Consider the following 57,671-nt stretch of genomic DNA (forward strand, 5'->3'; position numbering starts at 1 on the left):
CACTAGTTATAGGGAATCATATGGTAAGTTATAAAACTATATTTCTGTAATGTTGAAGTATTTGTAATATTATTAATGATAAACATCCTAATGGTATAATAGTGCATTGTTTTCTATATTTGAGATGTTGTGGATTCCTGATTCTAAAAGGGTCACTAGTTATAGGGAATCATATGGTAGATTGTGAAACTATATTTCTCTAACGGTGAAAGTATTTTTAATCTTGTTATTAAACCAATGCAAGTATTGTGTCATGCTATCGATCTGATCATCGTTTTGTGTATTTGGGAATGATAATAATTCTTGTTCGAAATCACTCAGCCATGGAGAGTCATATGGTAAAAATATTTTTCTAGATTCAAATATAGGAATAATTTTGTAAAATCTTGTTACCTTATTAGCTGTTGGAACAATACCTATGATAGATGTTGTGCTAATACTACTTAATTCTTGAATGATTTGTAACCCACTTGCTTTTTTTTCTATAAGTATAGCATTCGGTTTCCAATGATTTGCTAAATTTATTATTTCTTGTTTTAATTGTTGGTATTCTAGTTTTACTTTATACACTTCTAATAAGAAGAAGCAGTTATTTTTGTAAGACCATGTTGTACATACACTATAATTACTTTTCTTGTTAGAAGAAGATGCTGTATCCCAACTTTGAGTTATATTACTATCTTCATTATTATAGGAACTATATCTTTGAATCCATTTGTATTTTATTATGCCACTTGACAAATGGATTGGGCGTTGTTGACATTGAGCTGCAAATGCATATGATCCAAGGTCTGATTTTAATTCTTCTATGTATTTTTTTCCGTGTTTTTTATATAGAGGATCTCCTTCTTTTCTTATATGTAAAACATTTCTTATTTTGTTTCCATGTTTAAATTTCCATGGTGAAGTAATAGAATAGAAAGTATTATTCTTTTCTGCTATTATTGGGAGTGATAATATATGCCATTTATTATAGGTCTTTTTTGACAGTAAGTATCCAGTTAAATCATCTGTATGTAATCTATGCATTACTATTACAACAATGCTGTTTTTTCTATCATTTAGCCTAGTCATGAAGGATTGTTCAAACCAATGACATACACGTTGTCTATAAGTTTTGCTTAATGCCTGCATAGGATTCATTGGGTCATCTATAATTAAAATATCTCCACCTTCTCCTGTAATGCTTCCTCCTATTGATGTTGCAAATCTATAGCCTCTTTGTGTTGTTTGAAATTTTCGTTTTGTATTCTGATCTTTTGATAATATTACATGTGGAAATAGTTTTTTATACCATTCAGATTGTAATATATGTCGGTTATCTAAGGATAATCTTTCACTGAGTATTTGAGAATAACTTGCAACTATAATTCTAGCTTGAGGATTTAATCCAAAGATCCATGATGGCCATGCTATGCTAACGCATATGGATTTGATAAATCTTGGAGGCATATTAATTATTAATCGATTGATTTTTCCATTGAGAGCAGCTTCTAATCTATCTGCTATTATTTGAATATGCCAATTATTTATTATTTGATTATTTGGTGATACTGTTTTAAAGCATAATTTTAGAAAATCTAAGAAATTATAAGACATTTTTTACGAATATGATGATTTTAACTTTGGTATTATTTTAGTTGTATTGTTTTTGTATGTTCTATTATTGTTAATATTAATCTTTTAAAGTGTATTTTGGAGTATATTACTGAATCAAAATTGCGAATGAAGTTGGCTAATTAAACGTTGCTCTGTATCTATTTTTGTTTATTTTTTGGCAACTTTAGAATTTTTATGATTATTGTTATATATTATGTGTTGTGAGTTGTTTAGTATAGAATTTTGTATAATAAGGTTAGCATTTAATGTACATGAAGGTATTGGTATGATAATATGAAATAAAAAGTTGAGTAATTTTAAAAACATGCTTTTTGATTTGCGTTTATGACCGATTTTTTTTTAATTTTGTCATCTCTACCAAACTTTTTTGCTCCTCTGATGTTTGAAGCCACAGTTTGTCCAGCTCGTTGCGTTGGATCCATTTCGTGAGCTATGGTTGACATTAATAAAGTTTTAACTTCTCTTTTGATTTCTTTTTTTATATAAGTTTGTAAATTATTTCTTTTAAATTCTTTATGTGTGTTTTTTTTACATTATGTATATCAATATTTTTAGATAGCTTTTTTGTTTATTTAAATATTTTTTATTTTAATTAATTTTTTATGTATGTATAATAATTGATTAATATTATCAGATTTATCAATATGGTTGTATATTGCTTTAATTTTTAATTTATGAGGAAAAAGCATATTATATATAACATATGATATATCATAATATTAATATATTCATATAAATCTTTTATTAATCTAGATGTTATACTTCTATTTTTATATTATCTTTAAATATTTTAATCAGATTACTAATTACATTATGCTGATACGTGTTATCTGCTTCTGCCTTGCTGATTATCTTTTTTGAATTCTAAATTAGGTAAATATGGTTGTTGTTGTTCTATATTCATATCTTTATGATCTTCAATTTTTTGATTTGTGATAGCTACTTCTAATATAAGTTTTATTTGGTTTAAAATCGTTTTAAGTAGTGCTATTGTTAAACTTGAAGAATCTTGTTTTGATCTTCCAAAGTTTTTTGCATCTCTTTTATTTGATTCAGCAGTTTCTCCTGCACGTTGTACTGGGTCCATTTTATGTGCGATAACTGACATAAGTATGTTAAGTTTTAATTTTATATTATTTTTAATATTTGTGATCTCTTCATGTTCATTATTATTTTCTAGTATTAATACATTTGGTGTTTGATTAACGTGAGTTTCTGCTTTTTCTTTTGATGATTCTTGCTTTGTTATAGAAAGGTTTTCTAGCAGAGATTCATCTTGTGCTATTTTTAATAGGGCAGATATTCTTTTTTCTGCTGTATAGAGTTTTTGATAGCTATTACACTTATCTATCATTTGATATATTAATTTTTTTTGCTGTAGCATTGTAATTATTTTTACAATCATTAACATGCATTAAATATATATTAATTATATTAATAATTATTAAAAATTACTTTTTTATAGCTTGTTAAGATTGTATTAAAGTTGTCAAAATTGCTTGACTCATAATATCTTTCATATAATTCGACAATGCATTTTGCTGATATTACCTCTTTTTTATTGATAATTATTTTAAGTTCCATAATATCGTTGTTGAAAGAATATTGTTGTAAAAGTTGATTTGCATGTGAGTAATCTATAATGCCATTGATCTTGAATATTACATGTTTATTCCCTGAATTCTCTAAAGCAGTTTTCCAGCCTGATAAGGAAATATTTTTAATATATTCGTTTTTATTATGTAGGCTAATTCGTACACTTTTTATATTATTTAAAGAGGAAAAAGAGTTATTAGAATCCTTAATTTGTAGTTGTATTGACATGAGTTTTTTTTGCTAAGATAGTAAAATTTAATAGTGCGTATGCAATTTCATTATGCTGATTTGTATTATAGCTATATTCTGGGGCAATCTCGTATTCAAAATTAGGTATATCAGATTTATGATTGACTAGTAGATCGGTGATTAAATTTAGTATTGTGTATAGTGTATTAGATTGGTAACAATAGATTTTACATGATAGTTGTATTTTTAACATATTACTGTTAAACGTATTTAGTGTTTTTAAGTTACTTATATATATATATATATATGGTAGTGATACTTTATTGGGTATAACATCGTATATATCAGTTATAGTATTCGTTAAGTTATTATTAGATTTGAATAATTTGATAATTGAGTTAAAGATTTCCTTTGTTATATTTGTCATAAAACTAACTTTAGTTCACGGAAGGGAGAATATATGTTTTTTATAAAAGTTAGATTATTGATATTTTCTGATTCTCTGTTTTTGTATGATATAGCAACATGATGTAGTATACCGTGTCTAATTTGTGCAGGTATTAATGCATTGTCTGTATATCCTGCTTCATATAGAATTTCTATTCTATCTCCATGAATTTGTTTATTGAATGAAATATATGATAGTAATGTATCTACGTGATAGTATTTTTGATCTATAAATTCTTCACTTCCATTTGTATGTATTGTTTTTACATAATTAACTTTTATTATTGGATTAAATAGTAACTGTATTTTTCTCGGTATATAACTACTACAGGAAATTTCCCATGTTTGTTTCATTAATGACTTTTCAATATACCATTGTGCATATTCAGATGCCATAGTAATCAAATTATTGATTAATATATCATCTTGGTTATTATTTATACGTAAGAAAGATTTTACTTCTGATAAGGTAATAGGTAGAGATGTAGGTACAGTTTTGCGTGTAATACACAGCATAGAATTTTCTAGCATATAACTCCATTGTTATATTGATAATGGCTTTTTATATTTGGTTTTTATTAAAAGACTAAATTCTCTAATATACTGAGAGAAATTTTATTAAATATTTTAGCAATAGTATCTTTCTCATGTTTATTAAGGCTTGCTAAACTGCTAGAGTTTAATAGTTGTTCTATAAGATATTTATTGAGTTCTTGGAAATTGTGAGAGTGTATTTTTTTGATTAGTGATATTAATTCCTTTTCTAAAGAATGTTGAAAATAGGTTAGAAAATTAGATGTTATGTCCTCCATCTTATTTTCAAATTTCATTTGGTATTTTGTAGTGATATTGTCAATTGTATATGAGAATTCATCTAATTTTTTTTGTTGCGTGAAGATTTTTTCGCTATGATTAAAAGTTTCTATCATAATAATATTAATGTTGTATTTGATGTATTATATATACTTGATTTAATATTAAGGAAGCAGTTTATTTATATTTTGGTTGAATATTTTTGTATTGCTATTTGAATAACATTAAAAAATTTTGTGGGTTATAGTTGTGAACATTGAGGGGGATAAGTAGAAATTTATTGAAATTTGCTTAGTAAGTTTTATAATACGTGTTGTGTTCTGCATTTTTATAGGTAATTTTGTAAAAATATAAAGTGTTGATGGGAGAGGTGGCCGAGAGGCTGAAGGCGACGGTTTGCTAAACCGTTATACGACTTAAATCGTATCGAGGGTTCGAATCCCTCTCTCTCCGCCAAAAGTATATATTAGTATTATTGAATATAGGAAAAAAATGAAAGTTATTGGATCACTTAAATCTGCAAAAGTAAGAGATAAGGACTGTAGGATTGTACGCAGGAAGGGGCGTATTTATGTAATAAATAAAAAAAATCCAAGATTTAAGGCAAGACAAGGATATTAATGAAGTATTTTTTAAGTACTTTTGTTGAAATTGTTCTTAAAATATTATAAATGCTTTTTTGATTATCTTATTTTAGAATTGATGTTATCGGTTAATTTGACGTTAAGTATTTCTTTCTTTTATATAAGAAGCTAGTCTAAGGTACATAACTAATGTTATATGCTTAATGACTGCAATAATAGAATTGGTACGGTATATATTTTTGATTAATGTTTTAAATGATTTTTCTCATGTTTTTATTGTAACAATATGGATTAGTTAACATACTGACCTTTTTTATATAAGGTAAGTTGATTTATAAATTATGTATTTTATACATCCTTACTAATTATAGGGAACATAAGCCTATTTATTCCTAATATGAATAAAACAGCTGGTAATACTTTTTATTGACTAGTTATTGGCTTATAATAAACCTAAGTTTTCTTTTTTAGATACAATAAAGTTTTTTATTTTAGTAAAGGCATGCATTTCTATTTGCCTGACTCTCTCCTTGGATATATTATATTCTTGGCTTAATACTTCTAAAGTATCTGGTTCTTCGGCCAATCTTCTTCTAATAAATATGTCGCGGTATCTTGTATTTAACGTTGATAAAGCCTGTGCAATTAAGGTCTTCTTTATATTTGATTCCTCATTTAGTAGATATATATCTTCTTGATTTGGAGTATCACATTTGATGATTTCTTGTAACTCGATACCATTTTGATTATCGTTAGAGAATACTATTTCATTTAAGGACATGTCTCTGTAGGAAAAATACCTATTCATTTGCTCTACTTCTTGTTCAGAAGTTGAACACTCATTTGCAATCAGTTTTATATCTTCTTTTGTGATATTATTATTATTATACTTAAAAAGTTTTTTCTTGATTTTCCTCAAGCTAAAAAATAACTTTCTTTGTGCTTGTGTTGTACCAATTTTGATACATGACCAAGATTTAAGTATATAGTCTTTAATGGAAGCTTTAATCCACCATATTGCATAAGTAGATAACCTAAAGCCAAGAGTAGGGTTAAATTTTTTTACAGCTTGCATCAACCCTATGTTTCCTTCCATTATTAATTCTATAAGTGGTAACTCGTAATTTTTAAAGCTTAATGCAATTTTGACTACTAGTCTTAAGTGGCTAGTAACTAATCTATGGGCATCAGCAATAATTCTATTTTCATACCAGCTTTTTGCTAACCTATCTTCTTCTTCATGAGATAAGATAGGGAACGCATATACTTCATTAATATAGGACATTAAACTGTCTTGAGTTAAAGAAAATATAGAATTTGTTAGCATATTATATATAGAACTTAATTATAGTCCTGTATTATATCAAAGTGATATAACGATGTATAGTAAATTTTAGAGTTTTTGTGTATTAATTTGTCAGTGTAATTTTTAAGAGTGACTATGAATATATTTATTACTGCTAGAGGCTTTGATGTTACTGACAATATTAAAGCTTATGTTGAAAATGCTGTACAAGATCATATAACTAAATTTTTTGTAAATGACTTAACGGTCAATATGAAAATGATTTTATCTAAAGATGCAAACTTATTTAAATCTACAATTAGCATTAATGATGTCAAGAGTGAGTTTATTAGAATTTCTAAAACGTCAGATACAGCATATCATGCCATAGATAATGCTATTAATTATTTGCGTGATAAGTTGCAGAAACACAAAAGTGAGAGAATTAGTAAATATCGTCACAATAAAAACTCCATAAAGTCGCAGATGAGATGTTTTGGGTATGTATTGGATAGTGATAAAGTGGAAAAATATCATGACACTGATGATTCAGCATTAGTAATAGAAGAAGATGTTATTATACAAACTATGACTATTGGTGATGCAATTATGGAAATGGAATTGTTATCTTTGCCAGCTCTTTTATTTATTAATGTAAAGAATAATAGAATTAATATGATATATACTAAGAGTAACGGTAATATAGTATGGGTAGATCCACTAAATATATCTCCTATTAAATAAGTTAAGTATATTTTCTTATTAAAGAAATTTACTTTATGATGTATTATTAAGTGATAAAAAATTAATATTTATTTATATATTATAATTTATTAATCAAATATCATTATTATAAATTTTTTTAAATGTTCCTGGTTAAAGAGTATGGAAAAGCAATATTTGTACAATGCCATTAAATCTGGAGATGTGGTAAGTGTTAAGAATTTCTTTGAGTCATCGACAAATAAAGAAATATCTGATGCAATATTTGGTAATGTACAAGGTGGAAATGGTATATTGCAATATATACTTAAGCGGCATCAGCATGATAAAAGACCCGTTAATGTTGAGATATTTGGGGAAGTTTTAAGACATTGTAGCGATGATGTAATAAATACTAAGGATGCGAGTGGGGAATATCCATTGCTTCTTGCTGCAAGGACTGGATGGCAGTTTTTATGTCAATTCCAAAATATTCATTCAACACGTAAGACAAAACTTTTGAAGAGAGTTAATTGGAAAGTTACTGATAATCAAGGTCGCGGTGTATTAGTTAATGCTATACTTTCTGATGATCCTGAATGTTGTGATCTAGTGTTAAAATTACCAGATGCACTGTATCATGTTCGTGCTAGAGAAAATGATAACAGCAATATATTACATTGTCTTTTTAATAACTATACTGCTAAACCTGAACAAAAAGCAGTTTTTAATGTTGTACTTAATAAAATAAAATCATTATATGCAGGTATTGACAATGCAGAATCAAGTACAGGATTTGGTTTAAATAATTTATTAGATGAAAAAAATAAATTGGGAGAAACACCACTTCATTTACTTGCAAGGTCTGAATTAATTGGTAATTTAGAAGGTGAGATTGATTTTGACTATATATTAAAGAATTGCAATCTATTAGCACGTACTAAAAATAATGAGAGTGTTATTGATTTAGCAGTGAAGCACAATAATACTATTATACTTCCCTATATATTGAAAAGTGCTGAAAAGAGTTTTGAAAAACTGTGTTATAGGGAAAGCTTGGCACAGCAACAAAAATTACAACAACAGGGAGAGCAATCAGCACAGTTAGTAATACAACAAGAAAAATTGTTAGATTCAGAACATAGAGAAGAAATTAGAAGGGATATTTTGTATAGTAATTTGCGAGCAGCCTGTTCCGGTGAAGAGTTAAAAATCAAAAAGTTGTTGCAGGATATAGTGAAGTCAGATGAATCTGTTACCAAAATATTCGATATAAGTAAAATAAAATCTAAATTAGCACTAGAGGTAGTATTAGAAAAGCGAGCACAATTGCAACAAGAAATAGAGAGGCTGGAAGCTGGGATTTTTGATGATAGAGATAGTAAAAAGGTACAAGAAGGAAAGGCACTAAAAGTACGTTGCGAATTGGATGACATAACAATAATACGCAGTTACATAGATAGATTAGCAGAATTACAACGTAAGGTGAAACATGTACGACAAGAGATTAATGAGACAATAAAGAATGCAAGATTGCCATTATCAGGTATTGTAGAGATACTTGGACTACAAGTCAAATATCAAGAACTACTAAAAATAGAGAACGCACAGCGTGAAGTCGAGGAACTTTTATTTAAAAAAGTTGAATCTCAAAAACTTATGAAGAAAGAACTAGATTCACAAGTAGGGAAAGAGCTAAAAGTAATACAACAAGATCTACAAAGAAGCAGACAAGAATGCTTAAAGTTTATAGAAAAAGTATTAGATGACTTACAGCAAGAGTATCGACAAAGGGAAATATATGTGGAGGGGCTAGACGAACTAGAAAAAGAACAAAAGCGGGTAATGGAGTCTGAGGGAGAATTAAAACAAAACAGGCGAGATTTGCAAGTCGAAAGTGTGTTAACGAATCAATTACTCTTACGAGACGAAATATTAAATGCGATTCATGATTCACAACAGGCAAGTCAAGAAGAGGAGGTAGTACTATTAAATAGTAGGTTAAAATGTATTAATGCATTGGTAGACATAACAAAATCTATATTAGACCTAGAGGATAGGATAGCAGAGATAAAAAAACTACAAGTAGAACTGGGTCAAGTAAAAAAACAAGAAATAGTATCAGAATTTGCTGGAACATTAGTAAACCAAGACTCAAGATTGTTGATAGCGAAACACATTGTGTTATTAGATATGGAAATGCAGCTACAAAGAGATATTGTAAAACAGATACAAACAGGAGAGAGAGTAATAGAAAAGAGTAAAGGACAGGCAATATTCAGTGGTGTACAAGTACCATTATTAACAATGTCAGATCAGGAATTAGCATTAGAAGAACGCATACAAGGTGTGCAACGTCAATTACTAACATTGAGGAACTCATCATTAAGAACATTAGATAAACAATTATCAGAAGATAAACAATTATCAGATGAATCAGTAAAGCAATTAGGTAGGCAAGTAGAAGAACAACTCAAGAATTTAAGTAAACTGAAAGAATATGAAAATCAAACACAGGAAGCCATAAATGATATCCAAAAATCTCAGAAAACAGGAGAGGTGGTACCAGAACTACACATATTGCAAGAAGAGAAAAAAAGTATAGAAGAAGAATATAACCAAAGACTAAAAATAGTAGCGACATTACAAAAGGAAATAGCAGGAAAGAAAAAAGAAGGAATACAAGAAATTCTGCAAGAGTTAAAATGTGCTCTATTTGAGAATTTAGATGATAGTAATTTTAGAACCTTGTCTAATTACAAACGAGTACTTGGGAATTACTCTGCATATGATTCAGAATTAGTTTCAAGCATAGTTAAGGGATATAAGAGGTTCTCTAATATAAAAGAATGTCATCAATATTATAAAAGAGTTAATGATCTAGGTATTGATATTGGCATAATAAAACATCTTATTGCATCTAGGGATATTACATCAATTAGAAGAACATTTCGTGGACACGAAAGATCATTTAATCAAAATGCTTTTATAAAAGAAGTCATTAAAGTTAAAGATGATAATTTTTTAAATGATGTAGTAGCTGCTGTAGGTGTTTCTAGGGTGCTGGATTGTATGATAAATTGTTCAGAAAAAGAAGGACCTTTAAATTATATATCTCCTGAGGCTTTTATTAATATAACACATAGTCCATACATAGCCAATAGTGATTATCAGAAATTATCTCAGATATTTGCTAGGAATGGTGATTTATTTGATAAGGTTATAGAAGAAACGTCATCTCGTTATCTTATAGCTGATGATATTGCAAATATTATCTATGCTAATCGTAAAGATCCTGGTTGTACAGCAGTAATGATGCCTAAAGTAAAAAGGTTTCTATTTTGTTGTGTTAATCATGATCAAATGAAAGATCTTGAGTCGTTGTTGAAACATTTTCCATCTATGATCTATGATACAGAACATGGTAAAAGTTTATTAGAAACTGCATCGGATCTAGAAAATGTACCTTTAGTTAAGCATATAATTTCAGTGCATAGAGAAATGATTCTACAAGCTGCAAGAGATCATCAAGATGATGTATCACATTTGAGTGAGAATCTAATGAAATCTTTTGATGAAATTTCAGCAATTCATCACGAGGATGTTCTGAATATTTTGAAGGAGAATGCTGAATTTATTAGAACACTTGATCCTTCAGTAAGGTCTGTATTAGTGCTTAAGGTATTGGATAATGCTCAAAAATGTGGTAATACTGAACTTTTATTGTATTGTGCTAAGGTTTATCCTGAATTAACAAGCAAAGATCTAGATTATAATTATAATCCAGCACGTATATATGAGACTAAATCAAATTCAGCAACTATTAGCACAACTCCATTAAGTCAAGAAAAAAGTGTTCTAAAAGATATGTTCCCTTTATCAAGAGGTAATGTAGGTCAGTTTGGTATTTTATCACCATATGTATCAATAGTAAGGAGTGGTGATATTAAGAGATTTCAAGCAGAGATTGTTGATTTATTGAATGATAATGTAGCAAAATATGCTGAAAAAAGTCATGGAGAGATAGGGCATACTGTATTTACTTTAGTAGCAGCGCTTGGAAATGTTGAGCAATGGAATAAGCTAGTAAAGGGATATCAAGGTATAGCACAGGATAGAAAAACAAAAAATCTGTTTGTTGATATTGGTGATCCATTGAATGGAAATAAATTGTCTACTCTGCTTAGTCCATTTCAAGCTGCTGTTATTACATGCAACACGCCAATGATTAAGTATTTTATAGAAAATATTAAACCTAAAGAATTAGCAGCAGTATATGGTGATAATGGTGATAATGTTTTCCATACTATGATATCGGAAGATCAGTTTAACTTAGTTGAAGATATCATACATAATGGTAGATTTCCATCGGATATATTAGTGAAGGCATTTTTGCAGCCTAACAAGGAAGGTGTGACACCTTTTGCTATTGCAGCTCAGAAAGGGTACAAGAGAGTTTGTATAGGTTTTATTCATGAAATTGCACAACATAAAAATCATGCAAAAAATTTAATGATGAATGAATTTTTCGTCAAAGGTATTGTTGATAGTAAAGAGTGTGACTTACTGAAAGAGTTATTCAACATTGAAAATTATACTGGTAGATCTATATCTAAAAAGCGACTTAATTTAACAAAGCATAAAATAGAAGGACATAACTTATTAACTTATGCTTGTAAGGTTGGAGACGAAGAATTTATAAGATCTTTAATGAAGTATTATAATGAAAAAGACCTATTTGGTGTATTACAGGAGGTTGTTGATCCTAAATTAAATATTAAATCTGATATATTATATCTATTTCTATCAAATCTAATTTCTAGATCTACTGATCCTAATGTATTAGATAAAGTTTCACGGTCTGTTGTGCATAATGCTAATGCTTTAGCAGCTTTTAGTGTATTGGAAAGTGCTTCTGATCTTTCAATTAGCCAAAAATTCAGTATTGGAGATATTATTAAAAAAAATAAATCGGAAGCTTTAAGATACTTGATTGAGAAAAAAGGAGAAGACTTTTGGTTAGAATGTGATCAAGAGTTAAGTCATTTAGGATTAGCTGTTTGTTATCCGGATCTGTTAGGAGTATGTTGTGACTATTTAAAGAATAATCCTGAAATAGCAGTGGGGAATGATGTACTACCTTATGGTGCAATGTTATCTAATAATCTTGAATTATTGAAACAGCTTATAGAGAGGAATCCTGCGTTATTGTTAGCACAATATGATATTAAAACACCAGTATATAAGAAAATTGCTAAACAATTAGAAGGGAATTATAAGTGTAAGTTAAAATCTTCTGAGACACTATGTGATTTTGCGCAGAGAGAAAATGTTAATCCTAGTATAGTTAGCTATTTAGAACGAGTTTTTTTGAGATATTGCAATAATATTATGGATGGTACAAATAATCCAGTAGTTAGTGAAAGCTTACTACGTACGGTTGCAAAACATGCCGATGAGGTTATGTATCAATATCCGAAATTGTATGATTACACCATTAATCAGTGTATTAATTGTTTGAAAAGTGATATATTTCACTTGGTTAAAGAAGACAATGTTAAATTTTTACATGCAGTAGCTGAAAGATCTTATAAACATGCAATAGATGTAGGAGATAAGAAGCTTCAAGGTATTATCAAAAAGATGATTAACCAAATTAATCCTTCAAATGGATTATCTTTTTTTCAATATCTTGCGGTGCATGGTAACTATGATATGTATAACAGCATTAAGTTACTTTGTGGAGATATAAACTCAAAAACATCACAAAAAGCTAATTTAGCACATCTTTGTGCTTATAGTGGAATGAAAGATGAAGAAGGTAATTTTGAGTTTGAAAATTTAATTAAAGGCAATAAAAAATTAGCAGTAGCTTCAGATCGTAGAGGAAGAGGGATATTGTATCATGCTGCTGAGGGTCGTGTACAAAATTCAAAAGTACGTGAAGAAGCTATTAATCTAATATTATCGGAAAAATTAGATGCTAGTGTCGAAAAGCTACCAAAAAATAAGTATGATGAACAAGTTTTTGATGCTATTTTTGTTAGTGAAAATCCAGAAGTGTCTAATGACTTTTTAGCAAGAATTAGTACTAGAAAAAGATATGATTTTATTAAGCAACAAAAAAATTTGTTGCATATAGTGAAAAATACTTCTGATCCTTCAAGAAAGGAAGCCTTATTATCTTATGAGTATAAGTTTGCAAATCGTGCAGAAGCATTGGTTGGTAATCCTGAGGAGATTGATGATTCATCAAGGGTATCTCCACCAGTATCACTTCAGTCAGGAATAACTCAATCTGGTATTGGCGCAGAAGCTCTTCCATTTAGGGCTGGTAATCCTGAGGAGATTGATGATTCATCAATGGTATCACTTCAGTCAGGAATAACTCAATCTGGTAGTGGCGCAGAAGCTCTTCCATCTAGCCAGCATGCAGATTTATCGAGTTCATTAGCTGATGGTAACATAGCAAGTGATGATGATTTATCAGAAGATGATGTATTACCGGAAAGTGAAATTGTTGTTAGTAAAAACAAAAAGGAAATATTGGATAGTCAGAATGAAATAGAATCTCTGATTCAGGCAAAGGGAAGTTTTGATGATTATACTGCGGCAATTGATAGAGCTCCTAGTGCATCAGCATTACAACTTAGAACTTTATCAGAAGAAGCGTCTATTGCTGAGCGTGCTGTTTTGTCTGGTAATCTTGATTTTATAAAAGCTTTGGTGAATTCTAACAAGAAGTTAAATCCGAATATTACTGATAAAGATGGAAATACCTTATTACATAAATTTGTAGAATTTTTAAAAAGGAATCCAGAAAAGTTATTGGATAGGGAAGTATACAATTTATTTGCTGGGTTACTGCACAATCATAATTTTGATATTAATTGTAGAAATAAGTCTGGTGAGACAGCTCTTGATATGTTACTGGAGTTAGAAGGAAGTGATTCTACATTTATGGAGTCATTAACACGACATTCTCGGATAAATGAGTATCATGATAAAAGATTTAGTCAGGCAAAAAGTACATTTTTTGACTACAATTCTACTTATGATCTTAGCAATGAAATTAAAGAATCTAAAGTTCTACAGCATAAATTTAGTGATTTGTGTTATAAAATTTGTAGCAGTATTTTAAGTTATGAGTCTGTTAAATATAAAAGTGTTGCTGATGAAAATTATAAAAAACTACGAAAAATATTAAATGATGATGTTATTAGGAAAACTTTAGCTAATACAGATAGTGATGGTAACAATGTTTTTCAAAGATTGTTTAGAGACGTTGCTGCTGGGAAAATCAAGAATGATAATGTCAGATTGTTAGAACTTATTGAGACAGTTGTACGTTGTTTAAAAGATAAAGATCCAGAATTGCTACAAGATCTATTATTTAATAATAGAAATTTAAAATTTGAAAATGGGATGGAAACTATAGCATGTGTTCCTGGTACGTATACTTTAGTAAAAACACTAGAAGAATTATTAGGCAAAAGAAAAATATCTTATATATGTGATTTTAATTCTATGTTAGTAAATTGTGCTGAAGCTGGTAATGCTGATTTATATTGTTACCTTCGTGAAAGTTATGCATCTATTGGCATAAATAATGTAGATATACATAGTAATTCATCTTTACATAAAGCTGTTATGACTGGTTCAAAAGAAATGGTTGAAGCAGTATTATCAACTGGAAGTAATATAAATAGAAAGGATAAAGATGGTAATACACCTTTACATAGTTTGTTGATTTTTATGATATCTTCTCCTGATATGGTAACACTTAAACATATTGAACTTGTAGAATTTTTAGTATCCCGTGGTGCTTCACTTAATGTAAAAAATAGATTAGGAATCTTGCCACCTCAGTTGGCAAGATTTATTGATAATTCTGGAAAACTTAGTGAAAGATTTCTAGGTGAGCAAGTTGATGTTTTACAATCTTTGATAAATGGTAGAGATAAATATTACGGCATTAAATCTCAATGTATTTCTAACTTTAAAAATTGTGTTCAGTTAGGACAAGGCATGAAGTATGACGATATACGGTTTGATATAATAGGTGGTATATTGTCTACTAGTATGGGTGGTGGAAAATTACAAACAACTAAATTATTGAGTAGTGGTTTTTGTCAAGAGCATAGCTTACGAACAGTAAAATTTAATTTTTCTGATGAAGACAAAGGGTATGTGCAAAGTGTTGGTAAGAAAAGAAATTATGTTGTTACTAATGGATCTGTAAAACTTAAATTATCTTGGAAACCTGTTGTTCCAAAAGGTGCAAAAGAACAAGTGGTTAATGTTATAGTAAATTCTGATGGTAGTGTATTGTTGGATGGTCAGGATGTAAAAAAATATGGAAGGCATGGTGAAAAAATACATTTTGATCGCTGTTGCGTTTACCTTGGTGGAATAAAATTGGAAGATGCTTTAAGGAATGGTAGATGGAAGGAGCAAAGAAGTAAAGATTCTCCTATCAGTCAGAAAGTTAAATCTACAGATTCATTAGATAGAGATCATGAGTCTGACGATCCTGTAGGTCTGGATCCACAGACTAGTATGGCATCTCATCAATCTTTAGGAGCATCTGCATTAGATAGAGATCATGATGCTGACGATCCTGTAGGTCTGGATCCACAGACTAGTATGGCATCTCATCAATCTTTAGGAGCATCTAAATTTACGGTGGAAGAAAATAAAACATTGTTATTCCCTAAAGACCATTGGGATATGTCTTTATCTACAGATAAAGAGAAAACTATGATAGAGTCATTAGTGTCGAAATTACCGGACACATTATATTTACCGGAACAGAAAGCACACTTTTTAGATGCTAGACTTGACCTTACAAAGTATATGAGAGCTTTTGAAGTGTGTGTGAATTCTTCTGACAGAACAGGATTGCAAGGTAAACTGAAATCCTTATGTTCTTCATATGGTACGATGTTTTCAAGATATCGTGAAGCATTGGGTAGATTAAGCAGTGAAATGTTAAAACAAGAGTCTGTAAGTGAAACTTGTAAACAGATATTAAAAAAATATGGAAGTGATCTGCAGAGTATGTATATGTTACAGGGGATGCTAAAAGATTTATCATACCCAGAGAATGATCCAAGTAGAGAGTTAGTAAAACAAGTATGTCAGGATGAATCTATAAAATATGACAATATGTATAAAAAAATATATCAATCTGTGGGTTCATCATCTAAGTTTCCTTTAACAAGTTCTGAATCTACAGATTCTAGTTACAAATCTGTATATGGACAGTCTCCTCAATTAAAAACAGTGGAATCAAAAGATGTATCAGCTAAAATTAATGTAGATGTTTCTGATGATGGTTTACACAATGATATTATAACATCTAAAGTTTCAAGTTTAACTCAAGGCTCTGAAAATATTGAACCAGAAGCTCAGGGTTCAAATTCAGATCAAAGCCCTAAGAAGATAGAAGCAGCTGCTGATGATATACAGAAGGGGAAGAAAAAGGAACAGAGAATTTTAATGCAAGGATTGGTACCAAGAATTATAAAGGACGATAAAAAGAATGATAGCAAAAAAATTCCGACAATAGAACGTTCTTCATTTTCTAAAGATGTTCTCAAATTTTCTCAGAGCGGATTGAATGTGGAGCAGCATAGTGGTAACGCTGTGAAAGATTTATCTAAAAGAATAAGTCGAAGTGATACTGATCTTATAAATCCTGAAAAGGGGAAACGTTCTTCACCTATTTGTAGAGATGAAGATGTTCTCAAGTTTTCTCAGAGCGGATGGAATTTTAGTCGATGTAGTGATGACGTTGTGAAAAGTATACAGAAGAGATGGGAAGATAATTTGAGTCAATATAATAGTGACAATGATCTTTATAGATCGAGTTCTAAAGGGATGAGATCACCTATGAGATCAGAAGATGTAAAGCATAAATCTCAAGATCACCAAGGAAATTCTAATCCAGGTTTACAAGATGTGCCTTTGACAATTGGTGGTATAGATCAAGAATTTGTTAGTGATGCTTCATTAGGTTCTATAACGCCTTTGCCTTCTCCTAAGCCTAAGAATAAGTCAAAAGGGCAAAGTAGATAATGCTATTTATGAAAGTAGTGTTTTTATATTTATAAAATTCTTGTATAGCTACTAAAAGATAATATACTTTGAACAGGTATTTTTAATTTAAGGTTTATGTCTAATCTTAAAGCTTTATTGTCAAGAATAAAAAGCGTAAAATCTATACAAAAGACTACTAAGGTTATGCAGATGATATCTGCTGCTAAGTTGCATCGTGTTCAGCAGAAGTTAGAAAATGCTAAGAAGCATTTATTAGAACTTGGTTCTATTGTAGATTATGTTACTCCAATGACACATGATCTTATTCCTGTATCTAAGAAAGAAAAGATTTTGTTGATTGTAATGTCTTCTGACAGAGGGTTATGTGGTAACTTTAATAATTTAATAATTAAATTTACCAAATCTTATATCTCTAATTTAGAAAGTAATAATAAGGAGGTGAAATTAATTTTTTTGGTAAAAAAGCATATGATATGATGTATAACCAGTACTCAGATAAGATATTGGATGTATTTTCTAATACTAAATCTATTACAGATTTTTTGTATTTTAAGCTTTTTGTATATAATAGTGGTATTAATTTTGATCAATTTGATAATGTTATAATATTGTTTAATAAGTTTTATAGTACTATACTGCAAAAGCCTAGCGTACAGGAATTAATACCTTGTAATCTTGAAATTTCGGTATTGCTAAGAGAAGTGTATCAGTGTGAGCCAACATATATTGATGTTTTATCTACTGTAAGTTTGGGTTATATATTAAGTTTAATGTATGTTGCCTTTTTAGAAAATTCTGCTAGTGAACATTGTTCTCGTATGATTGCTATGGAATCTGCAAATCGGAATACTAAAGATATGTTGAATAAGTTAGCATTGGAATATAATCGTTCTAGACAAGCATCTATAACTACTGATCTAATAGAGATAATTAGCGGTTTTGAGTCATTAAATTAATAAGTGAGAATTTATGAGAAGTAATAAACCTTCTGATAGTGAAGCGGAAGAGGCTATTAATTTATTAATAAGATGGATAGGTGATGATCCAAATAGGGCAGGTCTTGTTGATACTGCTAAGCGTGTATTAAATGTTTATAAAGGTTTTTTTTCAGGTTATAAAGTAGATATGCTTTCTATTCGAGGATCGGTATTGTTTAATGAAGGTTATAACGATATGGTAATTTTAAAAGATACTGAATTTACTTCGTATTGTGAGCATCATATTGTTCCGATGAAAGGTAAGATCAGCATTGGATATATTCCTGATAAATTAATATTTGGTGTTGGTAAAATTGTTAAGTTGATTAATTGTTTCACGAAAAGATTGCAACTTCAAGAAAGATTAACCATGGAAATAGCGAAAGCTTTAAATGATTATTTACTTCCTAAAGGGACTATTGTTAATATTGAAGCAGTACATGATTGTGTTGCATGTTATAATGAACAAGATAAGAATAATTTGAAATTGCAAACAATTTATGCAATTGGAGTTTTCCAAGATAATATGGAGCTAAGGAGAGAGTTTTTTGCTAATATTGATTAATTGGAGGATAAATTGGAGATTTTAAATGTAGCTGAAGATGCTGTAAAAAGAATAAAGAGTATTGGTTATATTGGTGATGTAGTAATTTGTCAGAATAATAGGTTGTCTTTGTTACAACGTCTCCATAAAATTAGTGAGGTGATTCAATCTAAAAACTGTACAATAGGGATTAGGGTTATTGTAAATAATAATCAGTTTGCGTGTATTTCTGCTAATGAATTTTCTAATATTTCAAAATTTATAGATCAAGCTGTTGCTATGGCAAAATTATCTACAGGAGATCCATATATTTCTTTGTATGATGATTTTATTAATAGGGAAAATTTGCTCACTAGTAATGACCTAATGATATTAGACAATACTAATGTTACAGTTGATCAATGTAAAAAAATTACTGAAAGCATGGAAAATACTGCGTTATCTTATGACAGTAAGGTTATCAATTCAGAAGGATCTTCATTTTCTAGTGGTACAACGAATCTTGTTTTAGCAACTTCAAATGGGTTTATAGGTACTTATAGTAAATCTAATTTTACAAGTAGTATTTCTGTTATTGCTGGTATGGGTGATAAAATGGAAGTAGGATATGATTTTTCTTCTGTATGCAATTTAGATGATATGAAAGATCCAATAAAAATGGGAGAAGAAGCTGCATTAAGAGCAATTAATAGATTAGATCCTGGAAAAATACAAACCTGCAAAATGTCAGTTGTAGTCGAAAATAGAGTAGCTAGTACATTATTAAAAAACTTTGCAAGTGCTATAAGAGGAGATAACATAGCCAATGAAGCTTCGTTTTTAAGTAATCATATTAATAAAAAAATTTTTCCAGATAACGTTTTTATAATAGATGATCCATTAATGGTATCTGGTCTGTCTTCTAGGCCTTTTGATGGGGAAGGAGTTGTTGGAAGTAAAAAGTTAGTAGTAGAAAATGGTATCTTGAGAAGTTGGATTCTAGATATACGTTCAGCTAATAAATTAAAGCTTAAAACTACTGGAAATGCTGTAAGGCATTCTAATGCATCAGTAACTCCTGGAGTTAGTAATTTTTATATACAAAATGGAACTTTATCTGTTCAAGAATTAATGTCAGATATAAAAAATGGACTTTATATTACTGATCTTTTTGGTTTTGGTATTAACTTAATTACTGGTGATTACAGTCAAGGTGCATCAGGATTTTTTATAGAAAATGGCAAAATATCCTATCCAGTAAATGGAATTACAATTGCTAGTAAACTACAGCATATGTTTTCTAGAATGTCGATTGCAAATGATTTGGTGTTTCTTGGTTCAGTAAATTCTCCTACAATAAGGATAGATGATGTTACAGTTGCTGGATAGTGAAAATTTTAATAGTGTTTTTCTTGTGATTTATAATCAAAAGATTCTGGTGATATCTATCTTATAATAAGTTACTGTATATCATTTATTAATAACATGTTTTAAATATTAGTTATAGCTGTTGGTGGTATGAGTCCATTTTTTAGCTCAAAGTTTTATATTTTATATAAGTGTTTTAAACGTGATTGTTTTCAAATGATATAAAAATTCTTGTTATCAAGTTGTCTTGTGAGGAATAGCAAATATATACATATTTTTATGTTTTATTTCTTCAACTAACATTATAGATAAGGTAATTAATTATGCTGGAAATATTAGTTATTATTCAATAATAGAAATTGGTTCAGGATTCAGTACAATGACTTGTTCTATATTAAAAAAATCCAAAGGGATTAAAATTATATTTTATTTGTTGATATTGTGTTTGGTATATCATTTATGAATTTTTGATATTCTAGCTTTTATTATATTTATATCAGCATACAGTATACTATCAATCTTTAGGAGGGGTTTTAAAAATTTTATGATTCTGTTTAGTGATGTATTTTTTTATAATATGAATACATTACATATAGTATTATTATATAATATTTCTAGATAAATTTTCTTGTTTAGTTTAAGGTATTAGCATGAAATTTGGCTAATATATGAGAAAAATATGATTGATTATACGACTGATATTGCAGTAATAGGAGCTGGTCCTGTTGGGATATTTACTGTATTTCAAGCTGGTATGCTCAAAATGCAATGTTGTGTTATCGATGCATTAAATGAAATTGGAGGACAGTGTGTAGCATTGTATCCAGAAAAGCCAATATATGATATTCCTGGGTATCCAATAATTAATGCTAAAGAGTTAATAGATAATTTAAGAAAACAGTCTGAGCCTTTTAGTCCTAAATATTTATTGGGACAAGTTGCTGAAAAGATAGAAGATTATTCAGATTATTTTTTAATAAGGACTAACAAAGGAATTGTAGTACAAAGTAAAGTTATTGTAATTGCTGCTGGAGCTGGAGCATTTGGTCCAAATCGCCCTCCTATAGATAATATTCTTGATTATGAAAACAAGTCAGTATTTTATCAAGTGAGGAAAATTTCAGATTTTTCTAATAAAAATATCATGATAGCAGGGGGAGGTGATTCAGCTGCTGATTGGGCAGTTGAACTTTCTAAAATTGCTAAACAATTATATATAGTGCATAGGAGGAAAAATTTTCGTTGTGCTCCTAATACTGCATTACAAATAGATAATTTGTCACGAAGCGGAAAAATTAAAATTATTGTTCCGTATCAGATTAAGGAGTTATATGGTGAAAAAGGGGAATTACATTCTGTAGTTCTTAAAAATATCACGAATCAGGAAGAAATGATACTACAAGTTGATTATTTATTTCCATTTTTTGGTACATCTGCAAATCTTGGTCCTATGTTGAATTGGGAAATAGAAATAAGAAATTATCAAATGCTTGTTGATGTTAGGACTTGTAAAACAAATCGCGATAGAATATATGCAGTTGGTGATATAGCTACATATCCAGGAAAGCTTAAGTTGATACTGACAGGGTTTTCAGAATCTGCAATGGCATGTCATCATATATATCATGTGATATATCCTAATTCTCCATTAAATTTTCAATATTCTACTTCAAAAGGTATACCGAAAAATTGAAACATTTCCAGATAATCTAGCTTGTTATGTAGATTATGATAGGTGTAATAGTGAGCATAATTTCCTATCTAATAGATATAATATAGGTAGTACCAATTATATATAACTTGCAATTTTACAAAATTGTTCTATTGATAAATTTTCAGGGCGTAAATTATTAGCAATATTAAGAGATTGTAGAATTTCATCTGCATTATGAGTAAGTTTTTTTAGTGTAGAGCGTATCATTTTACGGCGTTCACTAAATGTTGTTTTTAATACTTGAAATAATTTATTGTGATTTACATGAAATCTAGGTTCTGATAATACAATTATATTGATTACAGATGACATGACTTTAGGTTGAGGTGAAAATATTTCTGGTCCAAAATCTTCCATTTTATATGTATTAGATAACAACTGAATAAGTATAGATAGGATCCCATAGCTTTTGCTATTTGGTTGTGCTACTATACGATCTGCTACTTCTTTTTGAAACATTAATGTAAAACTAGTAAAAAAATTAATATAATCTGTCCATTTTATCAATAAAGGAGTTGCGATATGGTAAGGTAAATTTGCTATGACTTTTACTGGAGGTTCAACTATATTCCGTAAATCAATATTCAGTGCATCTGACAATATAAATTCATATTTTCCTTGATATTCTTTAACTATTTTCTCATGTATTGGTAATAATCTACTGTCTTTTTCGATAGAAATTAATTTCTTTGGATTTTGGTTTAATATAGAATAAGTCATTGTACCGAGTCCTGGACCGATTTCTATTATTGAATAATCGCTAATATTTCCAGCATAATTAACTATCTTGTCTGTAATGTTAGTTGAAGAAATAAAACATTGGCTTAATTCTTTTTTAGGATTTATCTTGTTAAGATTATGCATAATTAAAATGATGTAATGATAAATTATGCTTATTATACATGCAAAATAATATAATTAGATAAAAATATGATTTCTAGGTATTGACTTTATAATATTATATCATATAAAATTATGTGGAATTCTAGCCGGCTTAGCTCAATTGGTAGAGCATCTGATTTGTAATCAGAGGGTTATGAGTTCAAGTCTTATAGCCGGCACACATTTTATAGTAATTTTTTATGTCATTGCTCATCGTTGCTAATTGGAAGATGTATGGTGACTTTCTTACCTTTTCCTCTTTTACAAAAGAATTAAGTGCTAACCTAATTAATGTAAAAGCTGATGTGGAGATAGTAGTATGTCCGCCTTTTATTGCATTGTCTAAGATAGTTGATTGTATTCCTAATATAAAACTTGGTGCACAGAATTGTTTTTATGAAGCTGAGGGAAAATATACAGGAGAAGTTAGTGCTAAGATGTTATATAGCTGTGGATGTAGTTATGTAATAGTAGGTCACTCTGAAAGAAGAAACATGTTTCATGAATCTGATCATTGTGTACAGTTAAAAGCAAATGCTGCAATTAATGCAGGATTGATACCAATCATTTGTATTGGAGAAACTTTGTTGGATAGGGAAAGTGCTATGCTAAGAGATGCTTTGTTAAATCAATGTTATAATTCTTTTCCCAAGCATGGCAAATTCATTATTGCGTATGAGCCTGTATGGGCGATAGGAAGCAATAGTATACCTTCTATTGATATGATAATTGAATCTTTAAATATTATTAGGTCATATGACAGTACATCTGACATTATATACGGTGGTGCAGTAAGTCAAAATAATATAAAAGATGTGATTGGTATAAACCAATTATCTGGTGTATTGGTTGGTGGTGCGAGTTTAAGATTAGATAGTTTTTGTAATATAATATATGGTGCTATAAATGTGAGGCAAAGCTAATGAAAAAAATGTTGGTTATATGTTCATTTATTATTAGTATGCTTTTTAATAATGCAATTGCCTCACCAGAGGCAGGTAGTTTAGACAAACAATATATCTTGATTGGTACTGGTTCTATGACAGGAGTATATTATCCAATAGGGGGTAGTATCTGTAGATTAATGACAACTGATTATGGTAAAGATGATAGTAAGGTAATTTGTTCTATTTCTTCTACTACTGGAAGTGTATATAACCTGAATTCTATACGTTATTCAAATATGGATGTAGGTATTGTTCAATCAGATTTAGAGTACTATGCTTATAATGGACTAGGATTTTATGAGAAGATGCCTCCGATGGATAATTTAAGAATATTAGCATCTTTACATAGGGAATACATTACTATTGTTGTTAGAAAGGACTCTGGTATATCAGTGATTGATGATATAAAAGGCAAAAGAGTGAATATTGGTAGTCCTGGTACTGGTGTAAGAGTAGCAATGTCAAAGCTATTAAAGGAAAAAGGTTGGACTAGAAGGGATTTTTCTGTTATGGCAGAATTAAAATCGTCAGAACAGGCGCAAGCTTTATGTGATAATAAAATTGATGTAATGGTAGATGTAATCGGGCATCCTAATGCCTCTATTCAGGAAGCATCTGCGACTTGTGATATAACATTTATTCCTTTGGATGATAAATTAATAGCAGATTTACATGCTAAGTATCCTTATTATCAAAGGGATATTATCAATGGTAAATTATATAACAATCCATCAGATATACAGACTGTATCAGTAAAGGCATCGCTAGTTACAACTACAGAATTAAGTGACGATTTAGCATATAAGATAGTAAAATCTATAGTAACTCATTTACGAGAGCTGCGTGGTATTACTGGAGCTTTAAAAACTCTTACTCTGCAAGATATGGCGAAATCAGATATTACTCCTATGCATGATGGTGCTAAGCGTTATTATAAGGAAATTGGGGCTATAGAATAAAAAGTGTGAATAAATCAGTAAAAATAGTACTTGGTATAGAAACAAGTTGTGATGAGACTGCTGTTGCTATTGTAAATAACAATAAAGAGGTTTTATCGCATAAAATTCTTTCGCAGCAAGAGCATTCAGTATATGGTGGAGTTGTTCCAGAAATTGCTTCTCGTGCTCATATTAACTATTTATATGGTTTAATTGTTAACTGTATAGAAGAATCACAAGTTTCTTTAAGTAATATCGATGCTATTGCTGTTACTGCTGGTCCAGGACTTATTGGTGGATTGATAGTTGGTGTAATGATGGCTAAAGCAATTGCTAGTGTTACTGGTAAACCTATTATTGAAATCAATCATTTAGAAGCTCATGCTTTAATTATTCGTATGTTTTGCGAAATTGATTTTCCATTTCTATTATTAGTGATATCTGGAGGACATTGTCAATTTTTGGTGGCTTATGATGTAGGATGTTATTATAAGTTAGGTTCTTCTTTAGATGATTCTTTGGGAGAGGTGTTTGATAAAGTAGCAAGGATGTTAAATCTTGGATATCCTGGAGGACCAATTATTGAAGAAAAGTCTTTGTCTGGTGATGGTAGAAACTTTATTTTACCACGAGCATTAACTAATCGTTCTGGGTGTGATTTTTCATTTTCTGGTCTTAAAACTGCTGTAAGAAATATTATTGCAAATCAGGAATGTATAAATCATAAATTCGTATGTGATATTTCAGCATCTTTTCAAGATTGTGTTGGTGATATATTAGTAAATAGAATTAATAATGCAATTGTAATGTCGAAGGCTATGGATCAGAGAATTCATAAGTTAGTAGTTACTGGTGGTGTTGCAGCTAATAAATTATTACGTAGTCGTATATTGATGTGTGCAGATGATAATAATTTTGAAGTGTTATATCCTCCGAGTAAATTGTGTACTGATAATGGAATTATGATAGGATGGGCTGGTATTGAAAATTTAGCAAAAGGTTATATTTCAAATTTAGATTTTGCTCCAAAAGCAAGATGGCCTTTAGAGAATTTAAAATTTAGTCTATCAAAGAAGTAACTAACTTTTTGCTATTATCATAATAATGACTGCATTGATAATTACAATTTTGATATATCTTGTATAGCAGGAGCTTTTAAAGCATCAGTTTAGATTTTACTTTAAAAGTAAAAGGTTTAGTATGCTAAAAAAGAGTATGAATTTTTAGCATTCTTATAATAATTATGCATTAATAATTGTATTAGCGTTATTGCTTAAGTTATAATTAAATTTTATGCTTTACTTAGCAATTCTTTAGAAAGCATATCTTTATATTTAGACTAAAATTTTATAATATTATGCAGTATATACTTGATATATATTTAGATATTTTGTGTGTAGAAAGTGTTTAGTTAAAGCTATTGAATAGTTATGGTGATATTTTTTGGTTTATTCGATATTATGATTTGATTTGTAATAAAAAAATACTAGCTAACAGGTATTGGTGTATGTTCTCCAGTAAATTAGTCTTGTGATGTTATGAGATAAATGGATAATATCTTAAGTACTATATAAACATGATATAGATAAACAATAAAGAAATTGCATCAGAGTTGAACTATTAAAATTTTTTTATATTATTACAGTGTTTAAATACGCTGGGAAGAATGTACTGATTACTAAGAGTCATATATATACTGAAAAATCTAAATTCGAATTTTCAGTAGGAACACGTGAAAGTACTAAAAATTACATTATATATATATTTTAAAATACTTATTTTAATAATATGCTTTCTTTATTTTTAATAATAATCATGAATTATGGTTATTATGATACTTTTTTAAGCTTTTATTAGTTACTACGACGGTGTTTGCTATTTTATCATGCCATGTTTGTTTGCGTTTATTGAAATTACACCATAATATTCCCAAGCATAACGGTAGAGAAGAAACAATAGATCCAAAAATACGTTTAGTTGATTGAGATAGTGTTATTTTTTGCAAAGTTGTAGCATCAACAACTCTTAACCCTGTCAAAAATTTTCCTAATGTTGCAGAAAATTTAACCCAGCTATACGTGGCATATATGTAAAGTGCAATGATTTGAATAATTTGTCCACAAATGGCTTTATATACATATCTATTTTTAATTTGTTCTTCTTGTTCAGTTAATGGTGCACTCATTTTATATTTTTCTATAATTTTTATTACAGTATTATCTGTTTGCTCATACATAAAGAAATAAGAATATACATTATGTATAATTTGTAGTATAAATATTAAAATAGTCAGGTCTATTAATATGCTACTAAATCTCCTTATTCCTCCTGAATAGCAAAGTTTATTATCATCTTGATCTTGTTTATTTTTTTTTAAAAAAGGCAAGTAACTATATAAAAACATTTTTACATTATTTCCAATTATTTCAACATTGATATTTATACTATATAAAATTAAATACAATAGTATTTTGTAAAAAGTTATGAGTCTAATGTCGAAAAAATTTATAATAAAGTAAGAATTTGTTAGGTATTTTTGTTGAATTTCTGTTAATAGTAATATATCCTCGCCTTTACAATTTTTATTTATCTATTACACATTTAATATAGATGAAAATACAAATTCATGGGTTGACAGCCTATTCTTATGTAGGGATACGTTGCTGGGAAAAAGTTATAAGACAAAAAATAGTAATAGATTGTGACTTAACTCTTCGCTCTTCTGATTCTATATATGATATTAATGATACTGTTGATTACAGTATATTTATCAATAACTTGGTTAATTTTGTTAGTTCACGTCGTTTTTTATTATTAGAAACAATGGCATCAGATTTACTGGCTTATATTATGGCAGATGAAAAAATTTATCACTGTTATTTAAAACTATGCAAATCTTGTGCTTGTGGAACAGATAGTAATATTAGTATTATATTGGAATCTACAGAAAGTGATAGCTAGTTCAGTATTAAATATTGTTATATATTTTATAATTATGTAAACTTCATTAAGTGTGATTGAAGCATAGAGGGGGATATGATTAAGCGTAAAAAAATTGCTCTTATTGGTGCAGGTAATATTGGAGGTATGGTAGCATATTTAGCTAGGTTAAAAAATTTGGGAGATGTAGTTTTATTAGATATTAATGATGGTGTAGCTAAAGGGAAGGCACTCGATATGGCTGAATCTTCAGCAATAGGAGGGTATAATGGAGAAATATTAGGTGCTAGCAGTTATGCTGATATTGAAGGTGCTGATGCAATTGTTGTTACTGCTGGGATAGCTAGAAAGCCCGGCATGAGTCGTGATGATTTAATTAGTACTAATGTTAATGTTATAAAAGAAGTAGCAGAAAATATTGCTAAATATGCTCCTAATGCATTTGTTGTTGTAGTTACTAATCCACTTGATGTAATGGTTTTAGCTATGTATAAGTATTCAAATTTGCCAAGTAATATGGTTGTTGGTATGGCTGGGATACTTGATGCAGCAAGGTTCTCTTATTTTGTTGCAAAAGAATTGAATGTATCAGTGGATAGTGTGAATTCTCTAGTATTAGGTGGTCATGGAGATCTAATGCTTCCTTTAGTAAAATACTCATCAGTTGGTGGAATATCTATCGCTGATTTAATAAAAACCAATTTGATTACACAAGGTAAAGTTGATGAAATTATAGAAAGGACTAGAAAAGGTGGTGAAGAAGTAGTCAGTTTGTTAAAAACAGGTTCAGCTTATTATGCTCCTGCTGAATCTGCTTTGTTAATGATTGATTCTTATTTAAACGATAGAAGGTTAATATTATCTTGTTCCGTTTATTTAAAAGGGGAATATGGAATCTATGATTTATTTGTGGGTGTGCCTGTAATTATTGGCAAAAATGGCGTAGAAAAAATAATAGAGCTGCAACTGACTGAAGAGGAAAATAATGTGTTTAATAATTCTGTTATGTTAATTAAGAAGCTAGTGAGTAATATTTAATGTTTGTTATCGGACTTTTATCTTAATCTAAATTTGAAAATTTTAGTTATTTCTAACTATACCTGTGTCTTGAATAATAATTATATCTTTTATTATTCAAGATTATAGGTAGTACTATTTATTATTGTACTATTGTTAATTTTATAGTGTTTGCTGCTAAATTAGATTAATATACGTGCTAATAGATTTGTTATTTTAATATATTAGTACTTTTTTACCTACTTTGCATATGGAGTAAAAGTAAGAAATTAGGCCTTACAAAAGAAATAATATTGTCATATTAAAAATGAATTATTAAGAATTTTAGAAAAATTTCTACAAAAAGTTGTTATAAACTTCCAAAAAAAACAGAAAGCTAGTATGAATATTTTTCATGAGTATATTATCAACTAAGGTTACAAGTAGCTTACAGTATAATGTAAGATGTGAAATAGCTAAGAAATTAGGTCAAAGGCGAGTTAAGTTATGAAATACTGTATTGAGATCTTTTTTACATACATATGTTAGTATTAACTATTGGATAAACAACTCGTATTTAGATAATGAATGGTGTAGTAGATTGAGTTCTAATTTCTACAAACAAGGCGCTTATATCATTGTAACTGGTCAAAATCGATAATTTATTTAAAGATTTTCAAAATTGTATTTGTATGTACTATGTTTCTAAAAGAAAATTTATGAATGTTATTATGTATGTATCTGGAATAAAAATTTAATTATGTTTTAGAATAGAAGATTTAATTAATATATAAAAGAGGTGATTTTATAGGTCTTTTTAAGTATAATGTAATGGTCTATAGGAAGTTGTGTTTGACAAAATGTGAAGTTTTTTAAAAGTAGAGAATAACGTGTTGCTCTTAATTTATATATCAATTTTATCTTTTAAGCAGTAACTATTCTAATAGTAAAGCTTAAAAGGTGATATCATTATAATTTAATGTAGGTCAAAAATTTCTATGAGGTATTTTACATATTACCAATTCTTCCCAAAACCATTAGTATATGCGATGCAACTTTAAAAACCTTTACTTATAAATTCATTATATATCTCACTGTTACGTAAACAGATTGTAAAAACATTTGTATTTTGTAATTGATAATATATCAGAAATATATTAATGATTGAATTTTAGAAATTTCATAAGACATTTACTACCTTTTTGCTAAGTAATTAAATGAAAATTGTATTATTAACTATTAATTCTTCTCTAAATAAAAAAAACAGAAATACAAATATTGTAAGAGAAAAAAATAAGATAGTAGAAAAATATTACTATATTAAATACTACCTACAATAGAAAAAAGGCTAATAAATTTAGTACATCAATAAAGATAAGTAATACTACTTACATATAACATAATTGTTGTATATTTCTAGAAATACATTTTCATATATTTCAATTTTTTTTATGAATTTTGTTACATGATATATCATATAAGCAAATTGATCTTCTGTAATTAACCCAGATTCAAAAGCATCTATTATGTTCTTTTTAGAAGCAGATGTATAAGATTTAATATTATTTAAATAACATAAAGTGCATTTTATAATGTTCTCTGAATCTTCTTTCCCTTTACTCATGTCCTAAACAAAATTATTTAAAATCTACTGGTAAGTCTCTACACCATTCTCTTGAACTTGTAAAGAGAAATTATAACGTTTAAGTTGTGATTGTGTTTATGATATTGACTTTTCATCCTATTTCATATAGATATTAAATCATGTTGAATTATGTTAACTATGCAGAAAGTTTTTATTTCTTCTGATCATGCTGGAATAGAGTTAAGGTTGGTTATTAAATTATATTTAGATGGCTTGGGTTATATAGTAGAGGATTATGGTTGCGTGGAGTCTAGTGTTGCTGTAGATTATCCAGATTATGTACAAAATGTTGTAAATTGTGTTATTAACAACACTTTAGGGTTTGGTATTTTAATATGTGGTACAGGTATTGGAATGAGTATTGTAGCAAATCGTCATAAGAAAATTAGAGCAGCTTTGTGCTATAATGTGGAAGTAGCTAAGTTAGCACGTGAACATAACAATGCCAATATACTGTGTCTTGCGGCTAGGTATATTAATTATGAAGAAGCTCAGTCTATAGTTTATAAATTTCTTACTACAAAATTTTCTGAAGGAAGACATGTACAAAGAATAGCAAAAATAGATAATTGTTTATGAATAAAACAATTGACCAAGATGAGTTATCAAAATTTTCGAAGATAGCTGATAAATGGTGGGATGAGAGTGGTCCATTCAGGGCTTTGCATAAAATACATCCTTTAAGGATGAAGTATATTGTTGATTACATGAATAGGGTTGTGCCTGAGGCAGATTTTAAATCATTGTCAGTTCTTGATATTGGTTGTGGAGGTGGGTTATTATCAGAATCTATGGCCCGTTTTGGTATGAAAGTTCTTGGTATAGATGCTAGCGAAGAAAGTATTGGTATCGCTAAGGCGCATGCTTTGGAACGTGATTTATGTAATTTAAATTATTGCTGCATGGATATAGAATCCTTAATTAATAATAAGGAAAAATATGACATTATAACTGTTATGGAAGTAGTTGAGCATGTTGACAATTTATCAGTTTTTATAAATGCTATAAACAATGTATTAAGTGATAATGGGATAATATTTCTATCTACATTAAATAGAACTATGAAATCTTTATTATATGCGATAATATGTGCTGAATATATTTTTAATTTTGTTCCGCGTAATACTCATCAATGGAATAGATTTGTTAAACCTTCAGAAATCGCAAATTTATTTTTACCTAATGGTATATTTATAAAAGACATCATGGGAATAAATTTTGATGTAATAAGGAGAAATTGGATATTATCTAATGATATTTCTGTAAATTATATTTTAACTGCGCAAAAGGTTTAGATATTCATAAAAATTACAATAAGTAATTAGATTGAATTTTGTCAGTTGATGTGGAGAGGTAGTATATAATTCTAATATATTAGTTAATAGATTTTAATATTATTGGATTATCAGATTATTCTTGGGTATCTAATTTAATAATAAGCTATAACTGTTTGAATTTACCTATAGTTTTTATTATGGATGAGTTTCATTATTATAATTATTCCTATTCCAAAGGTAAGAGTAGGTAATATCCATAACAAGTAAGTATATGGGTTATATGGTGGTATAATAGTTATTTGATTTCCATAATAATTTCGTAATTCAGTAATTATCTGATTATCATCGTAACCATTTTGAATCTTATTACGTATCATTGAACGCATATCATAAGCTAATTGTGATTGCGATTCATAAATAGATTCACCAGAACAAATTAAGCATCTTACTATTTTAAATAGATTAATTGCACGTAATTCCATTTTATTATTGATTAGTTTCTCATCTATTGAAAAAGAGTAAACAGAAGAAAATGGTAGTATTAATATAATAATAAATATTAAATTACTTTTTATTTTCACGGTTGTCGATAGTATTTATAATGGTTTGTATTTTTTTTATAAATTCCTCATAAGGAACTTTTCCAATAAAAATATTAAAAGGATTTGTTACCTCATTTATTGATAATGTAATATTACCATTGTCTTTTTTTTCGGAAATTACATATATATAATCTTGTAAAGCATCAACTATTTTATCTTTATAATGTGACTGAGCATGAAATATCTCTACTAGTTGTTTTATGATACCTTTATAACTGCTCATTTCTATTGTTAATTTTTCATTATTAATCTTACTATCTAGAGATAATGGGAATGATAATTTCCCATAAATTGAAATTAATGAGTTTTTGAATGCTAACACTATATTATCTATGATAGTACTTATTTCTTTAAATTCAGTATCTGACATACTTAATGTCACTATTGCATCTTTTACATTGATATTAGTATCTGCATTATCGGTGGCACTGGCATTTATTTTATATTGTAGTGTTGTTAATAAATTATCTAAAGATTTATGTTCATCAGTTTCTATATGTAATAGATTCTTCTTTGTAATAGCATTATCATTGCATGTTATGCCATTGTCTTCATATATCATGGATGTGAAATATGCTTTTTTCTCATTTTTATTGTCTAATAATAAAAACAATAGATTTTTAGATGGTTTAACTAATAATTTAGATTTATTCAGGCTACATATTGATATATTAGGCTGATTATTCTTTGTGATTCTCATTGAATTTTCAAATTTTAATGTAGTATTATCTGCACCTAAAAATTCTAATGTGTTGCTTAGTAAGTGATACTTTAATAGTAATGATGGAATAAGTATGTTTAATGAAAATGAGTTTATCTGTAAGTTTGATATATGTATTTTTGGAATGAAAGGAAAATTTGTAATGTGTATATCATTATTAGGTGTTGCATGGATATGTACCAAAGATTTTGATAAAGTTGCCTTTACATGAGTTGCAATAACAAGCCAAACACCTACATATAAAGATGAAATTGATGCAACAACGACTGATGATATTACAATTAATTTTTTATTAAAATACTTCATTGTTTTTTATAACTTGATTAACTGTTTTTTACAAAAGATATATTACGGGTTTCGGTAGGTAAAATTACACATAATCCATCAAGTTCTTTTGTTAGAATAATTTGGCATCCAAGACGTGAAGTATCTGTTAGTCCGAATGCTAAATCAAGCATATCATTTTCTTCATCAGAGATCTCGTTATGTTGTTCAACTACATTATACCAGTTTGGTTCGATTATTACATGACAAGTAGAGCATGCTAAAGAACCTTCACATGCACCTTCTAAATCCACATTATTTCTATGTGCTAAACTTAATAAAGTTTCTCCATCGTAAGCTTCATATGTTTTTCTGCTTCCATCTGGTGAAATAAATGTTATTAATGGCACAACACACCTCCATATATATGTCTATTTATTACTAATATTACAGTTATCAATGGATTTGTTTAAATAAAAATCCATTCGTTTTTTTATAAAATTATATGCTTGTTTCTCAATATTGTTTATGACATCTCTAATTTTATCAGTTTTATCATTTAGTAATATTTCTTCAGCTTCTGCAATAGTACTATTGATTGTATTAAATTCTGATTCTGATATTAAGTTTTTATCTTCAATTAATGCATTTTTGATAAGTGTAATAATTCTTTGTCCTTCGATTTTTTGCTCAGCTATTGAGCGTATATGCATATCATGATCGAAGTTGTCAATAGAAGCCATAATATTATTTTCTACTTCTTCCTTGTCTAATTCACATGTATAGTTTATGCTGACAGATTGTTTTATTCCTGTAGATTTTTCTTGTGCTGAAACAATTAATAATCCATCCATATCAACTTTAAATTCTACTATAATTTTTGCAGCACCTGCAGGTAATGGTGGTATCCCTTTGAGTTCAAATTTTGCTAAAGACTTATTATGTTCTATCATTTCTCGTTCTCCTTGACAGACATGTATTTGTATAGAGCTTTGTCCATCAACGTAAGTAGTGAATTCTTGTGTTGCAGATGTAGGTATAGGTGTATTTCGTGGAATGATTTTCTCTACAATACCACCTATTGTTTCTATACCTAGCGAAAGCGGTAGAGCATCTATTAAGACATTTTTATTTTTTATGTGTGGGTTGGATAAGTAATGAGCTTGTAATGCAGCTCCAACTGCTACTATTTTTTCAGGATCTACATCGCAAAATACTTTGTTGTAAAATATATTGTTTAGCATGTTTTTAATAATAGGCATTTTTGTACTGCCACCTACTAGTATTACTTTTGCAATATTACTTAGATTTAGTCCTATACTATTAATTGTTGAAGTTGTAATACTTAAGGTCTGATTTAATAAATCTGATACTATACCTTGTAATTCATCTCTACTTACTTTACAAGAAAAGTTTTTGTCATAAATTTTAAAATTAAAACTTCCAATATGATGTTGACTTAAGTATTCTTTTGCATATTTTATGTCTGGAATTAAATTATTTAGTAATTCTTTATTGAGTACTATATCATTTATACTTTCCACTTGTTGATATTTATTATATATAAATTTTGCAAACAGGTAATCTATATCATCACCTCCTAAATTCGTATCTCCACCAGTTGCTAATACTTGAAATACTCCTTTGTGTAACTTTAGGATTGAAACATCAAATGTTCCACCTCCTAAATCATATATCATATATATATTATTTTCATATTCTGGTTTTCCTATGCCATATGCTAATGCTGCTGCAGTAGGTTCATTTAAAAGGCGTAATACTTCAAGATTTGCAAGACGTGCTGCATCTTTTGTAGCTTTTCTTGCTGCTTCATCAAAATATGCAGGAACTGTTATAACTACTTTTTTTACCTCTAAGTTACTACTATTTTTTACAATTTTACATAATTGTTTAAGAATTTCCGCTGATACTTCAACTGGTGTAACACATGTACCATCCTGCTTATTTATATATATATTATTATCACCTTTATCAGTTATATGAAATGGTAGCTCTGAAGATAATTTATTAATGTCTTTAATTGATTTCCCCATTAATCTTTTTACTGAAGAAATGGTTTGATTGGAATGGGTTTTTCCTACCTGTATTTGGTTGTCAGTATAACTTACTGTCGAAGGGATGAGGGATTTACCATTGTCATCTGAAAATATAATAACTTTACCTTCACTATCAACCATAGATATTAAAGAATTAGTAGTTCCTAAATCTATTCCAAATGCTAATGTATTTTTATTGGTCTTTGGGTCTGTTATATTAATTAATTGCATTAAATAATACTCCTATCCTCTTGAATTTTCTTAAGATATTTTAATCTCATTACCTGTTTTGCAGCTTCATTAAAATCTTCTATGGTAAAAGCATCTTCCATAGCTTTAGTAGATAATAAAATTTGGCTCTGAATATCAATATTACTTGACTCCTGTATCTTAAATATTTCTTCTACTATATGATTTATATCGTTTTTGCTGGTAGTAATTCCCTTAATTTCCAATAAGTATTCTGCTCTTTTTATATAGGATTTTAAAATTTGGTATGCTTTGTTTATTTCTGCTATGTTATCTAATGCTAATTTTTTCTCTAACTTCAAAGAAAATAAATCTGGGTGATATTTACTTTGTAATGCTATATAATTCTGTTCTAGTATTTGCATATTGATAGAAAATTGTGGTTTTAATTTAAATAGTGAAAAATAATCTTTATACATAGAAACTTTCTCCACATCCACATCTTCCCTTTTCATTAGGATTTTTAAATATAAAACCTGAAGATATTTTATTTTCTACATGGTCCATTTCTGTTCCATTAATAAACATCATTGCCTTTGGATCAATTAATATTGTAAAACTCTCATTTTGATATTCTGCTTTAATTTCTACATCTAATAATTTGATATCATATGCATATTCAATGTTATATTTAAATCCAAAACATCCTTTTTGTTTTACCATAATCCTAATTCCAATAGCAGTACCTTCTTTTTGTTTTATAAGCTCTCTTATTTTTTTTATAGCATGTTCTGTAATAATAATGGGTGAGTTGCTTGCTATCTTACTATTTATATAATACCTGATCTGTGAATTACATGAATTGTTTTCATTGTTGTAAGATACAGAAGTTTCATTGTTCATATCGAAACCTTACTTTAATACTTTATATCTACTCACTTAGAGACGAAAGCTTATCTTTTTTATTTGCTTGCTTCATATTATAATCGTTTATAGCAGCTTTTACAGCATCCTCTGCAAGTAAAGAACAGTGTATTTTTACTGGAGGCAAGCTTAATTCTTTTACTAATACGGTATTTTTTAGCTGTTGTGCTTCGTCTATTGTCTTACCTTTTATTAATTCTGTTGCTAAAGAACTTGCTGCAATTGCAGCTCCACATCCGAAAGTTTTGAATTTTGCATCAATAATTCTCCCGTTATCATCTACTTTTATTTGTAGTTTCATTACATCTCCACAACTTGGAGCTCCTACTAATCCAGTTCCAACATTATAATCTTCTTTAGATAAAGTACCAACATTTTTAGGGTTTTTATAATACTCTAGAAGAGATTCACTATAACTCATAACATTACCTCATAATTGTAAAAATATAATAACAAAATCAGTGTGCGTCCCATTTGATATTATTAAGATCTATACCTTCTTGAACCATTTCCCATAATGGGCTCATCTCACGTAGTTTTTTTATACTGTTAACAATAAGTTCTGCAGCATATAAAATTTCTTCTTTTGTAGTAAATCTACCTATACCAAATCTAATCGATGAATGTTCTAAATCTTTATCGATGTTTAAAGCACGTAAAACGTAAGATGGTTCTAGAGAAGCCGAAGTACAAGCAGAACCTGAACTTACTGCAAGATTATTAATTGCCATGATAGTAGATTCTCCTTCAACATAGGGGAAACTTAAATTTAAATTTCCTGCTATGCGTTGTTCATAATCACCATTTAATACAACATATGATAAATGTTTTTTTATTTCATTGTATAAAATATCACGCAATTCTCTTATTCTAATATTCTCTTCTTCCATTACTTCTTGAGCTATATGTGCTGCTTCTCCTAACCCTACAGCTAATGGAGTAGGTATTGTTCCTGATCTCATACCGCGTTCTTGCCCACCTCCGTTGATCATGGTAGTAAGTCGTACTCGTGGTTGACGTTTACGTACGTATAGTGCTCCTATACCCATTGGAGCATATATTTTATGTCCTGATATACTCAAGAGATCAATGTTCATTTTATTAACATCTATTGGTATTTTCCCAAAAGCTTGAGCTGCATCAGTATGAAAAAATATTCCATGTTCATGGCAAATTCTTCCTATTTCTTCAATTGGTTGAATAACCCCAATTTCATTATTTACCATCATTACTGATACTAATATTGTTTTATTGGTTATAGCTGATTTTAGTAAGTCTAAGTTTAAGATACCGTTTTTTTGTACATCTAAGTAAGTAACATGGAATCCTTCTGTCTCTAAGTGGCGACATGAATCTAAAACACATTTATGTTCTGTACGTACTGTAATTATATGATTTCCTTTATTTTTATAGAAGTTTGCTACTCCTTTGATTGCTAAATTATTTGATTCTGTTGCTCCTGAAGTAAATATTATCTCTTTAGCTTCAGCATTTATTAAAGATGCAACTCTTTCTCTAGCTAATTCAACAGCTGATTCAGCTTTCCATCCAAAAGAGTGACTGCGTGAATGAGGATTAGAAAATTGTTTGAAATAGGGTATCATAGCTTCCAATACCCTATCATCTGTTCTTGTTGTAGATTGATAGTCAAGAAATATAGGTAACTTAATATGTTGTTGTCCTGCTTTTTCCATGTTTATAACCTATCACTGATAATATTAATGATATAATAATCTTCTAATTTTTGCATTACTTTACCTAATTTAATTTTAGTAATTGATTATTCTGATATATTTTGTACCAGCAATTGACTATTTTTGTTACCTGAGTGTCTGTTGCATCATGACTAAGACTAATTCTGATTGAATTTTTAGCTATATTGTCATCTACTCCCATTGCAGCTAATACATGAGAACGTTCTAATGCCCCAGAAGAACAAGCAGATCCACTACCAACTGCAATATTATCAATATCAAAACTTATTGTTTGTATTTCGCTATTTACGTTTGGCATTGAAATACATGTAGTATTTGGTAACCTTGGTGCATTTCTGCCAAAAATTTGAGCTTCAGGTACTAAATTTAGTATTTCACGTTCTAGTTTATCACGTAGCTTCTCAATGGTAGACATTTTTCTTACAGAACCTTCTAAATTGCTTAAAGATATAGATAATAAATAGATTGATATGACATTCTCAGTACCTGCACGAAATCCTTTTTCTTGATGTCCACCTAATATTATAGGTTTTATTTTGATTTTTTTACTATTGAAAAATAGTATACCAGTTCCGGCAATACTTCCAAGTTTATGTGATGAAATTGTTAATAAATCTACTCCTAAATCTTCAATATCTATATGAATCTTTCCACATGCTTGTATAGCATCTGTGTGAACTATTGCACCAAATTTATGTGATATTTCTACTATTTCTTTTATAGGTTGAATAACTCCAGTTTCATTATTTGCAGTCATTATTGACACAAGAACTTTTTCATCTTTAAACTTGTGTAAAATATCACTTAGTATATCTAAACACACTATACCATTGGAATCTACAGGAATCAATTCTGCATTTGTAGCACAATTTATAATAGATAAATGTTCTATAGAAGAAATTAAATGTTTATAACCAGGAGTACTATTTATTACTAAATTATTAGCTTCTGTACCAGATGAAGTAAAGATTACATCATGATTTATAGCGTTCAATTGATTAATGGCTATTTCTCTTGTTTTTTCTATAATGCTTTTTGTATTTTGTCCTAATTTATGTATTGATGATGGATTATATATATTTAGAGAAGATAGGTTATCTAATTGCTTTTTAACTACAGGGGATATAGTTGACATTGCATTATAGTCTGCATATATGTATTGATTGATATTGTTGCTTACTGTGGATTTAAAGTTATTATTGACTATATCTTTTAATGAAATGCTATTTAGATATTTTTTTATATGATTGCCTATGTTATCCCATAAATTATGGGTAATACATCTGGCATTATTTGATAAGCATCCCATGAGATCATTTTTACACCTTGTAATTTTTATATTTTCTCCTATAGATTGAAGGATAAGGGTAAGTGTAATTAAATCTGGACTTTTACTTAAAGAATAGCCTCCACCAGGACCTTTTGTAGCGTTTATTAATCCTTGCTTTTTTAATTTTACAATAACCTGTTCAAGGTATCCTTCAGAAAGAGATTGGCTATTTGCGATATGTGACATTTTTTTTGGTTGAATGCTACCTTTTAGTATATAATATTCGTGAGCTAGCTTTACCATAAACATAACAGCGTAACGTAGCCTTGTTGTAATTAACATATTAAAATTTCCAAGTCTTTACCTAGCTATTCAATTTTTTTGAAACGTTGTTATAAAAGATTTTTTTTATAACAATTAACAATTTGTTAATGTATCATTAATATACCTTATGTCAAGTAGGTTTTTATTAGTTAGGATATATAAAGTTAATTTTAATTTTTTACGTAGTAAGTTTTTATTATATAATTTAGTATAAGTTAATAACTTAGAATTTTGTTCTATCATTATAAAAAACTTTGTAAAATTGAGTTTTTTTCTTATTATTGTAAGGTTGAGTTTTATAATTTACTCATTTTTTATTTAAGGAAGTTAATTCATGAGAGAAATATTTTTTAATGGTGCAGTTGGTAAAATTGATTGAGGTTTATAATTTACTCATTTTTTATTTAAGGAAGTTAATTCATGAGAGAAATATTTTTTAACGGTGCAGTTGGTAAAATTGAAGGAAAATATCATCATAATAAAACGTTGGGTGCTCCACTTGCTTTAATTTTTCATCCTCATCCTCAATATGGTGGAAATATGGATAATAAAATTGTGTACAATTTGTACAACATATTTGCTAATAATGGCTTCTCTGTCTTAAGGATTAATTTTCGTGGGGTTGGTAAATCGTCAGGTAATTTTGAAAAAGGTATAGGTGAATTAAGTGATGGTGCAGCAGCAGCAGATTGGTTGCAAAATAATAATGTGGCTTCAGCTCCTTTTTGGGTTGCTGGGTTTTCTTTTGGAGCATGGGTTGCTATGCAATTAATGATGAGACGTCCTGAAGTTGAAGGATTTATAGCAGTATCGCCACCTGCAAATAAGTATGATTTTTCATTTTTATCACCTTGTCCTGTGCCTGGATTAATTGTTCAAGGTGATCAAGACAGCATTTCTGATGAAGCTGTAGTATCTCAGCTTGCTGCTAGGTTAAGTAATTCCATCAAAAGTGAATATATGCAATATTACGTTATAGAGAAGGCAGATCACTTTTTTCGTGATCATATGGATAAGTTTAATGAAGTTGTTGATAATTATATAAAGTTTCGCTTATCTGAATCTGTAGATAGCCGTAAAAAAGGGGTTATACATAAGAAAATAAAACAACGTCGTGTTGTTATGCATGATGATCCAGTATAATTATTAAATATTAAGAATTATTTTTAGTTTACATCACTGCTGGAAATCTATTGGTTTTCTATTATTCTGGGCATATGATTTCATAACGAAAAGTTATATTCTAGAAAGGTTTCACTAGTGTTTAGTAAATAAATTTGTAGGGTATTTTAAAACGATTATTATAAACTCTGTTGGCTAATTTTGTTTTGTATATTTATGTAGCCTGCTATATATTTTGCTACTTTATGCATTTTGTGTTATAGATAGGTGGATTATAAGCTATCAGTTTAATATATTATGATGGGACAATACAAATTTTGGCCATTTCAAGAAGCAGAAAAAATATTAAAAAAGTTTGGAGAGAACACGGAAATTATTTTTGAAACTGGATATGGTCCTTCAGGGCTTCCTCATATTGGTACTTTTGGGGAAGTATTACGTACTACAGCAATAATGAATGCACTGCGTAAAATCTGTCCTAATATTACAACAAAAATTATAGTTGTGTCGGATGATATGGATGGATTGCGAAAAATACCTGATAATATTCCGAATAAGGATATGATAGCTGCTCATTTGGGCAAACCTTTGACTATGATACCAGATCCTTTCTGTGCTTGTAAGAGTTATGGACACCATATGAATATGTTGTTATGTAAATTTCTTGATTTATTTAATTTTGAATATGAATTTAAAAGTGCAACGGAGTGTTATAGAAATGGTTTATACGACGAAAAATTACTTTTGCTACTAAAAAATTATGATGAAGTGATGGATGTTATGTTACCTACATTGGGTGGTGAAAGACAAAAGACTTATAGTCCATTTTTGCCAATATGTCCTAAAACTTCAAAAGTATTGCAAGTGCCTATTATTGATATTGATATTGCGTTAGGTACTATTTCTTACAAAGATGAGGATGGAGAAATTGTTCAAATTCCAGTTACAGGTGGAACATGTAAATTACAATGGAAACCAGATTGGGGGATGAGGTGGTCAGCACTTAATATAAAATATGAAGCATATGGTAAAGATTTACAACCGTCTGCAGAATTGTCTAGCAAGATATGTGAAATTTTAGGTAGTACTCCTCCTGTTTTATTTTGTTATGAATTATTTCTTGATAAAGAAGGTAGAAAAATTTCAAAATCAAAAGGTAATGGTATATCAATAGAAGATTGGTTGTCGTATGCTCCTGCTGAAAGTTTAGCATTGTACATATTACAAAATCCTAAAAAGGCAAAAAAGCTATATTTTGATGTTATACCGCGTTCTATGGATGATTATTTATATCTGGTAGACGATTATCATAATAATGTTAGTTGTGATAATCCTGTATGGCATATTCATAATGGAAATGTACCGTTAATTGATATTTTTGGATTAAGTTTTTCTTTATTATTGAATTTAGCATCAGCGTGTAATGCTGAAAATAGCGAAGTACTATGGGGATTTATCAAGAATTATAAAGGTAATAATGATTTACAGGATAATAAAATATTATCTCAATTAGTAGATTTTTCGGTTAAATATTATCATGATTTTGTTAAACCACATAAAATTTATAAAATTCCGGATCACGATGAAAGAATTATATTAGATGAATTAAGGAATATGCTTAATGATTTTCCAGAAAATATTACGCCTGAGGAAATACAAAGTAATGTATTTTCTTTAATGAAAAAATATTGTTTTAATGATTTGCGATCTTGTTTTCAAAGTTTTTATGAAATTTTGTTAGGACAGAGTCATGGTCCAAGACTTGGATCTTTTATAAAATTATATGGAGTAAATAATACTGTAGATCTAATTGATCAAGCGTTAAAAAGATAGATAAAAGAGTATGCAGAAAGAAAAGTTTTTTATAAAATACAGTATTTTTATTTTGAGTAATAGATTTAAAAATATATGATTTATGAAATTGACCAATTAATGAAATTGTGATAGCTTACAGGATATTTATTTTTGAGATGTTATGCTAACTAGAGTTATTTGTATAGCTTTATTTTTATTAAGTAGTTGTGGTACTATAGTTATTCATCATGGCTATCCTGCTTCAGAGGTTAATTTATGGAATAATATAAAAATTGGGGATTTAAGTAGTCAGGTTATACAGCGTATAGGTGATCCATGCGTTATTGAAGAAAATGTATGGTATTATGTTGCTTATAGCATTTATAAGAAACGTTTTTTTTCAGCAAAAGAATATGAATCTCTTGTTTTAAAATTAACTTTTGATTCTCAGACCGATAAGGTTATAGACGTACAAAATATTAAAGTAGATAGGAAAAATTTAACAAAGTTGTCAATGAAGAATACATCAGTTACTGGTATACATGATAGTTTGCTTCGTAAATTTGATAATAAATTAAAATAACAATAGTGGTATTTTATATCTCTATTACGTAATCCTATATTTCAATGTATCAGGGATACGCACCTGATTTTTGGTGTATATCGTCTATGAGTATTTACAGTAAATTACATATTACTTAGTGAATATTTCTAATGATAATATTTATAAAAAAAGTAGTATACTAAAAAAAAAGCTAAAAATTATCTGTTGTATTTTACAATTTGCATGTTTTTTATTTTAAATCTAGTATTAACTGAAGATAATCAATTTAATAATACATTACAAGGTTCATATATTACATATAAATTTTACAATTACTCTTGCTTGTAAAGAAAAAATTTATTTGTTACATTAGTGCTGTAACGTGATGAATTTATAACCCAATTTTAGCTCAGTTCTTACTTGTATCAGATCTAAAGCAATAGTATTATTTGGAGCAATAAAAAATTTATAAATTATCATAATGATTTAAAGTTTTCATGTACAGAACTACAGGAGTGCATTATTGTCAAGTTTAATATATTATAAATATTGGTTATATATATAAAGTATACCTTTCAGTGATATATCCATTTTAATATTTTTCTACATGCTAAAAGCAATTTACTATTTAATATTAAGAATTTTATGTATTATAAAATGCAATAACTAGGCAGCAGAAAAATTAGAAATCATCTAACTAAGATAAGTAATTTGAATAAATACCTTTTTCTATGTATTGCTTATGTGTGAGTTAATAATACCATACATCTATAAATTTTTGTAATAGTTAAAAATGTAGATTATCCTTAAATATCCTATTTAACTATCTGTATTTATATTATTATTTAATTTAAAAACTATTAGCAAATTTTATAACTTTTGGTAGTTTTTTTGTACAATATGATTTGAATATTATTCTTATAATACGTAAATGTATATTTCTAATCATTACTTAAATATTCACTTTAATTATTTATATTTACTTTACTGTTTTACTTAAGAATTATGAATGAGTTTTTATATCTAGATTTAGTTTCTTCTGAAAGTATATTTTTTGTGTTATATAGAATTTTAGTAATCTACTTTTACAAAATATAAACCATATGGTGGTGCTGTCATACCAGCACAAGACCTATTTTTTGCTTCCAAGATATTCTTTGTGTGTTCTGGTGGGAAGTTATTTTTTCCACATTCTACTAGTGTACCTATAATAATACGTACTTGGTGATGTAAGAATGATATAGCAGAAATATGAATATTGATGGATTGGTTATTATGAATAATTTGTAAATCATCTATTGTTTTTACTGGACTTTTGGATTGACAATGTCTTGCTCTAAAACTAGAAAAATCATGATTACCTTTTATATATTCGATAGCTTGTATCATATTTTCAATATTCAAAGGATTATGTATAAGCCATGCACGATTGTGATCTATTGTTAGAGGTGAATAACGATTTATTATTCTGTATAAGTAATGACGTTTTTTTGCTGAGAACCTTGCATGGAATTTATCATCTGTTTTTTCTACGCTTAATATAGCGATCGCGTGAGGTACTAAGTGATGATTTATTGCATTTCTTACTACATATGTATCAAAGTCTCTTGTGAGGTCAAAATGTGCTACTTGTCCTAAAGCATGTACACCAGCATCAGTTCTTCCTGCAACATATACTGTAGTGTGTTGTTGTGAGAATTCGAATATTGCTTTTTCAAGAATTTCTTGAATGGAATTTGATAAATGTTTTTGTTTTTGCCATCCAATAAAATTAGAACCATTATATTCTATAACAATTTTATATCGCATTATTGTTCATTTAGTTGTTGCATAATAAATAATGTAATATGGCTTTACGTACTGCAACACCCATCTTTACTTGTAATAGAATTACGGAATTTTTTTCTGCTGTGTTATTAGAAATTTCTATTCCTTTGTTTGTTGGACCTGGATGCATGACTATAACGTCCTTTTTTGCATATAACAGTAATTTTTCATTATTTAGCATATATAAATGAGAGTATTCTGTTTCTGAAGGAATAACGGAATTAATAATACGTTCTTTTTGTAATCTTAATAGCATTATAACATCTGCATTGCATATTCCTTTGATTAGATTGTGATATATGTGTGATACACCTTTCAAATTGCATGATAATGTTGTAGGAGCAACTAAAGCTATATTAGCTCCATATCTAGATAATAACCTTATATTTGATCTTGCAACTCTACTATGTAATATATCTCCACATATAGATATATTTAAATTATTAATATCTTTTTTTATATAACGTATAGTACAATAATCTATTAGCGCTTGTGTCGGATGTTCATGATGTCCATCTCCAGCATTTATTATAGAACAGTTTGGTAAATATTCAGATATTTTTTTGATAAATTGACTATATTGTGACCTTATAACAATTAGATCAGGATTCATTGCATTTATATTTAAAATAGTATCTATAATGCTTTCTCCTTTATTTATAGATGATGTATTAATATTTAAAGTGATTGAATGTGCACCTAGTGATTTTTCTGCAATTTTGAAAGAAGATAGAGTACGTGTTGAGCTTTCAAAGAATAGGTTAATGATAACTTTTCCATTTAGAATATTGGGGTTAAGATTTTTATTATTGAAATATTGCATTGTAAGGTTAAAAATGGATTCTACATCATTAGATGTTAGATGACTTATTTCTAGCAATGTCTTCATTAAATTCCTATTTTTAAAATATTGTTAATTGAATTATATTTTATACATGTTATTTATAAGATTTATATGAAATTTTTCTACAATTTGATGTTCAAGTTGTTTTTATAACATGAGTTGAATAGCAGTATATTAATTTAATTAATTATTTGATAATTTTAGATTAAGGATTTTTAATTTTATTAGTTAACATTATTACTTAAAATATATTATATGTGTTTGTTATAATACATTAAACTTATAATTAAAGACTTTTTTTACTTTGTCTAAAATTTTCTACAGTATATAATACATCGTCACTTAATTAAGTATAATATTGCTATGGATGATTATAATGCAAGTTCCATTACTGTTTTAAAAGGTCTTGATGCAGTCAGGAAAAGACCAGGTATGTATATTGGAGATACTGATGATGGATCTGGCTTACATCATATGGTATATGAGGTTATTGATAACTCTATAGACGAAGCACTTGCTGGTTTTTGTAATAAAATAGATATTGCAATTCAAAGTGATGGGTCTGTTTCTGTTATAGATAATGGTAGAGGTATACCTGTAGATATGCATGAAGCTGAAGGTATATCTGCTGCTGAGGTGATTATGACACAATTGCATGCTGGTGGTAAATTTGATCACAATACTTATAAGGTATCAGGTGGGCTTCATGGTGTTGGAGTATCAGTTGTAAATGCTCTTTCAAGTTGGTTGGAGTTAACTATATGGCGTAATGGTAAAGAGTATTTTGTGCGTTTTGAAGATGGAGTAGCTGTAAAACCATTATCTATAGTTGGTGAAAATATAACTAAAAAAGGTACTAAAATTACTTTTTTGCCGTCTAAAAATATTTTTTCATCTGTCAATTTTAGTTATTCAACACTAGAAAATCGTATCAGAGAGCTGTCATTCCTTAATTCTAATATTAATATAAACCTAAAGGATTTGAGAGGCACTCAAGTATTAAGTTCATCTTTTGGTTTTAAAGATATTTCGAAAATTAGTGATACAGAAGATAGAGGAACGTCTGCATTTGTAAAATATCTTGATCGTAATAAGACTGCTGTGACTAAAATTGTTCATATAGAAGGTATTGTGCTTGAACATGGAATCAGCTTAGAATTGTCAATGCATTGGAATGATTCTTATTATGAAAATATGCTATGCTTTACAAATAATATAAGACAAAAAGATGGAGGAACTCATCTTGCAGGATTTAGATCAGCTATGACGCGTTGTATTAATAATTATGCTGTAAATGAAGGTTTCTTGAAAAAAGCAAAAGTGAGTATTTTGGGAGAAGATGTAAGAGAAGGCTTGACTTGTGTGTTATCAATAAAATTACCTGATCCTAAATTTTCATCTCAAACTAAAGATAAATTAGTCAGTTCTGAAGCTAGGACAGCTGTAGAAAATATAGTATATGAAAAGCTTACAAATATTTTTGAAAATAATCCTAAATTAGCCACTAGTATTCTAGAAAGAATAATTAGATCTGCCAAAGGAAGGGAAGCTGCTCGCAGAGCAAGAGATTTAATAAAAAGTAAAAATGGTTTTGATTTTACCATTTTACCAGGAAAATTAGCAGATTGTCAGGAGAAATCTCCGGAATTATCTGAGTTGTTCATTGTAGAAGGTAATTCTGCAGGTGGTTCTGCAAAGCAAGGACGTGATAGGCGTTCTCAAGCTGTATTATCTTTGAAAGGAAAGATATTAAATGTAGAACGTGCAAGTTTAGATCGCATATTATCATCAGCAGAAATTGCATCATTAATTACAGCAATAGGTAGTAATATTGGTACTGAAGATTTTGATATTGAAAAAGTACGTTATCACAAAGTTATCATTATGACAGATGCAGATGTTGACGGATCACATATTAGAACTTTATTGTTGACATTCTTTTTTCGTTATATGCGTGAGATAATAGAGAAAGGCTATTTATATATTGCACAGCCTCCACTTTATAAGGTTACAAAACATAAGAAAGAGTTTTATATAAAAAACGATGATATGCTGCATGATTATATAATTAGTAACGCGATAAAAGACTTAACTCTTACTGGAACCAAAAGTTATTCTGGTAGTAGTCTGTATAAAGTTTTACATCAATGTATGAATATTAGTAAAATAACAAAGTCTTATGATAGGATAATTCCTCAGAATGTTTTAGAATCGTTAATTATTTTCTTTAAGAGGTATAATTTTGATTCTGCTAGTGCGATATCTAATCATTTGAACAAGGTTTTTTGTGAATATGAGTGGAGTGTTGAAATACCTAAAAAAGATGAGATAAGTATTTTCAGGTTATCCCATGGGTTGGTTGATAAGTACTATATTGATAGTACAATAATGAATTCAGAAGATATTCAGCATGTTATCAATATGTGTAATGAAATTGAGGATATTTTTTCTAATACGCCTATTTTATCTACAAAAGACAATAATATAAAAATAAATTCACCTACTTCTTTAGTGGATAATATTATTGAATTTGGTAAAAAGGATATGACCTTACAAAGGTTTAAGGGTTTAGGTGAGATGAATGCAGATCAGTTATGGGATACTACACTAAATCCTGAGACAAGAACACTACTTAAGATTAAAATAGCTGATTGTGAAGCTGCTGATTCAATATTTTCAGTACTTATGGGTGATTTTGTAGAACCAAGACGTAATTTTATCAATAATAATGCTTTAAATGTACAAAATATTGATGTGTAATTACATAAATAATAATAAAAAGTTATTGATATTTCAGTAATGTAGTTTGTACTACTATTTATAATTCTATATGAATTGATAAGGTATACTATTTTTATAAAAGTAAAAAATTAAAACAACAAATCATTAGATGATTGTAACTATTATAATTTATTGACGTTGGAAACTTAAATGATAAAATATGCTATTACTTCATGATTTTATAGCTATGGGGGTATTATGGCTAAGAAAGGGGTTAAGGTTGCAAAAACAGCAAGTAAGAATAATCCATTACAGAGGAAAAAAGGCACAGCTCAAAAAATGTATAATGGTAAAGTTGTAAAACCAGTTAAATATATTAATAGAGAGTTAGGCAAAATTTTTATTGCAGGTCAATATGATAATGGTGATTTAGTGCAGGATAATAGCGGTAATACTATAGAATGGGCTAACATGTAAAGGTAGTGCGTGGTTAAACTAGTTATAGATTCTTTAGAAATAGAAGTTGAAGAGGGTATGACTGTACTTCAGGCTTGTGAAATTGCTGGAATACAGATACCAAGGTTCTGTTATCATGAAAGGCTTGCTATAGCAGGTAATTGTAGAATGTGTTTAGTAGAAATTGTTGGTGGTCCACCTAAACCTGCAGCTTCTTGTGCAATGCCTGTTGCAGAGGGTATGATAGTTAAAACTAATACTGACAAGATACAAAAAGCTAGGGAAGGAGTACTAGAATTTTTATTAATTAATCATCCTTTAGATTGTCCAATCTGTGATCAAGGTGGAGAATGTGACTTACAAGATCAAACCATGCTATATGGTAGAGGTAAAAGCAGATATGAAGAAAGAAAACGTGCTGTAAAAAAGAAGAATTTTGGGCCATTGATAGAAAACACAATGACTAGATGTATACATTGTACTAGATGTGTTAGGTTTTTATCAGATGTTGCTGGTAGTTATGAATTAGGTACGATTGGTCGTGGTGAAAATATGGAGATAGATACATATATTTCTAAGTGTATTACCTCAGAGCTATCTGGTAATATAATAGATCTTTGTCCAGTTGGTGCGTTAACTTCAAAACCTTATGCATTTAAAGCTAGATCTTGGGAATTACGTCATTGTGAGACAATAGATGTATTAGATGCTGTATGCAGTAATATTAGAGTTGATACACGTGGTCTAGAAATAATGAGGGTATTGCCTAGATTAAATGAAGATATAAATGAGGAATGGATATCAGATAAAGCACGTTTTTCATATGATGGTTTAAAATTACAAAGGTTAGATAAACCATATATAAGAAAGAATGGACGTCTATTACCTGCAACATGGGAAGAAGCATTTAATATGATTGCCAAGAAAATTAGTAGTACTTCTGGAAATAAAATTGCAGCAATTGCTGGAGATTTAGCAGATTGTGAATCTATGTTGCTGCTAAAGGAACTTATGCATGAATTAGGTAGTCCTAATATAGAATGTAGACAAGATGGATCAATAATACCTACTAATAGCAGAGCTTTGTATGTGTTTAATACTGGTATATCTAATATAGAAAGTGCAGATTTGTGTTTATTGATTAATACAAATATAAGACTTGAAGCACCTATAATTAATGCAAGACTGCGTAAGAGGTATTTACAAGGAGGATTTAAGGTTGCGAGTTTAGGTTTATGTAATAATTTTAACTATAAAGTAGAAAATTTAGGGAATAATTGTTTAGTATTAGATGATATCTTACATGAAAGGGTACCTTCTTTTTCTGAGATGTTAAAGTATGCAAAAAATCCTATGTTAATAATAGGGCAAGATGCTCTAATTGGTGAGAATGGTAATTCTATATTTACATTAGCTGCTAAAATTGCAGAAAAATTTGGCATGTTAAGAAATGATTGGAATGGATTTAATGTTTTACACAAAGTTGCTGCTAGAGTAGGTGCTTTGGATGTTGGGTTTGTTCCTAATTCTAATACTAATATAATATCTAATATAATTAATGGCATAAGTTCTGGTGAAATAGAGGTTTTATATTTACTAGGTGCAGATGAAGTAGAAATTTCTCCTTCTGAATCTTCTTTTATTATATATCAGGGACATCATGGAGATAGAGGTGCTCAAATTGCAGATGTAATATTACCTGGTGCAGCATATACTGAAAAAAATGCAACTTATGTTAATACTGAAGGTAGAGTACAAAGAACAAATATAGCTGTTTTTCCTCCTGGTATAGCGAAGGAAGATTGGTTAATTATTAAGGAGTTATCAAGATATTTAAAAATTAATATGCAATATGATAGTTTGGATTGTATTAGAGATAAATTGTCCAGGTTAGGAGAGCAATTTCGTGAAGAAAATATTGGGAATTTGGTTCCTAATAAGTGGACTTCAATTGATGAAAGTATTAGTTTGGAAAAGGATAGTGTATTTATTAATAAAGATTTTAATTTTTATATGACAAATCCAATTAGTCGGGCATCTATTATAATGGCAGATTGTGTAAAAGCTTTTGCAAATAAATATTAGGTAAGTATGAGTTATTATAATGTTTTTTTGGATTTTTTCAGTTATATAAGTAGTGGTATTGCGTTATTTATAAAAATCATGACGGTAATAATTTCAGTTATGGTATCTGTTGCTTATCTAGTGTATATGGAACGCAAAGTTATTGCAGCAATACAGCTAAGGCAAGGTCCCAATGTTGTTGGACCTTTTGGTTTATTACAGCCTTTTGCTGATGCTGTAAAGCTTATTATTAAGGAACATATTATTCCTTTTAAGTCAAATAATATATGCTTTTTTATTGCTCCAATCATTACTTTTACTTTAGCTTTGTTAGGATGGGCTGTGATTCCATTTGGTGCTGATGTAATAGTGAATGATGGGTATGAGGTAATAATACCTAATGCTATTGCTAATATAAATATTGGGGTATTATATATTTTAGCTATTTCTTCTCTTGGAGTTTATGGAATTATAATAGCTGGGTGGTCAAGTAACTCTAATTATGCTTTTTTAGGTGCAATCAGATCTGCATCACAGATGATATCATATGAGGTATCTATAGGGTTAACTATAGTCACAGTATTATTAGCAACTGGATCACTAAAATTAGGAGAGATAGTTGTAGCACGACATAATATGCCTTATTGGATAGATTTATTGTTATTGCCGATGGCATGTATTTTCTTTATTTCAGCCTTAGCTGAAACTAATAGACATCCTTTTGATTTGCCAGAAGCAGAGTCAGAATTAGTATCTGGATATAATGTTGAATATTCATCTATGCCATTTGCATTGTTTTTTTTAGGGGAATATGCAAATATGATATTAATTAATGCAATGGCAGTAATATTTTTTTTTGGTGGGTGGTATCCACCTTTAAACATTAGCTTTTTATATATAATTCCTGGAATTGTATGGTTTATATTGAAGATAGTGGTTTTACTATTTTGCTTTATATGGATTCGTGCTACTATCCCTAGATATCGTTATGATCAGTTGATGAGATTGGGATGGAAAGTATTTTTACCTATATCTTTGCTGTGGGTAGTATTAGTCTCAGGTATTCTGGTATATACGGATTCATTACCTAATGTAGGTAATCAATACATGTTGCGTATGCATGAATAGATTTTATATAGAGAATTAAATTGGACCTTGGATCATATGCATTTGCAGCTCAATGTCAACAAAATTCGATTCATTTACCAATAGAATAATAAAATACATATGGGTTCAAAGATATAGTTCCTATAGCAATGAAGATAGCAATATCAAAGTTGTGATACAGAACTTCTTCTAACAAGAAAAGTAATTGTAGTGTATGTACAACATGGTCTTACACAAACAACTGCTGCTTCTTATTAGAAGTGTATAAAGTAAAACTAGAGTATCAACAATTAAAACAAGAAATAATAAACTTAGCAAATCATTGGAAACCGAATGCTATACTTATGAAAAAAAGCAACTGGGTTACAAATCATTCAAGAATTAAGCAGTATTAGCACAACATACATTATAGGTGTTATTCCAACAGCTAATAAGGTAAAAAGATGTATAATTGCTTTCATATATTTTTCCATATAGTAAAGTTATTTTTTACATTTACTTATGTAATATAAAACTGCTATATTAAAGCTTGTTCTTGACATGTCATGCGTGTGCTTACATAATTTATGGTTATATACTTGGTAATTTTAGTAAATGTCTGATCAAGTCAAGATTACACCAATGACTTTAAATTTCGGTCCTCAACACCCAGCAGCTCATGGTGTAATGCGTTTAGTTTTAGAAATGGGTGGTGAAGTAATAGAAAGGATAGATCCACATATCGGGTTATTACATAGAGGGACAGAAAAGTTAATAGAGTATAAAACGTATTTACAAGCTTTACCATATTTTGATCGCCTTGATTATGTATCTCCAATGTCTCAAGAACATGCTTATTCTTTATGTGTGGAAAAATTGTTAAAGTGTGAAATACCAATTAGAGCAAAGTATTTACGTGTTATTTTTTGTGAATTAACTAGAATATTGAATCACTTATTGAATATATCAAGTCAAGCGTTGGATATAGGTGCTATGACGCCTTTATTATGGATGTTTGAAGAAAGAGAGAAAATTTTAGGTTTTTATGAGAGAGCATCAGGTGCAAGATTTCATTCTGCTTATATTCGTCCTGGAGGCGTAGCAGCTGATATACCAGATGATTTAATTGATGATATATTTAAATTCATTAAAACTTTTCCTAAGTTTATAGATGATATTGAAGATTTATTAACTGAAAATAGGATTTGGAAACAACGTAATGTTGATATTGGTGTTGTATCAAAAGAACAGGCCTTAGATTGGGGTTTTTCCGGGCCAATGTTAAGGGCTTGTGGCATTCCTTGGGACTTACGTAAAAGCCAACCTTATGAAATATATGAAGATTTAGAATTTGAAGTTCCTATTGGAGAAAGAGGAGATTGTTATGATCGTTACTTAGTAAGAATGGCAGAAATCAGACAGTCGATAAAATTACTTGAACAATGCTTAGATCGTCTTCCAAGTGGTCCAGTAAAAACAGATGATAGAAAAATTGCTCCACCAAAAAGGTCAGAAATGAAAGAATCTATGGAAGCATTAATACATCATTTTAAATTATATTCAGAAGGCTATAGTGTTCCAGTAGGGGAAACTTATATAGCTGTTGAAGCTCCAAAGGGTGAATTTGGTGTATACATAGTATCTGATGGAACGAATAAACCGTATCGATGTAGAATTAGAGCTCCTGGATTTGCTCATTTGCAAGCGATAGATATGATAGCAAGAGGTCATATGTTAGCCGATCTAACAGCTATAATTGGATCTTTAGATATAGTATTCGGAGAGATAGATAGGTAATAAGTAATGTCTAATATACGGAAAAATAGCAACACAACTTGTACTGAAGAATTTAAATTTAATAAGAAAAATCTAAAATATGCAAATGATATAATTAACAAGTACCCTCATGATAGGAAGTCTAGTGCTGTAATGGCTTTATTACATATTGCCCAAAAACAATGTGGTGGATTTATTCCATTATCTGCTATTAGTTATATAGCAGATTTCTTAGATATGCAGCAAATACATGTATTAGAGGTAGCAAGGTTTTATTCTATGTATAATTTATCTCCTATTGGTAAATATTTAATACAAATATGCAGGACAACTCCTTGTTGGTTATGTGGTAGTGATGATATTTTAAGATCATGCAAAGAATTACTTAATATAGATATTGGAGAAACAACAAGTGATAATTTATTTACTTTAAAAGAAGTAGAATGCTTAGGTGCTTGTATTAATGCTCCTATTGTACAAATCAATGATGATTATTATGAAAAATTAACTTCTGATAAAATTAAGGATATATTAATGGAAATACAAAGAAAAGAAACTTTAATTTCAGATTAATATATTTTCAATTTTATTATATTTCAAGTATAATAAATCCTTAATTCTAATTATTATATAAATATTATAATGCCAATGAAGATGTCTAATCTGTATACTCAATGAGTTATTGTTAAAGAATCAATGATCCATTGCTTTGTGAAATACATGTTACATAGCTCAGTGATCTCGATACAATACTAGCTTTAGGTATAAATTTAAGAGTAGGACATTCTGTAACTGTTGAAATCATTGTTGAAGTTGTACTTAAAGCATTATGTTCATTAAAGTGTTCAAAAAAATCATTATTATATAGTATTGTATATATAACATTCCCGTACTCAGATGGTATAATATTAGACAATGGTTTATTATTATTTAATATATTACTAATAAATTTCCTAAGATTACATTCTTTTACAAAAACATAAATTTTTGCATTTATATAGCTTTGTTGCATTGCACTCTGTGACAGTGTTAGAAAGTGAGAATATTGTAATTGTGCTGTTGCATCAATAGGATACTTAATACTTAGTACAAACAGGGAATTCCCACATGGAATTATTTTTTTTTTACTTTTATAAGTCTTTGAAAGATATATTTGTAAGGTATTATCATTTTCTGTGGTATTTCCTATACAATAACATTTTTCATATAAAAAGGAAAGATTATCTGCTTTTCTACATAAGTGTTGATTGACAAATTTTTTTATTGTTTCTTGATCTTCATATTTTTCATTTTGCATAATAATAAACTTATTAAGTTGTTTATTAAAAATAATAGATAAAAATAATTATATAGTAATAAATATATATTATATACTAGTATTTTAATTAATATGAATTTATTTTTGATATAAAATAAAATTTTGTATTTTTTACTTATTTTTCTTATTACATATAACATATTTCAATAACAGCATTTTAAATCTACTGACAAATTGATCATTATCATATATTTCTAATAATTTATCCTAAAGAGTTCTATGGATTAATCCCTAGCACACGGCATAGTAAACAATAGATTTTTGTATCTGGTTTATATCATCATTTCAAATAATAAGACTCTGTATCTAACTTAGTAAACTAATTTTTATTACCTTGTTTTTACAGGATATAAGGTTTTTATATCATCTACTAAAAAATATAAAGAATCTTCAGTAAATTTATTCTTTTTTTTTAATATAGATTTGTATTACATAGATGCTAGTATACTTTTATTGCTTTATTGGATATTCTCTATATAAAATCTTAAATAAGCAAAGTTCACATAAAATAGAATATTTCTAATATCATTAAAATTACTGATCTGTATAATAAAACACGTGTGTTCCTTCTACTATTTTCATATACTTATTGGTTATATGGTCTTTACATAAAACTTATATTCCTTAGAATTTATTAGCTAAAAAAATCACTACATTTTTTCTTCAATAATAGGAACATAAAGTTGTATGTCCTGATAGTGCAATTGTTTGTAGGCAGTTTTAACAATACCATTTATCATGATAAGATAAATTAATGTATTTTTCTTTCAAATAATGCTACTAAAGGATAAATATATTCTTATAATCCTTTTTATGTGATAATTTGGAAAATTAAGTACAAACAACTATGATTTTTTATTAAAGTAAATTAAAACATGATTTCAATAAAGGTAAAAAATTACCTTTTAATTAAAGCTATATGTTACTTCCTTGATGATGAAAGTTTTTTATATTGTAAACTATTTTATTGCATCAAGTATATTTAATACTGAGTTATAGCAGAACATTTTCATATTAGTAGTACTTTTTTTGTTCTAAGCTTTGAAAGATATATTTATAAAGTATTACCATCTTCTGGGGTATTTTTACCTATACAATAACATTTTTTCATATAAAAAGAAATATTATCTGCTTTTTTTGTATAAGTATCGATGACAGATTTTTTTGATTCCTTTTCTATATACATACTTGTAAATTGACTATTATAGATCATTTAACATTCATCATACATGAACTTTATGATTTTAATATCAGTAAATAACACCATTAGCATGATATGCTTGTTAAACATATACTTAATTAACAAAATACTACTTGCATTATACTATTAATGCAAGCCCCTATTGAATTCTGCTAAGGTATAGTATTACTTACTTATATTTGTTTATTTTCTACTCATACTGTACTGCTTATGTCTAACACTAACATCTCCTAAAGAGGTAGAGGCCATCATCATACTATCTTCACTGCTTGAAGATGAAGATATCCCAACGTCTCCGCTCTGCTGCTGTATTACTTCTTCTTCTCTTGTGTTGTGATATATAATATCATCTACGATACCTGCTGCTCCTAAATATCTCCTCAATTTACCTTCCTCAGCATTACTAGGTAATGACTTGTATTTTGAGCTATACACCTCAGAAAATAAAATACTACAACTACGTAATGGGTGTGATCTTTTTCTTAAGTTATTACATTCACATCTAAAATTGGTAATACTCGAACCATGTACAAAGCAGTATATGAGAATATTTGTCTCTGCCGCACCATATTCTTGTGCAGCAGTATCTAAACAAGTATGAGGTATAATAACAGAAGTTGGCACTGTAGCTTTTACTACGAATATACTATTTCCTTGTGGTAATACTTTATTTTTAGCATGCAAAATTGCGGAATGATATATGTGTAACTTGTTATCTACGGTATGACCTATACATGTTTTTCTTTTTATACGCATTTGCGATGAAGTCATGCATGCTAGAGACTTACATAATTCTATGTTAGATTGTTGTTCTATATTATCTAAGTCGCACAGGACAGAAAGTCTTGATGACTGTTGTGAGCATTTTACATGTGATCTTGCAAGTTCAACATTCTGTAGTTCACGTTGTTTCTGTCTTTCAGCTTCTTGAGAGTATATATATTGTGGATTATGATGTTGTAAACATTTCTTAAGTTTCTGCTCTTCAATAGAAAAAGGTACATGAGTGAGATCAAATCCTGAACACATAATAGTACAGGTAACTACACAATGAAAAAATGGGTTAAAATCCCTACTTTTTCTTGTATTTCTACAGCTGCGTATAAAATCTGTAATATTCTCAGGTTGTACTAGGCAATATACCATACATTCCGTAATACCACTTTGTTCTATAGGGTAAGCATTTTCGACAATTGTATTACTTTTAAGATAAGGATTTGATATTGTACACCTTACTAAGAATAGAGATAATCCTTCTGGTAATACTTTGTCTGTATGATCAGCATTTTTTCTATCAGTATATATTACTAAACCTTCTCCTGGTTTAGGAGTATTACCTATACACGT

Annotated in this window: 46 protein-coding genes, 2 tRNA genes and 1 pseudogene (1 of these 49 running past the window's edge); 25 read left to right on the forward strand and 24 right to left on the reverse strand. The window is 28.8% G+C overall.

Going from position 1 to position 57,671, the window contains the following annotated elements:
* Positions 1–189: 189 nt before the first annotated feature.
* The 6 genes from terL to MR76_RS01975 form a co-directional block, all read right to left on the reverse strand.
* Complete coding sequence (gene terL, locus MR76_RS01945; protein ID WP_024072018.1) at positions 190–1,599, reverse strand: phage terminase large subunit; 1,410 nt, start codon at positions 1,597–1,599, stop codon at positions 190–192.
* 317 nt (positions 1,600–1,916) lie between these two features.
* A complete protein-coding gene (locus tag MR76_RS04950; RefSeq protein WP_024072019.1) occupies positions 1,917–2,063 on the reverse strand; it encodes a hypothetical protein in 147 nt (48 codons plus the stop codon).
* A 383-nt stretch (positions 2,064–2,446) separates the two neighbouring features.
* Positions 2,447–3,025, reverse strand: coding sequence for a hypothetical protein (locus tag MR76_RS01955; protein ID WP_235111314.1), 579 nt, complete (start codon positions 3,023–3,025; stop codon positions 2,447–2,449).
* A 29-nt stretch (positions 3,026–3,054) separates the two neighbouring features.
* A complete protein-coding gene (locus MR76_RS01960) occupies positions 3,055–3,444 on the reverse strand; it encodes a phage tail tube protein (RefSeq protein ID WP_024072021.1) in 390 nt (129 codons plus the stop codon).
* 384 nt (positions 3,445–3,828) lie between these two features.
* Entirely contained in the window at positions 3,829–4,383 is a 555-nt protein-coding gene (locus MR76_RS01970) for a head-tail connector protein (protein ID WP_024072023.1), read from the reverse strand.
* A gap of 47 nt (positions 4,384–4,430) precedes the next feature.
* Entirely contained in the window at positions 4,431–4,781 is a 351-nt protein-coding gene (locus MR76_RS01975) for an ECH_0659 family protein (protein ID WP_024072024.1), read from the reverse strand.
* Positions 4,782–5,029: 248 nt separating this feature from the next.
* On the opposite strand from MR76_RS01975, the gene MR76_RS01980 reads away from it, so the two are divergent.
* Together MR76_RS01980 and ykgO are read left to right on the forward strand one after the other, a co-directional pair.
* Positions 5,030–5,121 (forward strand) — tRNA-Ser (locus tag MR76_RS01980).
* A 36-nt stretch (positions 5,122–5,157) separates the two neighbouring features.
* Positions 5,158–5,286, forward strand: a complete 129-nt coding sequence (gene ykgO, locus MR76_RS01985) for a type B 50S ribosomal protein L36 (RefSeq protein WP_011304505.1) — start codon at positions 5,158–5,160, stop codon at positions 5,284–5,286.
* Positions 5,287–5,691: 405 nt separating this feature from the next.
* On the opposite strand, the gene MR76_RS01990 is transcribed toward ykgO, so the two are convergent.
* Positions 5,692–6,576: an RNA polymerase factor sigma-32 gene (locus MR76_RS01990; protein ID WP_024072025.1), complete on the reverse strand. Its 885-nt coding sequence runs from the start codon at positions 6,574–6,576 to the stop codon at positions 5,692–5,694.
* Positions 6,577–6,690: 114 nt separating this feature from the next.
* Here MR76_RS01990 and hpf point away from each other — a divergent pair, with 114 nt between their 5' ends.
* From hpf to MR76_RS02020, 6 genes and pseudogenes are all read left to right on the forward strand, one after another.
* Positions 6,691–7,278 (forward strand): ribosome hibernation-promoting factor, HPF/YfiA family, encoded by a 588-nt coding sequence (hpf, locus tag MR76_RS01995; protein WP_024072026.1) that lies wholly within the window; start codon positions 6,691–6,693, stop codon positions 7,276–7,278.
* A gap of 141 nt (positions 7,279–7,419) precedes the next feature.
* Positions 7,420–17,316, forward strand: a complete 9,897-nt coding sequence (locus tag MR76_RS02000) for an ankyrin repeat domain-containing protein (protein WP_024072027.1) — start codon at positions 7,420–7,422, stop codon at positions 17,314–17,316.
* 96 nt (positions 17,317–17,412) lie between these two features.
* Positions 17,413–18,254, forward strand: a pseudogene (gene atpG / locus MR76_RS02005) (ATP synthase F1 subunit gamma).
* A 13-nt stretch (positions 18,255–18,267) separates the two neighbouring features.
* Positions 18,268–18,840 carry a GTP cyclohydrolase I gene (gene folE / locus MR76_RS02010; protein ID WP_024072028.1) on the forward strand — a complete coding sequence of 191 codons (573 nt, stop codon included), beginning with the start codon at positions 18,268–18,270 and terminating at the stop codon, positions 18,838–18,840.
* Between the two features lie 12 nt (positions 18,841–18,852).
* Positions 18,853–20,187, forward strand: a complete 1,335-nt coding sequence (locus MR76_RS02015) for a TldD/PmbA family protein (protein WP_024072029.1) — start codon at positions 18,853–18,855, stop codon at positions 20,185–20,187.
* Positions 20,188–20,845: 658 nt separating this feature from the next.
* On the forward strand, positions 20,846–21,859 hold the full coding sequence (locus MR76_RS02020; protein ID WP_024072030.1) for an NAD(P)/FAD-dependent oxidoreductase: 1,014 nt from the start codon (positions 20,846–20,848) through the stop codon (positions 21,857–21,859).
* A 96-nt stretch (positions 21,860–21,955) separates the two neighbouring features.
* Here the strand turns inward: MR76_RS02020 and rsmA are convergent, their stop codons facing one another.
* On the reverse strand, positions 21,956–22,744 hold the full coding sequence (gene rsmA / locus MR76_RS02025) for a 16S rRNA (adenine(1518)-N(6)/adenine(1519)-N(6))-dimethyltransferase RsmA (protein WP_024072031.1): 789 nt from the start codon (positions 22,742–22,744) through the stop codon (positions 21,956–21,958).
* 124 nt (positions 22,745–22,868) lie between these two features.
* Between rsmA and MR76_RS02030 the strand changes: the two genes are divergently transcribed.
* From MR76_RS02030 to tsaD, 4 genes are all read left to right on the forward strand, one after another.
* Positions 22,869–22,941, forward strand: a tRNA-Thr gene (locus MR76_RS02030).
* Positions 22,942–22,962: 21 nt separating this feature from the next.
* Positions 22,963–23,685, forward strand: coding sequence for a triosephosphate isomerase (locus MR76_RS02035; protein WP_024072032.1), 723 nt, complete (start codon positions 22,963–22,965; stop codon positions 23,683–23,685).
* A complete protein-coding gene (locus MR76_RS02040; protein ID WP_024072033.1) occupies positions 23,685–24,668 on the forward strand; it encodes a TAXI family TRAP transporter solute-binding subunit in 984 nt (327 codons plus the stop codon). The genes MR76_RS02035 and MR76_RS02040 overlap by 1 nt, the downstream gene beginning before the upstream one ends.
* Positions 24,669–24,673: 5 nt before the next feature.
* Positions 24,674–25,726, forward strand: coding sequence for a tRNA (adenosine(37)-N6)-threonylcarbamoyltransferase complex transferase subunit TsaD (gene tsaD / locus MR76_RS02045; RefSeq protein ID WP_024072034.1), 1,053 nt, complete (start codon positions 24,674–24,676; stop codon positions 25,724–25,726).
* Positions 25,727–26,460: 734 nt separating this feature from the next.
* Here tsaD and MR76_RS02050 read toward each other — a convergent pair.
* On the reverse strand, positions 26,461–27,051 hold the full coding sequence (locus MR76_RS02050) for an RDD family protein (protein ID WP_024072035.1): 591 nt from the start codon (positions 27,049–27,051) through the stop codon (positions 26,461–26,463).
* A 206-nt stretch (positions 27,052–27,257) separates the two neighbouring features.
* On the opposite strand from MR76_RS02050, the gene MR76_RS02055 reads away from it, so the two are divergent.
* On the forward strand, positions 27,258–27,608 hold the full coding sequence (locus tag MR76_RS02055; protein ID WP_024072036.1) for a dihydroneopterin aldolase: 351 nt from the start codon (positions 27,258–27,260) through the stop codon (positions 27,606–27,608).
* A gap of 75 nt (positions 27,609–27,683) precedes the next feature.
* Entirely contained in the window at positions 27,684–28,625 is a 942-nt protein-coding gene (gene mdh, locus MR76_RS02060; protein ID WP_024072037.1) for a malate dehydrogenase, read from the forward strand.
* Between the two features lie 1,342 nt (positions 28,626–29,967).
* Here mdh and MR76_RS02065 read toward each other — a convergent pair.
* Positions 29,968–30,207, reverse strand: coding sequence for a hypothetical protein (locus MR76_RS02065; protein ID WP_024072038.1), 240 nt, complete (start codon positions 30,205–30,207; stop codon positions 29,968–29,970).
* Positions 30,208–30,357: 150 nt separating this feature from the next.
* Between MR76_RS02065 and rpiB the strand changes: the two genes are divergently transcribed.
* On the forward strand, positions 30,358–30,807 hold the full coding sequence (rpiB, locus tag MR76_RS02070) for a ribose 5-phosphate isomerase B (RefSeq protein ID WP_024072039.1): 450 nt from the start codon (positions 30,358–30,360) through the stop codon (positions 30,805–30,807).
* Positions 30,804–31,523 (forward strand): bifunctional 2-polyprenyl-6-hydroxyphenol methylase/3-demethylubiquinol 3-O-methyltransferase UbiG, encoded by a 720-nt coding sequence (ubiG, locus tag MR76_RS02075; RefSeq protein ID WP_024072040.1) that lies wholly within the window; start codon positions 30,804–30,806, stop codon positions 31,521–31,523. Before rpiB ends, ubiG begins: the two co-directional genes overlap by 4 nt.
* Positions 31,524–31,684: 161 nt before the next feature.
* Here ubiG and MR76_RS02080 read toward each other — a convergent pair whose 3' ends face one another.
* From MR76_RS02080 to MR76_RS02120, 9 genes are all read right to left on the reverse strand, one after another.
* On the reverse strand, positions 31,685–32,086 hold the full coding sequence (locus MR76_RS02080) for a cytochrome c-type biogenesis protein (RefSeq protein WP_024072041.1): 402 nt from the start codon (positions 32,084–32,086) through the stop codon (positions 31,685–31,687).
* Positions 32,070–33,134: a hypothetical protein gene (locus MR76_RS02085; RefSeq protein ID WP_024072042.1), complete on the reverse strand. Its 1,065-nt coding sequence runs from the start codon at positions 33,132–33,134 to the stop codon at positions 32,070–32,072. Before MR76_RS02085 ends, MR76_RS02080 begins: the two co-directional genes overlap by 17 nt.
* A 17-nt stretch (positions 33,135–33,151) precedes the next feature.
* Complete coding sequence (locus tag MR76_RS02090) at positions 33,152–33,502, reverse strand: ferredoxin family 2Fe-2S iron-sulfur cluster binding protein (protein ID WP_024072043.1); 351 nt, start codon at positions 33,500–33,502, stop codon at positions 33,152–33,154.
* A gap of 21 nt (positions 33,503–33,523) precedes the next feature.
* Positions 33,524–35,380: a Fe-S protein assembly chaperone HscA gene (gene hscA / locus MR76_RS02095; protein WP_024072044.1), complete on the reverse strand. Its 1,857-nt coding sequence runs from the start codon at positions 35,378–35,380 to the stop codon at positions 33,524–33,526.
* Complete coding sequence (gene hscB, locus MR76_RS02100) at positions 35,380–35,853, reverse strand: Fe-S protein assembly co-chaperone HscB (RefSeq protein ID WP_235111317.1); 474 nt, start codon at positions 35,851–35,853, stop codon at positions 35,380–35,382. The genes hscA and hscB overlap by 1 nt, the downstream gene beginning before the upstream one ends.
* Positions 35,810–36,241 (reverse strand): HesB/IscA family protein, encoded by a 432-nt coding sequence (locus tag MR76_RS02105; RefSeq protein WP_024072046.1) that lies wholly within the window; start codon positions 36,239–36,241, stop codon positions 35,810–35,812. The genes hscB and MR76_RS02105 overlap by 44 nt, the downstream gene beginning before the upstream one ends.
* Positions 36,242–36,269: 28 nt before the next feature.
* Positions 36,270–36,683, reverse strand: a complete 414-nt coding sequence (gene iscU, locus MR76_RS02110; protein WP_024072047.1) for a Fe-S cluster assembly scaffold IscU — start codon at positions 36,681–36,683, stop codon at positions 36,270–36,272.
* 37 nt (positions 36,684–36,720) lie between these two features.
* Positions 36,721–37,956 (reverse strand): IscS subfamily cysteine desulfurase, encoded by a 1,236-nt coding sequence (locus MR76_RS02115; RefSeq protein WP_024072048.1) that lies wholly within the window; start codon positions 37,954–37,956, stop codon positions 36,721–36,723.
* A 64-nt stretch (positions 37,957–38,020) separates the two neighbouring features.
* Positions 38,021–39,589, reverse strand: a complete 1,569-nt coding sequence (locus tag MR76_RS02120) for an aminotransferase class V-fold PLP-dependent enzyme (RefSeq protein ID WP_024072049.1) — start codon at positions 39,587–39,589, stop codon at positions 38,021–38,023.
* Between the two features lie 402 nt (positions 39,590–39,991).
* On the opposite strand from MR76_RS02120, the gene MR76_RS02125 reads away from it, so the two are divergent.
* The 3 genes from MR76_RS02125 to MR76_RS02135 all read left to right on the forward strand — a co-directional run bounded on the left by MR76_RS02125 (position 39,992) and on the right by MR76_RS02135 (position 43,070).
* The gene (locus MR76_RS02125; protein WP_024072050.1) at positions 39,992–40,714 is read left to right on the forward strand and encodes an alpha/beta hydrolase; all 723 of its coding nucleotides are present in this window, start codon (positions 39,992–39,994) and stop codon (positions 40,712–40,714) included.
* 276 nt (positions 40,715–40,990) lie between these two features.
* Entirely contained in the window at positions 40,991–42,526 is a 1,536-nt protein-coding gene (locus tag MR76_RS02130) for a lysine--tRNA ligase (protein ID WP_024072051.1), read from the forward strand.
* Positions 42,527–42,668: 142 nt separating this feature from the next.
* On the forward strand, positions 42,669–43,070 hold the full coding sequence (locus MR76_RS02135) for an outer membrane protein assembly factor BamE (protein ID WP_024072052.1): 402 nt from the start codon (positions 42,669–42,671) through the stop codon (positions 43,068–43,070).
* A 1,032-nt stretch (positions 43,071–44,102) separates the two neighbouring features.
* On the opposite strand, the gene truA is transcribed toward MR76_RS02135, so the two are convergent.
* Together truA and MR76_RS02145 are read right to left on the reverse strand one after the other, a co-directional pair.
* On the reverse strand, positions 44,103–44,840 hold the full coding sequence (truA, locus tag MR76_RS02140; protein ID WP_024072053.1) for a tRNA pseudouridine(38-40) synthase TruA: 738 nt from the start codon (positions 44,838–44,840) through the stop codon (positions 44,103–44,105).
* Between the two features lie 10 nt (positions 44,841–44,850).
* Positions 44,851–45,747, reverse strand: a complete 897-nt coding sequence (locus tag MR76_RS02145; RefSeq protein ID WP_024072054.1) for an aspartate carbamoyltransferase catalytic subunit — start codon at positions 45,745–45,747, stop codon at positions 44,851–44,853.
* 318 nt (positions 45,748–46,065) lie between these two features.
* Between MR76_RS02145 and gyrB the strand changes: the two genes are divergently transcribed.
* The 6 genes from gyrB to nuoE all read left to right on the forward strand — a co-directional run bounded on the left by gyrB (position 46,066) and on the right by nuoE (position 54,378).
* Positions 46,066–48,462 carry a DNA topoisomerase (ATP-hydrolyzing) subunit B gene (gyrB, locus tag MR76_RS02150; protein WP_024072055.1) on the forward strand — a complete coding sequence of 799 codons (2,397 nt, stop codon included), beginning with the start codon at positions 46,066–46,068 and terminating at the stop codon, positions 48,460–48,462.
* Between the two features lie 219 nt (positions 48,463–48,681).
* Positions 48,682–48,900 (forward strand): hypothetical protein, encoded by a 219-nt coding sequence (locus MR76_RS02155; RefSeq protein ID WP_024072056.1) that lies wholly within the window; start codon positions 48,682–48,684, stop codon positions 48,898–48,900.
* A gap of 9 nt (positions 48,901–48,909) precedes the next feature.
* Positions 48,910–50,964: an NADH-quinone oxidoreductase subunit NuoG gene (gene nuoG, locus MR76_RS02160; RefSeq protein WP_024072057.1), complete on the forward strand. Its 2,055-nt coding sequence runs from the start codon at positions 48,910–48,912 to the stop codon at positions 50,962–50,964.
* Between the two features lie 6 nt (positions 50,965–50,970).
* Complete coding sequence (gene nuoH / locus MR76_RS02165) at positions 50,971–52,071, forward strand: NADH-quinone oxidoreductase subunit NuoH (RefSeq protein ID WP_024072058.1); 1,101 nt, start codon at positions 50,971–50,973, stop codon at positions 52,069–52,071.
* Between the two features lie 573 nt (positions 52,072–52,644).
* Positions 52,645–53,826, forward strand: a complete 1,182-nt coding sequence (locus MR76_RS02170; protein ID WP_024072059.1) for an NADH-quinone oxidoreductase subunit D — start codon at positions 52,645–52,647, stop codon at positions 53,824–53,826.
* Positions 53,827–53,832: 6 nt separating this feature from the next.
* A complete protein-coding gene (nuoE, locus tag MR76_RS02175; RefSeq protein WP_024072060.1) occupies positions 53,833–54,378 on the forward strand; it encodes an NADH-quinone oxidoreductase subunit NuoE in 546 nt (181 codons plus the stop codon).
* Between the two features lie 112 nt (positions 54,379–54,490).
* Here nuoE and MR76_RS02180 read toward each other — a convergent pair whose 3' ends face one another.
* From MR76_RS02180 to MR76_RS02185, 3 genes are all read right to left on the reverse strand, one after another.
* Positions 54,491–55,102 carry a DUF3023 domain-containing protein gene (locus tag MR76_RS02180; RefSeq protein WP_052327676.1) on the reverse strand — a complete coding sequence of 204 codons (612 nt, stop codon included), beginning with the start codon at positions 55,100–55,102 and terminating at the stop codon, positions 54,491–54,493.
* A 1,075-nt stretch (positions 55,103–56,177) separates the two neighbouring features.
* On the reverse strand, positions 56,178–56,309 hold the full coding sequence (locus tag MR76_RS04975) for a hypothetical protein (protein ID WP_268744741.1): 132 nt from the start codon (positions 56,307–56,309) through the stop codon (positions 56,178–56,180).
* Positions 56,310–56,507: 198 nt separating this feature from the next.
* Positions 56,508–57,671, reverse strand: the 3' portion of a protein-coding gene (locus tag MR76_RS02185; protein WP_024072063.1) for a DUF3023 domain-containing protein. Its footprint extends 288 nt past the window's final position; 1,164 of the gene's 1,452 nt are visible here — the last part of the coding sequence; the start codon falls outside the window, past its right edge; the stop codon is at positions 56,508–56,510.

The organism is Ehrlichia muris AS145, assembly GCF_000508225.1.
GTDB classification, from domain to species: domain Bacteria; phylum Pseudomonadota; class Alphaproteobacteria; order Rickettsiales; family Anaplasmataceae; genus Ehrlichia; species Ehrlichia muris.

Bases quoted from the DNA above. Each gene is read 5' to 3' on its own strand.
- MR76_RS02040 (WP_024072033.1), top strand. From the start codon at position 23,685: ATGAAAAAAATGTTGGTTATATGTTCATTTATTATTAGTATGCTTTTT.
- MR76_RS02135 (WP_024072052.1), top strand. From the start codon at position 42,669: ATGCTAACTAGAGTTATTTGTATAGCTTTATTTTTATTAAGTAGTTGT.
- MR76_RS04950 (WP_024072019.1), bottom strand. From the start codon at position 2,063: ATGTCAACCATAGCTCACGAAATGGATCCAACGCAACGAGCTGGACAA.
- hscB (WP_235111317.1), bottom strand. From the start codon at position 35,853: ATGAAAAGGGAAGATGTGGATGTGGAGAAAGTTTCTATGTATAAAGAT.
- MR76_RS01970 (WP_024072023.1), bottom strand. From the start codon at position 4,383: ATGCTAGAAAATTCTATGCTGTGTATTACACGCAAAACTGTACCTACA.
- MR76_RS02170 (WP_024072059.1), top strand. From the start codon at position 52,645: ATGTCTGATCAAGTCAAGATTACACCAATGACTTTAAATTTCGGTCCT.
- ubiG (WP_024072040.1), top strand. From the start codon at position 30,804: ATGAATAAAACAATTGACCAAGATGAGTTATCAAAATTTTCGAAGATA.
- MR76_RS02130 (WP_024072051.1), top strand. From the start codon at position 40,991: ATGATGGGACAATACAAATTTTGGCCATTTCAAGAAGCAGAAAAAATA.
- MR76_RS02000 (WP_024072027.1), top strand. From the start codon at position 7,420: ATGGAAAAGCAATATTTGTACAATGCCATTAAATCTGGAGATGTGGTA.
- MR76_RS04975 (WP_268744741.1), bottom strand. From the start codon at position 56,309: ATGTATATAGAAAAGGAATCAAAAAAATCTGTCATCGATACTTATACA.
- hpf (WP_024072026.1), top strand. From the start codon at position 6,691: ATGAATATATTTATTACTGCTAGAGGCTTTGATGTTACTGACAATATT.
- folE (WP_024072028.1), top strand. From the start codon at position 18,268: ATGAGAAGTAATAAACCTTCTGATAGTGAAGCGGAAGAGGCTATTAAT.
- MR76_RS01990 (WP_024072025.1), bottom strand. From the start codon at position 6,576: ATGCTAACAAATTCTATATTTTCTTTAACTCAAGACAGTTTAATGTCC.
- gyrB (WP_024072055.1), top strand. From the start codon at position 46,066: ATGGATGATTATAATGCAAGTTCCATTACTGTTTTAAAAGGTCTTGAT.
- MR76_RS02125 (WP_024072050.1), top strand. From the start codon at position 39,992: ATGAGAGAAATATTTTTTAACGGTGCAGTTGGTAAAATTGAAGGAAAA.
- mdh (WP_024072037.1), top strand. From the start codon at position 27,684: ATGATTAAGCGTAAAAAAATTGCTCTTATTGGTGCAGGTAATATTGGA.
- truA (WP_024072053.1), bottom strand. From the start codon at position 44,840: ATGCGATATAAAATTGTTATAGAATATAATGGTTCTAATTTTATTGGA.
- MR76_RS02020 (WP_024072030.1), top strand. From the start codon at position 20,846: ATGATTGATTATACGACTGATATTGCAGTAATAGGAGCTGGTCCTGTT.
- MR76_RS02085 (WP_024072042.1), bottom strand. From the start codon at position 33,134: ATGAAGTATTTTAATAAAAAATTAATTGTAATATCATCAGTCGTTGTT.
- hscA (WP_024072044.1), bottom strand. From the start codon at position 35,380: ATGCAATTAATTAATATAACAGACCCAAAGACCAATAAAAATACATTA.
- rsmA (WP_024072031.1), bottom strand. From the start codon at position 22,744: ATGCATAATCTTAACAAGATAAATCCTAAAAAAGAATTAAGCCAATGT.
- MR76_RS02180 (WP_052327676.1), bottom strand. From the start codon at position 55,102: ATGCAAAATGAAAAATATGAAGATCAAGAAACAATAAAAAAATTTGTC.
- MR76_RS02155 (WP_024072056.1), top strand. From the start codon at position 48,682: ATGGCTAAGAAAGGGGTTAAGGTTGCAAAAACAGCAAGTAAGAATAAT.
- terL (WP_024072018.1), bottom strand. From the start codon at position 1,599: ATGTCTTATAATTTCTTAGATTTTCTAAAATTATGCTTTAAAACAGTA.
- iscU (WP_024072047.1), bottom strand. From the start codon at position 36,683: ATGAGTTATAGTGAATCTCTTCTAGAGTATTATAAAAACCCTAAAAAT.
- MR76_RS01960 (WP_024072021.1), bottom strand. From the start codon at position 3,444: ATGTCAATACAACTACAAATTAAGGATTCTAATAACTCTTTTTCCTCT.
- MR76_RS02120 (WP_024072049.1), bottom strand. From the start codon at position 39,589: ATGTTAATTACAACAAGGCTACGTTACGCTGTTATGTTTATGGTAAAG.
- MR76_RS02115 (WP_024072048.1), bottom strand. From the start codon at position 37,956: ATGGAAAAAGCAGGACAACAACATATTAAGTTACCTATATTTCTTGAC.
- MR76_RS02065 (WP_024072038.1), bottom strand. From the start codon at position 30,207: ATGAGTAAAGGGAAAGAAGATTCAGAGAACATTATAAAATGCACTTTA.
- MR76_RS02105 (WP_024072046.1), bottom strand. From the start codon at position 36,241: ATGAACAATGAAACTTCTGTATCTTACAACAATGAAAACAATTCATGT.
- ykgO (WP_011304505.1), top strand. From the start codon at position 5,158: ATGAAAGTTATTGGATCACTTAAATCTGCAAAAGTAAGAGATAAGGAC.
- MR76_RS02145 (WP_024072054.1), bottom strand. From the start codon at position 45,747: ATGAAGACATTGCTAGAAATAAGTCATCTAACATCTAATGATGTAGAA.
- MR76_RS01975 (WP_024072024.1), bottom strand. From the start codon at position 4,781: ATGATAGAAACTTTTAATCATAGCGAAAAAATCTTCACGCAACAAAAA.
- rpiB (WP_024072039.1), top strand. From the start codon at position 30,358: ATGTTAACTATGCAGAAAGTTTTTATTTCTTCTGATCATGCTGGAATA.
- MR76_RS02035 (WP_024072032.1), top strand. From the start codon at position 22,963: ATGTCATTGCTCATCGTTGCTAATTGGAAGATGTATGGTGACTTTCTT.
- nuoE (WP_024072060.1), top strand. From the start codon at position 53,833: ATGTCTAATATACGGAAAAATAGCAACACAACTTGTACTGAAGAATTT.
- nuoH (WP_024072058.1), top strand. From the start codon at position 50,971: ATGAGTTATTATAATGTTTTTTTGGATTTTTTCAGTTATATAAGTAGT.
- MR76_RS02055 (WP_024072036.1), top strand. From the start codon at position 27,258: ATGAAAATACAAATTCATGGGTTGACAGCCTATTCTTATGTAGGGATA.
- MR76_RS01955 (WP_235111314.1), bottom strand. From the start codon at position 3,025: ATGATTGTAAAAATAATTACAATGCTACAGCAAAAAAAATTAATATAT.
- MR76_RS02050 (WP_024072035.1), bottom strand. From the start codon at position 27,051: ATGTTTTTATATAGTTACTTGCCTTTTTTAAAAAAAAATAAACAAGAT.